Below are 57,671 nucleotides of genomic sequence, written 5' to 3'. Positions count from 1 at the left end.
TCGCTAAGATAACGGCAATAATAACAAAGATGTTAATAATTTTCGCATTATCTATTCCAATAATTGTAAACCCTGTTTTAATCATGTTTCCAACCGCTAGGGAAGGAATCGAAACAAAGAATAATCCTAAGCCTGTTGCTAATAAGTTAATTGCCACCCCCGAAATAATTTGTTGTGATTTTAAGGTGATTGTGGCAAAACCATGCAAGAGAGCAAATAATCCCCCAACTAATCCGGCTCCTAGTAGCGCAATTAATTGCATGCCATTACCATACTGTGATAGCATTTTTCCTAATAAAGCATATGTTAAAGCCCCAATAATCATCATTCCATCAATCGCAATATTAACGATTCCGGCACGCTCTGAATATAATCCCGCCATTGCCGCAATTAATAAAACGGCGAAGAGAACTGAGGCATTAGCAAATAATTGTTCAATTGCTCCCATCGTTATTTTCCTCCCTTCAAAGTTTTATTATGATACTGTGATTTTTTCCGTAATAATTCTTGGCGTAAAATAACATTATCTTCTTTAACTGCATTAATAATTAATGTCACATTGGCATTATATTCTTGTGCATATTTTTTTTGATTAGCACGGTTACTATTTTTTAAAACAATAAGTTCTTCTAAATAGCGCATTTGGGCCTCTGCAATTTCAACCATTGCTGTTTCAACAATTTTACTAATTTGAGTTTTTAACTCTTCATCATGTTGATTTGCTTTACGGGCTTTTCATAATTTTTGACGTAGTTCTTGGCGTTTTATTCTATACTCTTGTTTAAAAGCCACTACTTCGCGTTTTTGTTGTTCTTTTAACGCTTTAATTTGTTCTTCAATCGCTTTTGTTGCTTTCTTTTCTTCTAAAACAAACTTTTGGTAGTCATTCCCATATTTTTGCTGAATTTCATCAAATAAATGGTAATTTTGCTCTTTTAACGCCAGAATTTCATCACTATGACGACTTAATAAATTAGCATAACTTGATTGTAATAAGGTTTGTTCAACTAAGTAATCTTTTTTATATGCTTTACTTAACGCTTTAATTTCTTCGTGCATTTTACCTTTTAGTTCACGCATTTTTTTCGCATGTTTTTGTTTAAAAATACTTACTTCATTCTTTTTCAAATAGTATTGGTTTTTAAACTGGACATATTGGTCCATTGCTAACGCAATTGAACTAAAAATTGCTTTGTTATATTGTGTTCTAATTCGACGTTTCCCTAAATTAGCAGCAGCTTTATATTTTGTATCAACAAAGAACTTACGGCTAATTTTTAAGGTTGTATTTTGCCCAACTAACGTTGTTAATTTTTCATTCGTTTTTTCACGTAAAGCAATAATTGCTTCCTTATCTTTTGCTTGTTTTAATTCGCGTAATTTAACGCGATAATCTTTATTAATTGCTTTAATTTTTAGTTTATTATTTTTAATTTCTTTTTGATAATCTTGATCTTCAGCTTTAAATTCCGGATTTCGCTGAATATTTAACCAGCGACGCAATCATAGGATCGGTTTAAAGTAGATGAAGACGGCTGAAATCGCTGTCATATAAATAATTAAACCAAAGATTAATTGCCCCATTTCTTTTGACATTTGGAACTGAGGTAATTGGGTTGCTTGCATTGCCGCTGTCTTAATAATCGCTCATAATAAAGCAATTGGTACAACAGATAGCGCATTGGTAAAGGCCACCAAGGCCACAGCAATTGCATCAAACCCAATTACTGGTAGTGCATCGGTTGAAAACTGAATTACCGTCGACTCGGTCATATAATAAATCATTCCCAAGATTCCCGCAATTCCGCCCGATATTGCCATTGAAGCAATTGTGTAAGCTTTAATATTTGTCCCAGCATATAATGAGGCGGTTTTTGATTTCCCAACCGCTTTAATTCGGAACCCTAAAACAGTGTAATTCATCATAAAGATGACCCCAACTAATAAAATAACAGCAATAATCATCGGGATGATTCATGTTTGCTCATTAATCGCTAAATTAAAGTTTGGCGCTGCTGTTGTAATATCGATTGATGAATTATTATTAGCATTTCATAACCCATTATTAAGATCCATAAACATTCATTTCATTACATATCAAACAATTCAATTTAACATAATTGTTGAAACAACTTCATGGATATTAAAGAAGGCTTTTAGCATTCCGGCAATTGCTGCTAATCCGGCTCCCACTAAAATTGAGATTGCAAGAGCTCCAACAACACCAGCACCTTGTGAAATAGCCGGGTTTTTTAAACCTAGAACAATTGACATACTTCCTGCTAATAACATTTGTCCTGGAATCCCGATGTTAAATAGCCCCGCTTTAAACCCCACAGCAACTGCTAACCCAGCAACAATATAAATTGCTCAGTATGTTAAAGTTGTATTTTGCAATAATGGGTGAAAGGCTAGTTTAAAAACATATTGAAAAAATAGAAACGGGTTGCTGCCATTAATTCCAATAATAATAAAACTTAGTAAAAAACCAACTAAAATCGCACAAAGCGAAGCTTTAACAATATTCATCTTGTTTTTAAATTCATTTGAGCGAAAGAAGATTCTTGTTTTTTGTGTCACTAATCACGTCTTATTTTTAACGATGTTCCCCATGACTTTTTTCTCCTTTCAAATGATATTTTCCAGCCATCATTAAACCGATTTCTTCCCGTTTAATTTTATGGTTTGGAACATTTCCGGTAATATGACCACTATGAATAACAACAATACGGTCAGCTAAACTCATAATTTCTTCTAATTCATATGAGATTAATAGCACCGCTTTGCCATTAGCTTTTTCTTCTAAAATTTTTTGGTGGATATATTCAATTGCTCCAACATCTAATCCACGCGTTGGTTGAACTACAATTAAAATATTATGATCACGAGATAATTCCCGCCCAACAATTAATTTTTGTTGGTTTCCCCCTGATAAACCACGAGCCATCGCAAAACCAGCACTTGTTCCCCGCACATCATATTTGTTAATAATGTTTTGGGCATATAACTGAATTTCTGCTTTGTTTAATAAACCATAATTAGCAAATGGTTTTTCATTAATATTTTGTAAAACAACATTATCAATCGCACTAAAATCTAAGACTAGCCCATATTTTTGGCGGTCTTCTGGAATGTGGGCCATTCCAATACTATATTTTTGATGAATGTTAACTTTTGTTACATCAATATTATTAAAAACAATTTTACCTTTGTTAACTTTTTCCAGTCCGGTAATTGCCCGAACTAATTCACTTTGGCCATTTCCTTCCACCCCGGCAATTGCAACAATTTCCCCGGCTTTAATTTCTAAATTAAAATTATCAAGGGCCAAGAGTTTAGTAATTCCTTTTTTCTTAATTGATAAATTTTCAATTCGCAATAAGGTTTCGTTTCCGGCGGCTTGACCTTTATTTTTAATTTCAACCAACTGGCGACCAACCATTGCTTGAGCAATTTCTTCTTGACTTTTATCCTTAATATCAAAAGTTTCAATTACTTTCCCCCGGCGAATAACCGTTGCACGATCAGCAATTTTTTTCACTTCATCTAATTTATGGGAAATGAAAATAATTGTTTTACCATCAGCTTTTAAATCTAAAATAATTTTTAACAACCCTTCAATTTCTTGGGGTGTTAAAACAGCGGTTGGTTCATCAAAAACTAAAATATCAGCTCCCCGGTATAAAATTTTTAAAATTTCTACCCGTTGTTGCATACCTACTGAAATATTGGCAATTTTAGTATTAAAGTCAACTTGTAAATTATATTTCATTGCGATTTGGGCAATTTCTCGAATTTCACGTTGGCGATCTAAAAAGACTTTCCCTTTAACCTTTTCATCTCCTAAAACAATATTATCTAAGACGGTAAAGATATCAACCAATTTAAAATGTTGGTGGACCATCCCAATCCCTAGTTTATTGGCCTTAATTGGCCCCGAAATATATTCTTGGCTACCATTAACAAAAATTTCACCTTTTGTTGGTTCATATAAACCAAATAGAATACTCATTAAAGTCGATTTCCCTGCCCCGTTTTCTCCAATTAAGGCATGAATTTCTCCTTTTTTAATCTTTAACGTTACATCATCATTTGCAATAACCTCACCAAAAACTTTTGTAATATTGCGCATTTCAATCGCATAGTTATTTGTCTTATCCATTAGATTGATTCCTTTCTTATTTTCAACTTATAAAGCATCATTAATTTTTTGCAATATTCAAGTTTTTAATTGGTTTTGGTCATCATATGTTTTTGTTAAGCTTTGAGTAAATAACTCTGAGGCAATTTTCTCTGTCCCAGCTGTCCCATTATATAATTTTTGTAAGATATCAGCTATTTCATCAAACACAGTTTTACTACTAATATCACTACTATGAATTAAATCAACTAAATTTTTTGGGACTGATTTTGTTGTTTCAATTCCAGTTCATGTTGGATGATCGGCTGAAGATTGGTCAGTATTAATTCAACATTGTGTTGAATCAACTTGGTCATTATTTCAACCCCCACTATTATTGTCATAACCACAAACAGGTGAATAAATATTATTTAATGCATCATATGTTGATTCAACAATCTCTTTCAATGCACTAGTAATAATATAGTTTTCCCCATAAATTTTTCCTTGTTCAGTATCAACCCCAACTACTTTTGCATTTGATTTATTATACTGAATACGGTCAATTGTATCTTGGGTTTGTGGCCCCGCCACTGGGAAAATCACACTTGCTTTTCGCGATAGTAATTCATCCGAAATTGCTTTTCCCTCTCCGGCTTGGAAAGATTGTGAGAATCAAGATTCATTTTTCTCTAACACTTTTTGTACTTTATTAATGCGTTTTAACTCAAATGCTTTATTATTGGCAGTTAAATTTTGAGTTGCTCGTAAATCTAGTACTGCTTGTTTCACTGTTTCGCTTAATTTTCCTAAATTAGGATATTGCGATTTATCACCTAAAATAATTTCATTAAAGATATCACTGGCAGTTAAGAACCCTCATAGGTAATTTGAAGTTGCCACGGGATTATCCATTCCCCCATAAACACCAATATTTAAATTACCCCCGTATTCTTCTTGGTGGGCATTTAAATAAATTGCTGTTGCAATTCCAGCCAAAAACCCTGATGTTTCAGCTTGATAAGTAATACCAACAATATTTTTAACAAGTGGTCGGTCCGGTTTCATTTGGGCATGTACACCTTGACCACTACCATCAATGTAAATAATATTATCAACTAGATCAGCTGCTCAACCAATTGTGTTACCATGAACAAAACCTGGTAAAACTAATGTTTTAGCCCCAGCAATTTTGGCCGTAACATAACCAGTTTTATAATCGGAAGGTGTATGTCCTGATGGTTCAAAATAACTTGCCCGTCAATTTACATCTTTTCAGTTTTCTGGTAGCTCCCCGGTTTTTTGCTCAACAACAAATTTGCTAGCCCCTTCTCAAGCGGACTGATTAAAAGATAAATCGTTAATGGTTCCCCCATCGGTAATCACTCATACATTACTATTAAAGTCATATTTTTTGGCACAGGCCACAACCGAAAAGGTTGATGTGACTAATAATGATGAGGCTGTTAAAATACTAAAAAGTTTTCGCATTGTTTTTTACCTCTTTCTGTTGTATTAAAGTCATCTAAATTTTAATAAATTTAATCGCCCCCTAATGTTTATTAAATTTTCTTAATTATTCTAATTATCTAATTTTTAAATAATCTTTAATCCAAGTTAAAGTTTCATTTAATTACCAGATTTTCAGATGGTGTAAAATGAAAAACTAACTAAGCCATGTCTTTATTTGACAAATAAAGTTAATGTTGTAAAACATCAACCACTAGAGTCCCTTTACATTGGTTGGACGTAGAAACACTAGACCATATTTCTAGTTTATAATGGTTAATTACTATTTAATTTTACAATTTTAATATAACAAATTATGACACGAAAACCAAGATGCTAAGATTAACTTTTCGGATTATTTTTTCTCTTTCCCAAAATTACTAGCATTTTATAATAAAAAAAATGAGAATTTTTTTCTCATTTTCTACTTTATAAAAGGCCTTATTTTTTACATAATGGGCAATTTTCAACAAAAGCAACATCTTTTCTTGTATATTTTGCAATATTATGTAAATTAATATGTTCGTATGTAATTCCATTTGTATTGATTACAATATTTCCTAAATCATCAATTAAATAATTCTTTGAGCGTGTTTGATAGGCACTAGGGGATACTTCTTGTGTTGCATAAGTATTTGAATACCCAGCTTTACTATATAGACTATAACGTCCTGGATTAATCCCAATATTTTTACCTTCTAATAAAGAAGTTAGACCATCAGCATATTGTGCTTCCGTTGCTCTAATTGCTGTTGTATTGATCTCTATTTCATTAATTTTGGCATTAACTTGCCCTGTTTCTGCTTCTAAAACTTCAACTTTTTGATTTAATTGTTGTAAATTTTCTTGTAAATTACTTAATACTTTTGATTGCTCTTGTTGGGTCGCAATTGAACTATTAATTAATTCAGTTAATTTTTGATATGATGTGTCATCTGATGTCTCATCATTACCATTTGTTGGTGCTACGAATGAATTATCAGTTTTTTCATCAAAAGATTCTGAAAAAATACTATCATCATTCATTTTTTCATCAAATTCATCTAAACTATAAGATTCTTCAAAATTATTAACTTCTTCTTTTGGTGCTTCTGTTACTAATGATGATTTAACTGGTTTTGAAACAATAATATCATCTAATAATTCTGGTGCACTATCATCTTGATCGGCTAGAATGCCATTAGCAACAAAAGTATTTTCTGAAGCTACTGGTGGAGAAACTGGTTGTTTTTCTACCTTAGCATCAAAAGTAATAATATCTTCTAATAGTTCTGGTTCACTTTCAACTGCCTTTTCAACAACTGGTGTTGGTTCAGATAAATCAAAGTTTTCAAACCCTGCTGTATAATGTTCTTCATCACCATCTTGGTTATCTGAAACTACTGGTGAAGAAACTTCTTCTTCTAATAACTTATCAAAAAAATTGTCTGATTCTTCATCATTCTTTTCTACTGGTTGAGCAGTTAAAACTTCACTTTCTTGTGACTCTGCTTGTTCAGGATTTAAAGTTTCTAAGAAATCCGCTGTTGATTGACTGTTATCACCAATTACTTCTTGAACTTCCATTAGTGGTAAAAGAACTTCATTGCTTAATTCAAATTTATTAGCTAACTTATTTGCTTTTTGGGCAAGTTTATTATAGTAACTAATATTTTTAACAATTACTTTATTTGATTCATTTTTTTCACTAATTTGTTTTTCCACCAATTGCTTAATCAATAAAGCTTCTTGATAAACTTTATCATGTTTACGATTTGTAACTGGTTCATCAGCAGTAATTGTTTCTAAGAAACTATCATCACCTTTTAGTTCGACACTTGACTCAACTTCAGCTGTTACTGGTTCAAACCCAGGTTCTGGTGTTAAAACTGTTGGTTGTTCGTTATCATAATCATATGAGTTTGGTGAAAAACTAACTTTTTCCGTTTCTTTTCCTACTTCTTGCGTAATATCTTCTTTTTTGTTTACTTTATTAAGATCATCAATTAAGCTAGTAATTTCAACTGTCTTAACGTCATCTTTAATTGTAAACATTTCTGTCATTGTTTCTTGTTGTAATTTTTTTTCTTGTTCGGTTTTATCAACCGCGGCGGCGTAATCATTTGCGTCTAAATTTAATACGCGTTCTTTTTTCTTTGCGGTAACTTTTGGGTGACCCAAAGTTGCACTTCCAAGCTGCTTTCCCTCTTGTTCAATCTCTCTTTCAACTCTTTTATCTTCACGATAAATAATAATCATGTTTCTTTCATCAGCATAATTTTTTAAAGCATCTAAATCAAATAGTACTGCTTCAATAAATAATAATCCGATAAAAGCAAATCCGGCTAAAACTAACGCTGAAACTTTTCCAAAAACAAGTGAAGCGATAATTACAACAACCAATAAAATCTTAATGTATGGTTTTGATAATTTATTCCCTCGTCTAATTCGGAAAATTTCATATGAAGATAGTGCAATTGTTGCAATAGCAACTAATAATAATAGTGCACTAACAACATATGTTCATGTTGTCCCCGTAATTGTTTCTAAAATTTTGTCTTGTTTAAAAATTGATGTTTGAAAGATATCATTAATTTTATTCATAATTGATGGAAGTGCAACTGCGTTAACTGCTAATAAGTTTAGCACAGCGGCAAAGATTTGGATCAATGATCCGATAATAATTAACACTCACCCGAATGTAACTAAAAATGTAAACATTGTTCTTCTCCTATCTTGGTACTTTATTACGCATTGCTCAGTAATCGTACTTTGGTGGATTAGTTTTTTCCACCGGTTCATCTAATTCTGCGGTTGATAAAAAGCTATCTTCAAGTTCTGCTTCTTCTCCATCGTAATTTTCCTCGGTATTTTCTTCACGTAGAAGATATTTTTTTGCATAAATTGATAACTCACTATGTTGTAAATTATCTGTTAAATTTGTTCCATAAAGATCTTGTCCATATTGGTCTAAAACATTTTCATTGACTCCAATAATAAATTTAAAAACTGGTAAACCTTGAAAAATTGCTTCAATTAAATTTAATGTATTTTTAAATTTCTTATAGTCATTAATTTTGCTAAAGACGATTACAAATTTTTCTTTTAAATCATAAGCACGAATAATTTCTTCAAATTCTTTGCGAATATATTCGATTGGGTCATCAAATTCTAATTCATTAATAATTACTTCTGAATTAGCATCTACTTTCTTATTTGCAATTTCATCGCTTTTTAAAAGTCTTGCAAATAATTTGATTCGATCCCATAACACTTTTTTATCTTCAAAACTGATTTTTGGTAACCCTTTAACAATTTTTTTCAAAAGAAATAAAAATGGATTAAGGTATAAATCATTTTTTGCCACATTAATATTAACAACTGGCATTAAAAAAAGTGATTCTGATATTTCCGAAATTAAATTACCATCATGGTTATATAATGCTAAATAAAATTGAACATCATTGGCAGTATTTTTTAATGTCTTTGAAATATCTTTGATAATTTCATAATCTGTCATTTGAAATTCACGACTTGCAACTCTTATGTTTGCTGGCTTGGGTTCATTATGAGCAGGTTTATTATTGGAATGTAATTGATTTAGTATTCCCATTTGCCCTTTATTTAAATTACCCGCGAGCATATCATAATCTAGCTCTTTTCTACTATTGCTAAGCGTTGATTCATTTTTAACTTCTGTTTTCAGACCTTTCATTCTTTCAAATGGATTTATATACATACTTAGCCCTCCTATATTTACCCAGGTATTAATTATAACATATTTTTAAAAAAAATCGTTAAAAAAATTGCATTTTGAAATGCAATTTGATATTATATTATTCCTTTATTTTATATCTGATTCCTCTTCTTCGGCCTTTAATTTCGCAATTTCGGCCTCTAATTCCTTAATCTTTTCAGCCTTATTTGTCGGATTTTCTTCATCACTCGGATTCGGCGTGGTTGGTTTTTTGCGATAATCACTAACTAATTTTTTTGCCCCACTTTTAATAGCTTCTTTATTGCTCCCTAAAAAAATAATTAAAAAATAAACGCCAACTCATAGCCCTAAAAATAAAACACTAAAAGCAAAAGCAACAATAAATTTTTTTTGATCAATGACAATTAAAACACTAAAAATTATTGTTAAAACTGTTAACAGGATAATTGCTGTTAAATTAATAATCTTAGCTCATTTAATTTGTTTCTTTTTTCCTTCCATAATTTCCTCCTACCGAATAAATTGTTGGGTTGCTAAATCAAAGATTTTTGATGGGGGATTATTAAGCTCGCCATCATAGATAATACCATCAACGTTAAATTGCTGTAATTCTGTTAAATTACTTGCTGGGTGTTCTCCTGTTTTATTAACACTTGTTGCATAAATTGGTCCAACTTGCTTAATTACTCGTTGGAGTCATTTTGCTTTTGTTATTCGCACAGCTAAGCGACCATTATTTGATAACTGGGGGTCTTTACTTTCCCCTATTATAGTAATTGACATCTTACTGCGTAAAATCTTAGCTGCTGCTCTTGTTATTTTTACTAATTTTTTGGCCATCCGTAACGAACTAACAATAATTGCTAATTCCATTGTTAACGGGCGGTTTTTTAACTGATAGATTCGTTCTTTTCCAGTCCGATTATTAATTGTACAAGCTAAACCATATATTGTATCAGTTGGAATAATTAAAACTTTATCTGTTTTAAATAACTCAACAATTACTTTTTGATTGTTAATTTGATATTGTTCCATTCTCTTGTCCCCCTATTATTTTTTGATCGGAGCAATAATTTTCCCTTGTTTAATTTTTAAAATGTGAGAAATCCCAATTGCTAGTAGGGCAAAAATAAACGAAAATGATAAAATCGCACTAGCAATTAATTCATTACCATGTAATCAAAAATAATCAATTTTTGTTGTCCCAAACAATGGTTTCATTACTGTGTCTTTAAAATGATCACTTTGGGAATTTCAAAAATCAATTACAGAGTTTAATTCATTTTGAGAAACTAAAAAAGCTGTTAATGATATTCCCCCAATTACTAAGAACCCAATATATAAACTAATAAAACCGATTTTTGAAATATTTGGTTTATTAATCATAATAAAGGCAAATCCCAATAATAAAGTTGTGATTAAAGCAATAACAATAATTGGTAAAGCAAAAATTAAATCTCAATCCCCTGGGCTTTTACTCATAACATCATAATAATCAACGTTTGGTTGTTCAAGTGAGGAAGTTGTCCCTGGAATAATTGCATTACGGGTTAAAAACGGATATAAAAATGAAAATAAAATAAATTGATGAGCAGCTGTAAATGATAAATTAATTTTAAAGGTGTAAATTACTTGTGGGGTAAAAACCATTGCTGAACAAATAATAATCCACAATGAAATATTAAATTCATTTGGAATTAAAAATAAACTTAAAATTTTTCGAGCAGCTCCTTGATTAAAAGTATCTTTTAAAACAACAAGTTCTTCATTTTTTGCTAAGTTAATATTTGTATTAAAAAGACGCTCAAGACGAAAACCTAATTTTAAAATAATATATAAAATAATCACGGTTTGAATACCAGTAATTCATCAAACCGTATTAACCCCCATTCAGCGTAGTGGATAGACATTATTTGTTCCTGGTCCTGTTGCTAAATTTGCTAATTTTTGAATTAAGGCATCTCGACCTGGTAAATCAGTCGGAATCATATTTTCAATATTTTGAACAAACTCTGGTCCATTGTAGCCTCCTCGTAATGAGTGGCATCATTCATAAACTTTATCATAAGCATATTCTGACATTGAAAACATAAATGATGCAACAAATAAAAAAACAATAATTGATAGTGTTCCAACCAGAATCATTTTATTATTGCCACGATTATTTCTTACATCATAAGCTGCCAAATAAAAACCTGGCAAGAAAAAACTAGCACATGTAATTGCTAAGGCTACATAAGAAAATGAAAAAATTTCTAAACGACCTGGTAATTTAGAGGTTGTAAAAATATTCAAAATCTCATTTGGTGTTTCTTCAATAAAATTAAAATAATTTTTTAAAACAGAATTAGTATGTGAAACATACATAAAAATAAAAAAGGGTATCATTACAGCAAGAACAAGTAAATAAGCTTTTACAATTAATTTTCATTTTTTCGCATTTCTTATTTTAGTATCCATCACTTTACCCCCTTCTATTTGTTTAATCTATTTTACTACAAAAGATAAATAAATAACATTCGTCATTTTTTATTGACATCTTTTGTAAATTTATATTTTTTCTTTGGAAAATAATCGCGCACAAGTTTTTCTAATTGGCGTTTTTGATCATAGCCATGTTCAAAACATAAAATTCCATCTTCTTTCATCACTTTTTCTCAATTTTTGAAAATCTCATGATAGAAAAATAGGCCATCTTCCCCACCAAATAACGCAACATGGGGTTCATAGTCTTTAACCCTTGCACTAATTTTTTGTTGTTTAGGAATATATGGAGGATTGCAAACAAGAATGTCTGCTTTTATCTTTTCTTTAATAAATGGTTCAAGCATATTGCCCTGCAAAAGTTCAACATTTTGGCATTCTAATTTTGTAAGATTCTTTTGAGTTACTCGTAGAGCTGGTTCGGAAATATCACTAGCATAAATTTTTAAATCCGGGTTTTCTAAGCCAATACTAATAGCAATTGCCCCACTACCAGTTCCAATATCGATTAAAGTTAATGGTCCTGGTTTTTTGGTCTTACGATCATCAATAATAACATTAATATAATCAACAAGTTCTTCTGTTTCATAGCGTGGGATTAAAACATTACTATCAACATAAAATTCATTGCCATAAAAATATTGGCGATTAGTAATTTGTTGGAGTGGTTTACCATTTTTGTATTCGCTAATTAACGCTCAATATTGTTCTAAATTAAAATTAACTTCATCTTCTTGCATTGCATACAATTGCGCTAATGATGTTTGTAATGAAAAGGCCACCAAGGCTTTAATATCACTAATAAAATTAGGAATCGCTACTTCACTTAATTCTGCTTCAGTTTTTTTAATTAATTCACGAATTGTCATTAGTTACCTTCCATTTTAAGTCTTTGCTCTTCATTTATTAAGGCCGTAATAATTTCATCAATATTACCTTCCGTCACTTGATCTAATTTTTGGAGTGTTAAATTTATCCGGTGATCAGTAACACGGTTTTGCGGATAATTATAAGTACGGATTTTTTCACTACGATCACCTGTTCCAACAGCATCTTTTCGTAAAGTTCCTCGTTCTTCATTAATTTTACGTTGTTGTTCTTCATATAACTTACTACGTAAATGTTGCATTGCTAAGGCTTTATTATCATGTTGACTACGCCCATCTTGTGATGTTACAACTATCCCTGATGGTAAGTGTGTAATTCGCACAGCGGAATCTGTCGTATTAATATGTTGTCCTCCTGCTCCTGAAGCACGATAAGTATCAATTTTCAAATCAGCTGTTCTAATTTCAAAATCGACTTCTTCAATTTCTGGTAAAACTGCTACTGTTGCGGTTGAAGTATGAACACGACCTTTACTTTCAGTTTTCGGAATTCGTTGAACACGATGAGCTCCTGATTCAAATTTCATTTTTGAATAAACTCGTTCTCCTTTTAACATAAAAGAAATTGAGCTAAATCCTCCCGCTTCTGATTCACTTTCATCAATTACTTTTACTTTTCAATTTTGTTGCTCGGCATATTTTAAATACATTCGATATAAATCCCCAGCAAAAATATTCCCTTCATCGCCACCAGCAGCACCGCGAATTTCAATAATAACATTTTTTTCATCATTGGGATCTTTTGGTAATAACATTACCTTAATTTCCTCTTCAATGTTATTTTTTCGACTTTCTGATTGTTTAAGATCTTCTTTTGCTAAATCAATCATTTCTTCGTCTTTTTCTGTTCCCAGTACTTCTTTAGCATCAGTAATATTTTGCAAAATCGCTTTATACTGTAAATATTTCGTAACAATATCTTCTAACTGTGATTGTTCTTTTGCTAATCCGGCTAGTTTTTTTGCATCACCAATTACTGCCGGATTTACTAATTCTTGTTCAATATGTTCCAAGCGCTTTAACATCGCCTCTAACCGTTCAATTGTTTTTTGATTCATTTTTCCTACTCCTAGAATTTTCTCATTCTTACCAATTATAATATATATTTAGCCGTTAGGGAATTAATTTAACAAAAAAACCACCAAGGAAAGGTGATTTTATTTTGTCGCAATTAATGCTTCGATTTTTGGTAATTTATTTAATTGGTCAACTAATGTTAAACGTAATTCATAACTTTCAAACGTTTTGCGAACTGGATGTTTTGCGATAATTCGTTGAGAAACTTTAAAAACATTTTTATTAGCCACTACTAAATAACCTTCCTCCACTTTTACTTCTTCAAAGATAATTAATTTTGAATTAATTGGCAAGTTTTCGACAAAATGCCCTTTTAATTTAACAACTTCTTTTGCTGTTGGTTTTGCTAAGATATATACCTTAGCATTTAATCCTAATTTTGTTGCCATTTTTTATTTTCTCCTTTTTTAATATGTCACTTCATGACAATGACGGCATCGTGCCTCATATTTATCTTTTTCCCCAATTAAAACAATTGGATCATAATAGTTTGCTGGTTGACCATTAATTAACCTTTGTGTTCGATTGGCTAAGTTGCCACATTGAACACAAATTGCATGCAATTTTTTAACCTCTTCAGCGCGGCTCATTAATCGTTCAACATTAAGAAATGGTTCGCCACGAAAATCTTTATCTAAGCCATTAACAATCACAATAATGCCACGATTAGCTAATGAATCAATTGTTTCAACAATATTTTGGTCAAAGAATTGCACCTCATCAATTCCAACAACTAAAGTATCTGGCTCCAGTTTTGTTAATAACTCGGCTGAATCTAAAACTGCTATTGCATCAATCGCTTTTGCACTATGGCTAACAACCTTTTCTTCCGCATAACGATTATCAATACTTGGCTTAAAAATCTGAATCTTATACTTGGCATAACTCAAGCGGACAACTCTTCGAATAAATTCTTCTGTTTTCCCAGCAAACATACAACCCGTAATAACTTCAATTCATCCTAATTTTGCCTTACTATTTAAAAAATACATTCTCTGCTCCCCCTGTTATTCAATAATTTTATTATTACGAATAACTTCTTCTAAATCTCTAATCACTTTCTTAACATCATCTCATTGATAAATTTTGGCCCCCGCTGCTAACTGATGGCCACCACCATGGTGTTTATCTGCCACCTCATTAATAATATATTTACTACTACGAATACTTACATTAATATAATTCTCAGCTTTGTTTTCCACAAACATAACCCAAATTTTAAATTCTTTAATACTACTCATTAAATTAACTCATGATTTAACTTGTTCATATTTCATTTTATGTTCAACTAACATATCATGATTAACTTTAATATAAGCAATTCCCAATGATGCATATTCAATTTTTGCAAATAAATAATTTTTTAATTTTGCATCTTGTCATGTTTCATTATATAAGTTTTGATAAATCGCTTGGGCATCAACCCCTTTTGCCAGTAACTGTGATGCTAACATTAGCGTTTGGGGGGAAGTTTTTTTATACATATATCGATTTGAGTCAGTAATAATTCCAGTTAATAATAACTTTGCTGTTTGGGGTGATACTATTAAATTTGATTCTAATAACAATTCTGCCACCATTTCCGAAGCAGAAACTCTTTCATCTTCTATTCACTGGATATCACCAAATGGTGTTTTATTTGGATGATGATCAATTTTAATAACTGTCTTTCCTAACTTTCAATATGGGCTATCAATCCGTTCCTCATTCGCCGTATCGGTAATAATAATCAAAGCGCCTTCATAATCTTGATTGTGAACAACATCAGGAGTTGCTAAAAAGTTTAAGTACGGGTTTGCTTGACCATCAACAAGAACTTTTTTTCCTGGATAATTATCCTTAATGAACTGTGCTAAGCCAAAGGCTGACCCATAAGCATCGCCGTCTGGGGATACATGTCGTAAACAGATAATTTTATTATGGTTCTTAATTTTTTCTAAAATTAAAGCTTTTATCTTTTCCATATTGCCTCCTAAAATACTTTTACTAAATTATTATTTAAATCATAAAGTAAAAGTGCCCCTTTTTCGAGAAAAATCGCATTAACTTTTTTTAGATTAATATTTTTATCTTCAATCATAAATTTAATAATATTACCAGTTTCGGTTTCAAACGTACATAAATTTGTTTTAAAGATTTTTTTCAAGCCTTTAAGCTGTCCTTTGATTTTTAAATTATCACTCTTATTAAAGTTTTTTGTTTTCTCTAAGGTAATAAATTTAGGATTAATTGCCATTTGGTAACTATCTTCTGTTAAAGCCAGATTTTGGCCTTCCCCAATTGTAAAACCATTTCATAACAACCCTTTTTTCTGTTCATCAAAATTTACTTCATAAATGTTATCAAAATTATTGTAAATTGTTTTAAATAAAGTTAAAGTCCCTGGTTTTGTCAAAGCTTCAGTTTGCGTAATTACTTTTGCCTTGTTTTCTAAATCAAAGAATAAAAATTGGTTAACATAGTTTTTAATGTTTTCAATATTTTTACTAATAATTAAAAAGCTTGTTAATGGATAATCTTCTTTTAATTTTGTCATAATATCATTTAATTCTTGAACCTCTTTTTGGGTTAAATTATCAAAAGTATTATTGAAAATGAAGAGTTCTTTTTTCGTTAAGATTGCATTAATTATTTTAATCTTAATGTGATCAAAATTACTTAAGTTTTTTGTTAAACGGAATCAATTCATTTTAATTTCTAAATGATCCATTAAATTTTTAACTTGGTTAAAAGCCTGATTGTAAACAGTAATAACTTTTTCTTGTGCCAATTTAATTTCTGCTGAATTATCATGTGTTCTTGGTACTAATGTTCTATTTAATAGGGCAATATGATATTTATGAAAATATTCTAAAACCTTCCCTTTAATTAATGATGCTTCATCTGGTAATAAATTGGTAATTAATTGTTCTTGCTTTTGATTATATTCAAATCACTGGTCATTTGCTAACTGGATTCATTTTAACGAACTAACATTACTGTTATTTAAAATATTTTTAACAACTCCTAGTTTGTTTTTTTCTTTTCCTAAAGCATTTAAAACATTAATTCGATAACGACGATAAGCTTTTCGCGCATTCATTAAGCGATAACGTTCATAAGCAATTTCTGCCCCTAAAATTTTTAAATATTTCATTGCCACTAGTTTTGCTTCGGCAAAATCAAAACTCTTATTTTTAATTTTTCGTTTTTTAGCAATAAATTTACAATCACATAAGTAATCTAAATCTCCCACATAAGCAATTTTATCCCATAACGCTTGTAAAAAGGCAAGATATCCCTCTTTCACTCGAATTTCTTCTTTTTTCTGAATATAGGTATGTAATGTTTGTGATAAAATTGTTGAAGAATCTTGTTTAATTAACGCGGTAATTTCTTTTTGATGGAATAAACTAATTTCTTTTAAATATCTACTCATTCAATCTTTTTTAATTTTAATTGAATTTAAGTAATACTCTTTAATAATATTTTCGGTGATTTTCACTAGTTCTTCTAAATATAAATCATCACCAATCATTTGTAATTCTTTATAATTATATTTATTAGTATAGTATTCAACGCCAGCTTCATATAAAAATTTTGGCGATTTCAAAATATGATAGGCCATTCTTAATTTGGTTGGTAAAAATCCTAGTTTTAAAACTCCTGATGAAATTGTCGTAATTTTACGTTCTTTTGGTAATAAAGCGGTAATGTTATTATTATTTAAAATTATTTTCCCCCGCGTTACTTTCTTTTTTCCCAAAAGTAGTTTTAAAAAAAAGTTTGCTGCTGTTCGATTAGTAAAATTAACCCCTAAAACTTCTTGGCTGTTAACCTCAAAATCTAAGTTGTCAAAAATATTTTTTTTATAGCGCTTATATTTTAACTCCGTAATTTTTAAACCCATTTTTTCACCATTTCCTTAGTCATATTATACCGAATAAGCAAAGAAAAAAACACCTTTTAGTGTTTTTCCATTTTGTTATTTTTGTTTACTAGTTTTTTTGTTAACTTCTTTTTGTGTTTTTGAATCTTCTGCTACTTGTTTTGTTAATTCTTCTTTTTTCGTAAATTTTGATTTAAATCGCTCCACTCGTCCAGCTGAATTTGAAAATTGTTGATTACCAGTATAAAATGGATGGCATGAAGAACAAGTATCAACTTTTAATTCTTCTCCTTTAGTAGATCCACTCATGAAATCAGTTCCACAAGTTGTACAGATAATTTTTGCTTCAAAATATTTTGGATGGATTCCTTCTCTTGCCATTTTCATTCACCTCTCTTTAAATAATATTTAAGAATATTATTCGCACGTAAATAATGATAACATAATTTATCTTAAAAACAAAGAATTATTTTTATTATTCAATAATATTAACAAAATCATCGGTTGAAATTCGTAACCTTGGTAGGGTTGTACCTTCGGTCTTTTCATCATAATAACCAAAAGCCATTGTTAAAATTGAATGATATTTTGTTACATCTAAATAGCCTAGTTCAGCTAAGATTTTATCAGATTCGGGGGCATTAAATCCACCCATAATTGTCGAACCAATTTTTAAATCCGCTGCTTGTAGGGCCATAAAACTAGCGGTAATATGAATTTGTTGAGCAACATAAGACTTTAAATCAACTGCACTTTTTTCAAAATAACTGCGATAGCGTTCAATATATTCTTGTAGTTTTTCAGCTGAAATTCCCTCAACACGAGACAATCGTGCTGATAAAAAATCCTCTGTTAATAAATAATCTGGATTAACACCAACTAAAAAGACTAATGTATCTGCCTCTTTTACTTTTGCAATATTACCTTGCATTACTTGATCTGCAATTTGGGCTTTTGTTGTTTTATTACGAATAACAATTAATTTTGCAACTTCTAACCCCATTGAACTTGGTGCTAAACGCCCTGCTTCAATAATTAAATTTAAATCATTGTGACTAATTTTCTTGTTTTCATCATATTTTTTAACTGTTTTTCTTCAATTAATTGCTTTTTGAACTGACATTAAATTTTTCCCTCTCTTTTTTCTATTACTCTAAGCACTTTATCTTTGATAATTGCTTGCTCTGTAACTGTTAATTTTTTTAATTCCCAAATGTGTCTTGGTTTATTAACAACTTCAGGACTATTAGCAATTACTTGGAAAATAATTTTAGCATTTAATGTTCCATAACGCAATTTACGGAAGCGATAATATGTTGTTAATCCTCCAATTAGCACAAAAACCGCAATTCAAATTAAAAGAACTGCAAAGTTTTTCATAATTTCCAGTTGATAATTACCAATCCCACTAGGTGTTGGGGATGTTAAACCATAAATAATTGTTCCCATATTATGTAAACCATAACGGAATGGTGTTATATAAGATATGACATTGAAAAAGCCATTTTGCATAAATGATGGGAATGTTCCTCATCCAGCTGATAAGTTTAAAATTAAATAAATTACAACTAAAACTCGGCCAATCATTTCATCTTTTACCGCCATTCAAATGCTCCCAATGATAATGACAAATAAAGAGCCAATAAATAGAATTCATAATCACAATCACAGATACGATGGACCAATTGCCCCGAAACCTAAAATTAATAAAGATAGCATTAAAATTGTTGTTTGTATCCATGATGTTGTTAACATTAATAACATCTTTGAAAAATAATGCTGATATCATTTGGCATTTGCTGTACGCCCTTTACGATCATACACAAAAGTTTGTGTTAAAGTCCCAACTCAAACTCCAATAAAAATAAATAATTCTCCTAAACCAATTCCATACTGATTAAACTGATAACCTTGAACATCATAGGGAATATCAATAATATTACCAAGGTCACTAAATTTTCCTGCTAGTTTATCACTTTGAGCAAAATAGTCTGTTCGCGATAGTTCACTATTATCTTTAAAAAGATAATCCCCTGCTACATAGCGAACAATACCAAAGGCTTTTAATAAAGTAATAATTTTTTTACCTTGGGCTGTTGTTAATTTACCATCCTGAGTTAAGCTATTAACTAAATTTGTTAGATGAATAACTTTAATGTCTGTTAAATACTTTTCAAAATTTTCTTGTTTAACTACCCCAGTATTAGGGTCAGCTACAATTGTATAAAGGGTTGGTAAAATTAATTGCGTTACAGCATCTTTAATGAAACTTTTTCGTAATCCTGTAAACTCATTGGCAAAATAACCAATTAAAAAATTCTGTTTATATGTTCCCCAAATATTAACTTGGTGTTCTAACAATCATGAAATACTATCATATAAAGTTGCTTCTGATAAACTACCATCTTTTAAATTTAACATTAACTCTGTTAAATGGGCACTATAATCTTCTGGAATATTTAATTGGATCCAATATTTATCTTGCGGAGTAAAATTATCAGCTGGCAATTTCAAATAATCTAATTTTAAAGTAATTGAGCTAACTTTTATTTCTACCGCGTTTTTATCTTGATTATAATAATTTGGACCAGTAATAATATTATCGGTAATACCTCCAAATTGGGCAATTTTGCCAGGCTTAGCTGCTGCTTTAGTTAAACAAACCCCTTGATTTTCAACAGAATAATATTCAAATTCTGTTCCATTCGCAATTGTCTGGTCTGTATCACTTGCTGGTTTATAAACAATACACTGATTTGCATCTTGACTCGCAATCGCCATTGGAATTTTATTAACATTAATAAAAGGATTTCAAAAAGCTCAAAGGCAAAAGAAACCATATAAAAATGGAACAAAACAAATTGCAACAAATTTAATAATGCGATGTTTATTTTTAATTGTTTGTTCACAAAATTCTTTTTTAAACACTGTCCCAAATTTTGGATTTTCGTTATTTTGTTCCATTACTTTTTTCCTCCTTTATAAAATTGAATCACGATCTTCATTTTGCTCAATGCCAACAAATTTTTTCGTTTTCAGTTTTTCAATTTGTTTGTGATATTTTTGTTTGTTAGTTTCATTGTACTTAACTAGTAAGTGATTAATTTTTTCTTCATTTTTTTTATTAAACTCTTCTTCATTTAATTGCCAGACATTTTTTTCTAGCATCCCCGACTCTTGAGCAGTTAAATTATTTAATAAATAATTAGTTCCATAATGTTTAGTCTCTATATTTAGTTTTTCTAAACCTGTTTTAATTTTTTTATTACTAATAGTTCCAAATAATTCTTCTCTCCGTCATAATGCTGTTAGTCCTAATGAAATAATTATTAAAACAGGAATTCAGATTAGTAAAATACCACTATTAATTAAGATTTCTGTTTGGTATTGTCATAAATTACCCTCTCCAGTTGAAACTCCATAAATAATATCACCCATCCCATGAACAACATATTTAAACGGTGTGATTACTGACAAAGTATTAAAGAAATCAGCTTGTAAAAATGATGGGAATGTTCCTCATCCGGCCGTTAGATTCAAAATCAAATATAAAACAATAATGAATTTTCCAACATCACCATCTTTTGGCGCAAATCAAATTGCGTGTTCAATAACAGTAAAAATTAAACTACTAAACATTAGTCAGGCAAATAACGCCAAAAATCCTCCTCATCCCAAAGCACTAAATCCTAAAATTGCTAAACTAATGCCAAGGATGACTGTTTGAATTACCGTTGTTGCTAACATTAAAATTAGTTTTGAAAAATAGTGTTGCGTTCCAGTACTAAATTTTGTCCGTGCTGTTCGATCAAAAATAAATGTTTGCATCAAAACTCCAACTCACATTGCAATAACAATAAAGAATTCTCCTAAACCAATCCCATATTTGCCAAATTGATAACCTTGAATATGGGTTGGGATTTCAAATATTCCTTGATTTAAATCATTTCATGATGAAATACTTTCTTTCATTTTTGTATTGTACTCATTTCAAGCAATATGGGCATCTAAATTTGTCCCAAAAATTTCTTTTAAGTAACTTGTTACAATTGCTTGCCCTTGAGTTGAAACAAAAGTTAGAACATCTTTCACTGTATCATATAAATCTGGGGCAAAAATATCGGTTAAATCTAAAATTATTTTCCCAACATCACGGTTTGGATTTAGAATATCAACAACATTAAAGAGATAATTCTCAAAATCTTTTCCTTGAATATAATAATGTCCTTGATCATCTAATTTGGCAAATAATCAAAACAATGATGGGGCTAAAATTGTTGGTAATGTATCATGAACTAAAGCAGTTTTAATTTGGGTAAAAGTATATAAAACTTGACCAGCTAAAAAATTCTGTTTATAAGTTGTTCAAAAATCTGGTTTATTATTAATTAAAAACTGTAACTCTGCTTTTAGACTATCTGTCCCACTTGGTTCATCTTTAAAGTGTTCTAACAAACGTAACATTTTAAATGTATGTTCCGTATAGCCACTACTAATATTTAATTGTCCTCAGTATTTATCATTTGGACTAAAGTTTGCTTTTTCATTTGCTAAGTATTGCAAATTAATTTTCATTTCCCCTTGTTCAATTTGTAAACTTTCTGTTGTTGGATTATATAAATCATTATTTTTAATTGCCAAATCAATCATACTTTCAAATCTTGTCTGCAATTGGTAATCTTCACCAAGCCCTAAGCCAGCAAATCATTGTTTTCCATTACTTTGACAACCGTTAGCACTTTCGGCTTTACTATAATTAATGTTTGGGCTTGTTAATAAATTTTGTTCATCTGGGCCACTTTTTTTAACAACATAATTAATACATGGGGCATCATCTTTATTTACAATTGCTAAAGGAATATTTGAAACACTCGCTAAAGGGTCTCAGAAAGCTCAACTACAAATAAAACCATATAAAAAAGGAATAAAGCAAATTATTAAAAACTTTATAATTTGTGATCTATTCTTATAAATTTTTTCTTTAAACTCCGTCTTTAAGACAATGAAAAATTTTGGCTTATTTTTCATGGGCAATACCTTCTTTTACTCTAATTTTAATTCTAACTTATTTCTAGTATATTGTACACTAAAACAAAATATAAATAAGATAAATAATTAAATCAATTAAATATTTACCAAATAAAAAAACAGTTTCTTCTTCAGCTATGCTGTTATCAAAAACTGTTTTTATAAAACTATTGTCTAGTCAATTACAAATGGTAATAAACCAACTTGGCGAGCACGTTTAATTGCAACTGCTAACATTCTTTGGTTTTTTGCAGTTGTTCCAGTTACTCTTTTTGGTAAGATTTGACCGTTACCTGATATAAATTTTTTTAATAATTCAATATCTTTGTAATCAATGTAAGTAATTTTATTTTTTGTAAAATAACATTGTTTTTTAAAACGTTTAAATTTTGGATTCATTTACTTTTCTCCTTTTAATCTCATAAAATTGCATCATCACCATCAAAACTAATTGGGCCATTGTCTTCCATTGGCGCTGGTTGGTTTTGAGTTGGTTGGGCATAAGTGATATTTTCAAAATTAACATTACTTGGCGTTGAAATTACATCTGTGCTAACATTGCCAACATTTGCATTACGGCTATCTAAAAACGACACATTATCAGCAACTACTTGCATAATTGTTGTCTGTTGACCATTAACATTATCTGTTCTTGTTTGTAAACGACCATCAACAGAAATTAATGATCCTTTTCGTAAATATTTGGCCATATTTTCTGCAACTTTACTTCATGCAAAACATGAAATAAAAGCTGTTTGGTCATTAAAATTATTATTAACAGCTAATGTAAACGCAACAAATGGTTTATCATTAACTGATCTTTTTAATTCTAAATCTCTTGTTAATCTTCCGACTAATGCAACACGATTTAACATTTCTTCGCCTCCTTCATGTCAATGGGAATTATTCTGCTGCTACTGTTGGTTCAGCTTTTGGTTCTGTTCTTTCAACAGCTTCCCCATCATGACGGTCATTACGTCTATTATCAAATCTTTTTCCCCCAGGTTTACGTTCACCACGTTCTGGTTTATCATTTTTAACTTCTGTTTTTGCATAAACAACAGATTGAATATAATTTTTTTCTTTTTCAGTATTAATTACTAATGTTCTTAAAACATCATTTTCAATATGACTAATACGAATAAATTCATCAATATTTTCGGCTGTTGTATTAACAATTAATACACCATAGTATCCTTTTGTTTTTTTCTTAATTGGGTATGAGAAATCTTTTACTCCTCAGTCTCCATGCTCTTCAATTTTTCCGCCGTTAGCTTCTAAAATTTTATGCAATTTTGTTTGCAATCCTTTTAGATCAGCTGCGTCGGGATTTAAAATATACATTACTTCATATTTACGCACTATAATAATCCTCCTTGTGGTCTATAGGTCCGCTTTGGACAAGGAGCTAATTGCCTAATTGTTTTTGGCTTTATTAACTCGGTATCAATTATACCGTATATTAGCAATAATTGTAAGACTATTTCTTAATATTTTCCAAATTTTACATCTTCATAATATGTAATCTTCTGATTACTTTGTTCGCCAACAATTGTTGTAATTTCAACTTCTGGACAAAATAATTCAATTAAATACGCATCATCATAAATAACACTTGGCAAAGTTGTTTTTTGTTGGTGATAACATTGATAAGCTTTTTGTAAAATTGCCGTCTTAAAAAGTTGTGGTGTTTGGACGGTGACAAGTTCTTCACGAATCATTGTTTTAACAACTTTGTTGTTTTTCATCATCCGAATCGTATCAGTGATTGGCAAAACCGGAATTAAAACCTGACAATTATTTTGCTCGAAAAAAGTTACCATTTGATCTCGTAGTGTAGGTGTTAAAAAACAACGAGCACCATCATGAACAAGCGTTAATGTTGTTTTAATTTCTGTTGCTTGTAAACAAACTAAAACAGTATCAGCTCGATTATCTTTTCCCTTCACTAAAGTAATTTTTTTTTCGTTAGCATAGTGTTCTTGCAAAAATTGTCCAACAAGGTCATTAACACCAATAATAATTGCGTGACAAAAAGGATCTTCTAAAAATATCCTAATTGTTTTTTCAATAACACGCTCCGTTTGTTGACCACGATAAAGTAATTTATGGTCTTGATGCTTAAAACGTTGACTAGTTCCTGCTGCCGGAATAATAACTGTATAATTTTCCATTATAAAATTTCAATTCCATTTTTATTAACATATTCCAGAAAATCATCTTCTCAAATTGAAGGAACAACTTCAGCAATATGTTGTTTCTCTAATAATAGTAAATCCAACTGTGTCTTATAAATTCCACAAGTAATTGTTGGAGGTAATTCATCTTTTGCTAGTTTTGCATCATAATTTGTTCGAATTTTAATAATTTCTTTGGTAACTGCTAATTGTCTTTTTAACGCTTCTTTGCCAACACTTGCTGCACAGTAACCAACACAAATTGCCTTTTCCAAAATAAAATCATAAACAAAGATTTTTGTATATAATTCCCAATCCACAACATCAAATGATTCATTTAGATCCAAACTACCATTTTTAATAACATCCTGGAGACCATATAAAATAACTGGGCCATTTTCCCGGGTATACTTATCAATTCGTTCTTGATAAGTTAATAACCGCATTGATTTAACTAGTTCATTATAATTAACTCAATTAGTTTTTTCACTAAACTTACGATTCAACTGGGGATAAGTTTTTAATAAATTATCTTCAACATGATAAATTACTTTGACCAGTTTTTTGACAATTTGTTCTAAATTATGCATTGTTAATTGTTTTTCCTCAACTAAAATATCAAAACCAATTTCACTACAAACGACTGCCTGATTAATTGACTGCACAATATCACGACGTAAAGGATTCGTAACAGTTAAAATCCCTTCATCATTTAAAATATCATATTTTTGAATAACACTTCTTCGTCATTTATTGTGAGTTTGCAAAATTTCTCCGACTAAATTACTTGGTAAAATATCAAAATCAATTGGTCGCTCTGAAATACGAAAATCATCATTTAGTCCTGTTTCTTCACGACAAATGATGGCTGGTTCAACTTCTAATAACTTAAAAGTTGTTTTTAAGTTTTTAATTAATTCATTTTTGGTTTCGCTAATTGCCGTTACTGTTTCACGCGGGTTTAAAATTGAGCTATAACCAATTTGCATTTTAAAAGCCATTTTTTCACCTATTTTCCTCTTGGGCGCATATGAGGGAATAATAGAACATCTTTAATTGATTCTTGTCCTGTTAATAACATTACTAAGCGATCAATTCCAATTCCTAACCCACCAGTTGGGGGCATTCCGTACTCTAATGCTTCAACAAAATCAATATCTAATTCACTTGCTTCATCATTTCCTTGATCACGTTCTTCGATTTGTTTAACAAAGCGATCATATTGTTCAATTGGATTGTTTAGTTCAGAATAAGCATTAGCATATTCACGACCATTAATAAATAATTCAAAGCGATCAGTAAAACGTGGGTCTTGGGCATTAGCTTTTGCTAATGGTGAGACTTCAACTGGATGACCGTAAATGAAAGTTGGTTGAACTAATTTATTTTCAACAAATTCTTCAAAGAATAAATTGATAATGTGGCCAACTGAATTATGAAATTTTTCAACATAAATATTATTTTTTTTGGCAATTTCTTTTGCTTGTTCAAAAGTCATTTTTTCTCAGAAATCAACACCACTATATTCTTTAATTGCATCAACCATATGTCAACGTTTTCATGGTTGTTTAAAACTAATTTTTTGTCCTGAATACGTTACTTCATCAGTGTTTAATAATTTGTCTGCAATATAGCAAATTGTGTCTTCCGTTAATTGCATCATAAAACTCATATCTTGGTAAGCAATGTAAATTTCAACTGTTGTAAATTCTGGATTATGACGAGTATCCATTCCTTCATTACGGAATAAGCGCCCAATTTCATAAACACCTTCAAAGCCACCAACAATTAATCTTTTTAGTGGTAATTCTGTTGCTACTCTTAAATAGAAATCCATATCTAAAGTATTATGATGAGTTACGAATGGTTTTGCTGCTGCTCCCCCATGAATTGGTTGTAAAACTGGCGTTTCAACTTCAAGATAACCTTTACTATTAAAAAACTCACGCATATAAGAAATTATTCTACTTCTTTTAATAAAAACTTCTTTTGTTTCTGGTGACATAATTAAATCAACATATCTTCTTCGATATCTTTCTTCAATATCACTAATACCATGATATTTATCTGGTAACGGACGTAAGCTCTTTGTTAATAAAATAAATTTATTAACTCGCACTGTTAATTCCCCAGTATTAGTTTTCATCATTTTTCCTTCAACACCAATGATGTCTCCCAAATCCAATTCTAAAAATTTTGCGTAAGCTTCTGGGCCAATTGCATCTTGACGAACATAAATTTGAAAAATTCCGTTCTGATCTTGTAGCGTTGAAAAGCTTGCTTTTCCAGCTTCTCGAAAGGTTTTAATTCGACCAGCAATTTTTATTAACTCTGGATTTTCAATATTACTTAATTCTTCTTTTGAAAAGTGGCCAAAAGTTTTTTCTAATTCTTCGCTTGTATGAGTTCTGTCAAATTTTGCTTCAACAAAAGGGTCTACTCCTTCTTTAACTAATTTTTCTAATTTACTACGACGAACAATTTCTTGTTCACTAAAATTACGGTCTTCCATCTTTTCTTTCTCCTTTATCATTATCATACCCATTTATATATTCATTAACAAGTTCTTTTAATTCATTAATACTATTTATTTGTGTTGCCCGAATCTTGTAACTTGTTGCCCCTGCTTTACCACGAAAATAAAATGCCAAGTTTTTACGCATTTCACTGGCTGCAATTCGTTCTCCTTTTAATCCCATTAATAGATCAGCATGACGGAACACAACATCGCGCCATTCTGTTAAACTGGGTTCTGGCATTTTTTCCTTTGTTGCTAAATAATGGTTAATTTCTTGAAAAATTCACGGATTTCCTTGTGCTCCACGGGCAATCATTACTGCGTCACAACCGGTTTCTGCTAACATTCGCGCGGCATCTTCTCCACTAAAAACATCACCATTACCAATAACTGGAATTTTAACACTTTCTTTCACACGCTTAATTCAATTTCAATCTGCTTTCCCTGAATAAAATTGATTTCTTGTCCGTCCATGGACAGCAATTGCTTGCGCCCCTGCTTTTTCAATTAATTTTGCCACTTCAACACAATTAATATTATCTTCATCTCAACCTAAGCGAATCTTAACCGTTACTGGTTTATCAACCGCTTCGACAACAGCCTTAACAACTTCATAAATCCGATCAGGGTGTTTCAAGAGAAAGGCTCCTGCTTGCGATTTAATTGCAATTTTTGGAGCTGGGCAACCCATATTGATATCAATAATATCACAATCACTATTTTTATCGATGTACTTGGCTGCTTCAACAAATGTTTCCAAATCAGTCCCAAAAATTTGCATTGAAATTGGGTGTTCTAATTCATTAACTTTAATCATTTCCAGTGTTTTTTGATTTTGTTGGACAACTGCTTTATCACTGACCATTTCCGCATAAACTAAACCAGCTCCTAATTCATGACAAATAATTCTAAACGCTTCATTTGTTACCCCCGCCATTGGAGCCAAAAAGATTGGCGTTTTAATTTTAACATTCCCAATTTTCAACATGTTTCTTTTCCTTTTTTTACTTTGACAATAATAAGTAAATATTAATAAAAAAAATTAGTTAATACAAGATTTGATTAACTAATTTTTAATTTATTCTGTAATTTGTGTTACTGGTCGGTTTTTAATTGAATGCATTGCTAAAATTCATGATACAAATAAGATTACTGAGACAATTGCTAAGGCAATTAATGGCCCCGTAAAGTCAATTGGAATATTTAGCGGTGTTGCAAAGAATTTATAAACGATAACACCAACCATTTGCCAAATTAAGATTGAACCTAATCAAGCTAAGATAAAGGCAATTATAATTCCAAAGACATAATTCCCAATAACAACAAAATTAATTTTGGCATTTTTATAACCAATTGCTTTTAGGGTTAAAATAATTGGTGAAACTTCATCAATTACGACCATTACTATAACAACTAAAAGAATTAGAACAACTAATGCTACTAATACCTCAAATAAAATCATTGAGTTATTTTGTTTTTCCAGAACATCGTTAATTGTTGCTTTCATAACATCAATTGGAAAGACTGAAAAATCTGATTTCCGTTGGCTTGTCATCATTCCCATTAATGTTCCTGTAACTACATAACTATTTTGATCTGTTATAGCTTCTCAAATTGTTTTACTATCATCGGCAATAATTGATAAATTATTTCCTTGAAATTGTAATTGTGAAATTGAGGTTGCCATATCTTTTAAATCAATAAAACCATTATAAAGTTTTTCTTGTGAATAAAAGCCAGTATAGACGTTATGTTCTGGTTGACTAGGATCTAATGTTCCTGGCGCAAAAATGTTTGTAAATAAATTGTTATAACCAGTATAAATATTTGATGTTACTGTGTCATTACGAATAACTCCTACAATATTAATATTAATTGGTACTTTATTTTGTGTTTCACTTTTAATTGTAATTTGATCGCCAACTTTAAAGTTTCCATTTAAAGCTAATTTATAAGAAATTAAACCATTAACAGTATTTGTGTCGTTTGGTTGGTTAGCAAAAATTTGGTTAATAGCACTTTGGGAAACTCCTGTTCAGTTATACCCTGTTGCATAGTCACCTCCAATTGCGTCATTTTCAAAAACTCCAAGTAAATTAGCCCCAGAATTTTCTAGATTTCCTGTAATTTCTCCTTCAATTTGATAAACCATCGTTTCTGTTGATGGTTTATATCATAAATCATTAAACGAAACTACTGTTTGAGCTTGATCACTCATCATCATGGCATTAGCCGCTAATTCCATTAAAACTGGGCCACTGAAACTATCATTCCCTGTTTGAATACCACTTGGTCCAGCTTCTTGTAAAGCAGAAAATATTGTTTTTAAATCGCTTAAATAAATATATTGTTTTAAACCAGTATTTTGGTCTTTGACTTTATAAGTGTTTAATAACGCTAAATAACCTTTAATTGGCTCTGCAGTTTGGGAAGCTGCTAATACACCCTCATGGAATAAATCAGCACTACTATTTTCTTTTGTAATATCATCAATTCTTTGGTATGTTTTATATTCAAACTGATAAGTATTGTATTGCTCATCACTAACAGTTAGTTTCCCTTTATCATCTGTCCCATTAATTTTTGGGAAATTATTAAAGGTATAAATATGATCAACATTAGGATTGAAGGTATTAAAGACACCCCCAATAATTGAATTAGCAACTCCTGTTGCCCCTAACATTAAAATTAACATTAACGAAGAAAAGAAGAATAAAATAATAACTAAGGCAAATTTCCCTTTGTTTCGTGATGTAAACGCTAATTGTAAACGTCAAGTAAACCCTTTTCCTCGTTTTGCTAAACTACGTGAAATTAACCCCTGGCGAATTAGTTTCTGACTTTTTCCAACATTATTTACCAATGATAAAATTGGTTCTTTAATATAAATAAAAGTTGAAATGTATGAAGCAATTGTGAAAAGTAATGGGATTACTAAAAATAACACTAACATAAAACCGATTCCGGCATAAACTTGGTTGTAACTAAAAGTAACCATTCCTTGAAATTGCCCGTACATATAAATTTGTAAGGGGATTGAAAATAGATAACCTAATAAAATTCCTAACAAAATCGTAATTAGTGTTTTAACAGTAAAAATTCATGATAGTTCACTTGTTCGGTATCCTAACGCTTTAAAAATTCCAATTTGACGGCGAGTTTTATTCATTTCTTTTTTCATAACAAAGCTAATGAAGATAAAAGCTAGCAATGATAGCCCAGCGCCTAAAATAATGTAAACTGTTACTGTAATGTTCATTGAATTCAATGTTGAAATTGATTTAATTGAACTAAATGGTGTTAAAACATTTTGATTCTTTTTGTAAATACTAAAATCACTATCAGTTTTTTTACTAAAAATGTTTCTAAAATCACTATAAGAACTATTGTTTAAAAATTTCACCTTTTGATTTAAACCAAAAACAAAATTTTGTGGCTTATTGCGTAACCAAACATTATTGTATAAATCTTCTAAAATGCTGTCATTAACAAAAATTGCCCCATATTTTTTTGGATCTCCTGTAAAAGAGAAATATGAAGATTGTGATAATGTATCAGCTTTACTTCCAAATCCTGAAATTGTTGCTGTTTTTAATTCTGGTAGCAATGTTCCTAAGGCATAAAAGTCTAATTTTTGATCAATATTAATCGCATTATCACGAGCAAATTTATCGCTAATAACTAACGAATTATCATCTCGTTCATTAGTCCCTTCAACCATTACTAAATTATTAATTCAGTTTTTTGATTGTGAATTAATATGTTCAGTTTTACTAGTAAGATAATAATATGCACTTGGTGTTAAGTCACCTTGTTTTTGGTATCCTTCATAATAAAATTCTAAATCAACCGCAAAAGCAAACTTATCTTTTTGTAGGTCTAAAATATTTTTATTAACATAAAAACTAGCATCATTGTAATAATTAGCAATAATACTTTGATATTCTGAATTCAACATTTCACTCGCTGTTAAATTTTTAGTACCATTAAAAATATTTGTACTGCTATTTTTATTATTAAAATATAAATTTAAAACTTCTTTTAAATCTTTCCCTCACGCTAATTTGTTTTCAATTATTTTTGGATCTTTATCTTTTTTTAATAAGGCTTGATATCCCTCATCCGTTAATATTCCTTTTTGATCGCTATTTTCTAAAATTGGATTTAAATAATATTGATCTGAGTTATCAACAAAATAATCATAAGCAAATTCCTCATCAAATTTATTTGGTGAACTGACTAAGCTGTAATTTCATAGATTGGATTGGTTCAAAATTTTATTACTTTTCGTTGATAATTGCATTGGTGAAGCAATCATTCCAATAACCACTAACGAAAGAACAGTAATAAAAAGAACTAATCCTAATGATTCAATTCACTGTTTTAAGTAAGTCCTTAAATAGCTTTTAAAAACTTTTGACATCATAACCTCCTGTTCATAGTTTTTCGAATTTTTTTAGAAATAAAAACGCTTTATAACAAAGCGCTTTTATGATCAATCAATATCGCTTGGTTTTTTTGGTTTATCGTTTCTTTTAATTTGATCAATTAAACCATTTCTAACATGAATAACAGTATTAGCAATATCAGCAATATTTGGATTATGAGTAACAATTATAACAGTTGTTTTATATTTTTTATTAACATCTACTAAAATTTCCAACACTTTACGCCCCATTTCTTCATCTAAGGCCCCTGTTGGTTCATCCCCGAATAAAATATCAGGGTTTTTTGCTAAGGCACGAGCAATTGAAACCCGTTGTTGTTGACCCCCTGACATTTGGTGAGGATATTTATTCATTTGTTCTTCCATCCCAATTGTTTTAAAAATATCGTTAATTGTTAAATCTTTTTCTTTTGATTTACTTAAGTTTTCCCCAACTTCGGCATTTTCTTTTGCTGTTAAATTAGTTAAAAGATTATACTGTTGGAAAATAAACCCAACATGGTCTCTTCGGAATTTTGTTAAATCAACATCTTTTAGTAAGGATAAATTATAACCTAAGACAAAAACATCACCACTATTAACTTTATCTAGTCCTGAAATAACATTCAGCAAGGTTGTTTTCCCTGACCCTGAAGGCCCTAAAATAACAATAAAGTCTCCTTTTTCTAAACTTAAATCAATTCCTTTTAAAACTGGTGTTTCAACTTCCCCAGTAATATAAGCCTTTTTAACATTAACTAATTCAATTACGTATTTATCTGTATTTGGGGTTGTTCCTGTTGTTGAAACAATTTCTCCTTTTAAGATTTTTTTTGAATATTGTTTAGTTTGTTGTTTTTGTTCTTTTAAATTCTTTTTAAATTCCTTAACAACTGTATAATCAACTTTTTCTTTTTTCCCTTTTTTAGCAGGGGCTTTATTTACCTTTGCTTTTTTTTCAGCTGTTGGTTCCATTTTTTCCTTTTCGTTCATTTTTTTATCCTCCTATTGCCTTTATTTATCATTCTTACTTAACAATAATATCATAACAAAATTTTACTAAAAATGTTGTCTTTTCTTTTTATTTACTTGTAAAGGTTACTGTAACACTTTTTTCAAAGAATTTTGATTTATCATACGCTGTTAAAGTAGCTTCATAGTTTTTATCTCCCGTTTTATTAATTGTCAAATAAACATCATTTAAAAACTCTGATAAATATTCTAAATTATTAATTAATGGTAAGTTTTTTGTAATAAACTTCATATATACCTGTAGCATTGTTGGTTGTGGAAGTTCTTCAAGATTTTTATCTTGCGTTGTTTCTAAATCAACAATTCCTTTTGATGGACCATCAAGTGGTTTTAAATTATATGTTAACGTTACTGTTCCATAGTATTCTTTTGCTGGATCATTAGTTTCTTCATTTCAATTTAGTTTTCCAGTATCGATTGTTATTGTATGATTAACTTTATTAATTTTAATCTTATCTGCAAGAGCTTCTTCATCAATTTGTTTATTTCAATTTTCAGGTGTTTGTTCTCCTAAAAAGAATTCCCCAAATTTATCAAGTTCCATAATAATATCAGTGTTTTTAAAAATTGTTGCAATTAAAATTGTCTTTGGCCGTGTATCATGAATATTACCTAAATCAGTTGTTCTTACTTTATCAGCAATATGGTTTGAAGTTTTTACTTGTTTTGCAATTGTAATCACATTATTTTCATCAGCAAATAATTTAACACTATACGTTCCATTTCGATAAAAATCAATTTTGGTATTAGTAATATCAACATCATTGCGAATTACTTCTTGGTGCAAATCATCAAAATTTCAATGTGATCCTGCAAAAATTCCTTTAATTTGTTTAAACATTAAATTCCATAAAGTTTGTTTGTCATTTTGAGCATTAACACTTGAAAAGTCTAATCCCTCAAAACCCTTAACTTCAAATGGAACCAATGGTGGATTTAAGGGAATATCATCTCAATTCCCCCCATTACTTTGACAAGCTACCGTTGAGGTTACTGACATTGTTGTCAAACTAACTGCTCCTAGTATTGTTAAAATTTTTTTCATTTCTCTAGCCCTCCTAATTGTCTTCCATAATTGCAATTAATGGCTTAATTTTATTCATATTAAATCAGCTAATTAAGTAAGCTAATAGATACAATCCTAACCCACTGCCAATTGCCACAATTGGAATTCAAAAGTTCAGAATTAATGGTAATGCTAGACCTATACTTGTTAAAATACTATTCCCAATTACCAATCCTAATCATCCAAAGCCAAATCCGGCAATTGTCATTATTATAATGACTGGAATATACATTCCAATTACTAACTTAGTAATATAACTATTTTTATATCCTAAGACTTTCATTGTTGCAATAATTGTTCGATTTTCGGCAATAATGACATTACTTGTTAAAATAATAATCATAAAGCTTAAAATAAACGAAATAACAATGATAAAGATTAAGATACTATTAACTGCCAAGATAATATCTGCTAAGATTTTTTTGGCTTCAGCGATTGGTAATAAATTAGCAAAAGCATTATTAGCATATGAAGGATAAGTAACATTATTATCACCTTCATTACGAGAACCACCATTTAGTCCATAAAAACTATAATCACCAAATGATTGAATCGTTGATAAGCCATACTCAACATCATCAATAGTTTTACTGTTTGATGTTTTATAATTAAAAATTGGATATTCATTATTGAATACTTTAATTCAATCGACTGCTAAATCACTATTATTAAAAGTTTTAACAAAATTATCTCATAATTCTGCTGGTTTTGTATCTTTATTATTAGCAATAAATTCTTCTAATTTTTGTAAAGCTGTTTTATAAGATTGACTTAAATTAAATACTGATGAATTTAAAATTGAATTAGATCATTCGTTCATAAATAAGCGTAGTAAGTAATTTCTTGTTTGGTCAAAACCTAATAATTCTTCTGCTTTTGTGTTATTAATTCAAGCTTTAGCTGCCCCATATTGATTTGTTACTCCAACAATTTTAAAACTTTGATTAATTGCATTACTTTTTAATAATAAATCACCGTTAACTACTTTTTGATTTAAAACTGTCGGTGTTGTTGAAGTTGGATCATTTATATCTAAAGTACTTTTTAGTATTTCATCATTTGCTTGCCCATTACCAATATATCTATTTTTATATTTATTTTCTTCATTAAATAACATTTTCCCCATTGTTCCACTAGCTTTACCATCATCGTAATTTCCAGTAACAGCGCTAGCATCTCAACTATTTAAAATATTATCGGCTTGGTATCCTTTATCATCATTATTTGTCAATAATTTTGTAATAGCGGCAAAATCAATTGTATCACCTGTTTTTAATCCTAATGTTCGTGACAATGTTTGATTAATAACTATTCCATCACTATTATTAAATAATAAGTCATTTAAATTACCTTTATCATTACTATTAATTAAGTTTTGGTTTTTAAAACTTTCAGCAATTCCATAAATTTTAAATTTAGTATTTTTTGTTGTTGCTTCTAACATTGTTCCTCGATCATCTGTTAATGGATTAAACGGAACAACTCCAAAACTTAAATTAAAGTTTTTTGTTGGATCATTAAAAGCTGTTTTAATTTTTGCTTGAATTGTTTGTGGAGCTTTTGTATAAACTCCTTGTGTAAAACATTGGTTAACATTATTTACAAAATATGAGTAAATTCAGTCAAATAAATAGAACATTGGTTTTTTAACACTGTTAATAAAACTTTCAGCATTCCCTGATTGTAATGGGATTAAAAATGAGTCAGCCAATGGTTTTTCAATCGCGGGTCGTAAGTGATTATCCTCTAAACTAATAATAGTTGGCTGTTCATTAAATTCCCGTGCAAAATCTTCTTGGGCAAAAAGATTCTCTTTTAAAATATCATTTAATTCAGGTTTTCCATTATATAAAGAAATTGCATTACCATTAAAATATGGTTCTCGTTTAATATCTAATGCCACTGTATTACGATATTTTCAATAAAATAAGCGGTATTGTTCTAATTCACGAACATGTTCTAATGCCTGTGTTGGTGACTCTAAAAAGTTCAAGACTGTTTTTTTACTTAAAGATTGCAGTCCATAATCTGCATAATCTTTCCATGTACTACGACAAATTGCATTTGAAATTGTTTCATTGTCTGTTCCTAAAACACTTAACTTATTACTTTTTAAGAATTCTTTTGAAATATTACGATATGCCAATGAACGCATTTCACTAGCATCATATGTTGGGGCATAATTTTCTGAGTTTATTGTCCCATTTTCAAAATCAGCTATATATTGATTTCCATTTTTTGTCATATTTGTTTTTTCTAACGCACTATCACTTGTCCGTCATGGTTGCTGAGTTGGATCATATGTTTTCATAAAAGTTGTTGGTAAATTATAAACTGGACTATTGTATTCTACTAACGTATTATAGTTATTTCCAGCATATGAGTAATCAATATTATTTGTTAACATAATTGGAATCATTAATGAACCAGTAATCATTGCCGTACTAATAATCATTGTTAAAGAAACTCCCGCCATTTTTCCCAACGAATTTGATAACTGGACAGCTTGGAATCTACTATCAAAAGTATTACGGAATGAAAACATTTTCTTAACTGCTCGTTTGATTCTTCCCGCTGAGAACGAATCTTCTTTTTTAATTAATTCTAATGGCGTTTTTTTGACCATCATTAATGTTGCACTAATGATTGTTACTAATAATAACATTGTAAAAATAATAACAACTGAAGTTACTAATGCTCATGGTGCAAAAGGAAAACCAGTATATGGTAAATTAAAGTATGAACCAAAAATTAATTTAACAAAGAATTGGGCTGAAATTCCAAGTAAATAACCCAAGGCTCCTCCCGCTAGGGCAATCATTAATGGATATGATAAGTAACTTCAGATAATATATCGGCGACGATATCCTAAAGCTCTTAATAAACCATTTTGGGGTCCTGTTGTTTCAATTTGGCGGCGTAAAACTAAAATTAAAACAAAGAACGAAATAATTAAAATTAAGGCAATTAAAATATATGAACCTGTAATAAAGCCATTTAGAGCAGTTGTAAAGTAAACTGTCCGATTGGCAAATTTATATGTTGTATCAGTTTTAAAAGTTAAGACTGGTTCACCTGATAATAATGTTTTTTCATAATACGATTTAAGACCAATTTTTTGGCTTGCTTGTGTATTCAAAAATTGATTTAATTCTTTTGATAAATTTTCTTTATCAGCTAATGAACCATTAGCATTAAATTTTCCTGCATAATAGATTTCACGGTCAAAATTACTTTCAGCCGCTAAAACTTGATCTGCTATCTTAAAGCTATCAACATCATATTCTTTCCCCTCAACAGTAATTTTTTCTTTTGATAACCCAAATAACTTTGGATTAACATAAGCAATTCCTTCATTTTTCATATTTGGAAATGGATGAGTTGAATCAATAATTGGTGTAATAAAATCAGCTGACTGGCCAAAACCAACTACCCGAAATCATGCTGTTGATGAATAATTACTATTTGGTAATCATTCATTAATATCTTTTCCAACAAATTGTGATAAATCGACTGGTTTTATTTCACTATCAGCAACTTTAATTGTTGTTCCATAAATATCTGCTTGTAAACGAATGATGTCATTAATTTTAATATTATTATTTTTCGCAAATTCAGGTGTTAAATATGTTCAGTGGTTTGTTTCTCCCCGAATTGATTCTAAATATTTAGCATATACATCTAATGGCATTCCTTCCGCCACAACAAATTTATCAACTGCTTGTTGTGGATTTAATGTTACTGCCTTAATAATCTTGTTATCTTTTAAATTAAATGTGCGAGCCTCAACTCGGTTGTATTTAAAATCTAACCCCATTTTCTTAATCTCTTCACTTTTTGCCAAGTAATCAACAATTGCATTTTGGCGTTTTTCTAAATCAGTAATTTGTAAAAATGGATCCTTTTCTCCTTGGATATATGATGTCTCAGAAAAATCAACAATAAAATCATGTTGGTTACTCATTTTTTCTGAAATAAAATTATTATAAACTTGTTCAACTCTTTGTTTTGAAACTTCAACAATTGTAAAAATTAAACTTGTTAAAAAAACTAAAACTATCAAACCAAAAAATTGAATTTTATTTTTTGTTGTATTTCTAAAATTATTTTTAAATAAAAGCTTAAACCCGCGCATTTCTTTTCCTCCTTGATATTAAAAACTATTACTAAAAAATAAGCAATGGTGGGCAAGTCTCCTTTTTAAATTGAACTATTTTTTCACTTTGGCGTAACTTATCAATTAATATTGATTGCTTAATAAAATTAATTCTTTGATTACCAAATAGTTGATATCATTTAATTTCAACGTCATTAATTTCTAAGATATCTTCTGTTTCAAAAATTAAGTTTAATGCAGTGGCAAAGTTATCATTAGCCCTGAAAAATAAAGCGTTTAAAAATTTATTATATACTTTAACAATAATTAAATTTGTAATAAAGATTAAAGTTAATACTAGGTAAAAAATATAATAAATTATTAACAAGCCCAAATATTCTTCAAAATGAACGAACATTAGCATTGTTTTAACTACAGCATTTAAATTAATAATAAAATTAATTTGAGCAAAAATTATTAGATTAAAAAACCCAATCATTATAATTAGTCAATTTGTTCGAATAATTTCAAACAAATATTTTTTATTTGCATGCTTTTTAAATTTTCTTAAAATATCTGATCAAAAAAATAGGAAAAATAATAAGACAATATCTGTAATAATTAAATATAAAAATTTAAAAATAAATGAAACTATTTGGAAAACTGTATTTGGCATTATTAAAATTAAGTAATTAAAACTAACATAACAAAAAAAGAAAAGCAAAAAAGTAGTAGTAAAACTAATATTAAATTTTCTAAAATTTATTTTCACTAAATTCACTCCTATTTTTTACAGTTTGTTCTTTTATTATAACACTAAAAAAGAAAAGCACAAAAAATGGCAATAAAAAAACAATAGTAATTTATTGCTTTTTTGTTAATTAATAAAAATTTTTAAGATTATGAAATCATTAATTTTTTAATATCATCACTACTAATTAAGTATTTTGTTCGACAAAAATCACAAACAATCTCAACTTCACTATTATTTTCTAACACTTCATTAATTTGCTCTTCGCCTAATAGTTTGACTGATTCTAAAGCTTTTTCAAATGAACAACTACAACTAAATTTAATTTCTTCTGGTTCATAAATTTTACATGCTGGATCAATTAAATGAAAAATGTTTTTTAAATCATCAGATTCAATTAATTTTTCGGTAATACTTCCTAAATTTTCAACTTTTCCTTCTAAATAGTCAATATCTTCTTCTTGGTGTTCAGGCAATAATTGTGCATATAAACCAACTGCTTTTTCAATTGTGTTATCTTTATTTAATTTAACCGAGCAAGCAATTAATGATTTAATTTGTTCACTTTGTACTAAGTAATAGGTAAAATCTAAGTTAATTTCTCCTGAAATTAATTTAATTTTGCCTGTAAATGGTTCTTTCATCCCCAAATCTTTAATAACTTGTAAATAACCTTTTGTTCCAACTACTTGTGAAATTACATCATGGTCACGATCAATCTCTTCTAAACTAAATTGCGGATTAGCACAAAAAGCCCTTACTTTATGGCCAGTATATTCAGCCATAATTGTCCCAATTGGACCCTTTCCGTTTAGAATCGAAGTAATTTTATCACTTTCTTCTTTCATATCACTACCAATTAAAATTGTTGCCATTGTTGTTCGCGCCAAGGCAATTGTTGCCAACGGATTTGTTTCATGTAATTTAATAATTTCATTTAACAAATTTGTTGCATCAGTAATGGTAATTTTTATATTATGGTCATTACTTAGACCTTTAACAATTTTATCCATTTTAAACTTCTCACTTTCTTACCTCTTCAATTATATTATAGATTTTACCTAAACGGAGAAAAAAACAAAAAAACCCTTTAAAGGGAATTGATTAAAATAAAAAAAGGAATTGATTATTCCTTTTTATCTTTTGGTGTTTCTTTTTCATCATCTTTTTTATCAGCTTTTTTTGAATCATCAACTTTTTTACGTTCTTTTGGTTTAATTTCTAAAATTTCCCCATTTGCTTCTTTTTCACGATTACGTTCATTACGTTGTTTTTCTTCTATTACTTCTTTTGGTAATTGGTGATTATTATTAATATACTCAATTTGTTCAGCAGTAATTGTTTCTAAGATACGTAAGCTTTCCGCAATTAAGTCTAATAATTCTTTGTTTTCTGAAATAATTGCTTTTGCTGTTACATAACAATCATCTAAGATTTTACGAACTTCACTATCAATTTTAGCAGCAATATCTTCTGAATAACGTTTAACACCACCATTATATTCATCTTTTGGTGACTCAAATTGGACTAACCCTAATGGACTCATTCCATATTCAGTTACCATATGACGAGCAATATTTGTTGCTTTTTCTAAGTCATCATGGGCCCCAGTTGTAATTTTTGTTTTTCCAAACATTAATTCTTCAGATGCTCGTCCTCCTAAATAACCAGTAATTGTTGCATATAAGTTTTCTTTACTATGGAACATTGTTTCTTCTTTTGGAGTCATAATTGTATATCCCCCAGCTTGTCCCCGTGGAATAATTGTTACTTTTTGGACCATACTTGCCGCTTCTAATTTAACCCCAATTAAGGCATGACCAGCTTCATGGTAAGAAACAATTTGTTTATCCATTACTGAATATTTACGTGACTCTTTTGCTGGTCCCCCAACTACTCGATCAATCGCTTCATCAATAATTTCAACTGAAATAATTTTAAGACCTTTACGAACACAAAGAATAGCCGCTTCATTTAAAACGTTTTCCAATTGTGCTCCTGAAAACCCTGGTGTTCTTTGGGCAATTCGACGGAAATCAATTTCCACTGAGATTGCTTTATTACGGGCATGTAATTTTAAAATAGCTTCACGTTCATTAATATCAGGTAATGAAATTTGAATTTGACGGTCAAATCGTCCTGGTCGTAATAACGCTGGGTCTAAAACATCTACTCGGTTAGTTGCCGCCATCACGATAACTCCGGTGTTTGTTCCAAATCCATCCATTTCAACTAATAATTGGTTTAAGGTTTGTTCATTTGCCCCACTACCTAGTGAAACAGTTCTTTTTCGTCCAACCGCATCAATTTCATCAATAAAGATAATACATGGTGCTGATTTTTTTGCCGCGCTAAACATTTCACGAATTCTTGAGGCTCCAACCCCAACAAACATTTCTTCAAATTCTGAACCAGAAATTGAGAAGAAAGGTACACCAGCTTCTCCGGCAACAGCTTTTGCTAATAATGTTTTCCCTGTTCCTGGAGGACCTTCCATTAGAACTCCTTTAGGGGCACGTGCTCCCATTGCTGAGTATTTTTGTGGATTTTTTAAGTAGTCAACAAGTTCAACAAGTTCTTCTTTTTCTTCGTTAATTCCAGCAACATCTGAAAATTTTACTGTTGATTGAATTTGACGGGCTTTATTTTTCCCCATTGAAAACGGACTTCCACCAGCCATTCCCCCTGACATTTTTGTCATTTTCATCATAAATCAAATTGTGACTCCGATTATTAATACTCATGGTAGGGTTTGAACTAATGCTTGTTGTCAGAATGGTACAAAATTACGGTCAACTGAATTAAAGCCACCTTGTAATCTTTTTCCTAGGTTAACAACTCAACGATTCATTGGCTGATTAGTTGTGGGATCAGTATAGTAAGTAAAACTGTTAAACCCAGTTAAACTTCATTCTGAAACATATCTAACTCGTTGGTCCCCTTCTAAAATCATTTCACCTTGAATTTGGACACTATTAGTTCCAGTTTTAGCTAAAACTGACATTTTTTTGACATTTTTATCATTATACTTAATGACTTTGTCTTTACCTTCACCTTCACCACCATCTACAACTGCCGCTAATTCGCTTTCACTAATGCGTGTTACATCTGATTTTGACCAAAGAACAATCATTAACACAAGTAATCCAATAAAAATTATTGTACTAATAATTGAAAACCACATTCTCTTTTTATTCATATATTCCCCTTCCACTACCATTTATTGGTAAATTAAACACACTATTTTAAAGACTTAAAATAACGGTTACTAAACTTCTTTTTTATTTTATCATAAAATATATTTTTTTGTCTTTTTCTAAATCACTATTATTAATAAATTCTTTTACTTTTTGCCAAACTTTTTGGTTAGCATAAACTAAATTATTGGCTTGATCTAAAATGTAATAGTCATAACGAGTAAAAAGATCAATTTTTTCATCAATAAATCAGCGGTTTAGTTTTTTATTTTTAATAATAACAGTTCGTAATTTTTCCACATCATTAGTTATTAATAATGGATATTGATTAGGGTTAATTTTAAAACTATATTTTTGTTCTGTTCCCTTGCTAATCTGATAATTTTTTCAGAATGTTTCTGTCCCATCATCATTAATAATAGTTGAAACAATCTCTAATTCTGTTTGCTTAATAATTTTTACTATTTGATAACTCTTTACAAAATAATACTCTTTATTAATTGCTACTATAATATTTGGTTTTTGGCTTTCTAATTCTTCTCTCAACTCAACTAAAAACTTTCGCTTTTTATTTGCAATTAAGAAAGCCAACCCGGCTTCTTTAAAATAATTAAATAAAATCATTTGTTTTAAATTAGGGTCTTTAATTGCTTGTCATGTTTTAATATTAATCGTTCCATCGTTTTCAAAAAAATATTTTGCTGTTAAATCTTTTAATTCATCATTTTTACTATTATAAGTTTGCATTTCCGCCAATAAATCCATAATATTTAAATCCTGAATTTCTTGGCGAATAATATTACGGTGATAAATTGCTAAAATATTAGTTGAATCAATCGCATAATTTATTTTATTATTACTCAAGTATTCTAAAATAAATTTTCGTGAAACATCTAACATAATTCTTTTAATTGTTAATTGGTCTTGTAGGATTTTTGAAAAATAGGTACTTTCTACACTTAAACCATAATATTCAACCATTCCATTGCGCTGTTTTTGTAATAAGAATGTTTCAATATTATCAGTTAAGTTATGAGCAATTAAAACGGCACAACAATCATATTGTCGTGCTACTTCGAGAAAAAAATCATAGCGTAAGTAGCGCGCAAGTGCTTGAAAATTATGGGATAATTTTTGATACTGCCCATAATCTGCTGGGGTAACAGTTTTAACAACTAGTTTAATTTTTCGAGTTTGACAATATTGTTCAACAATTTGTTGATCATAATAACTATCTTCGCGTTTTTGATAATTAACAAAACAAACAATAAAATTATTGATATTTAGATCATTATTATTGTAGATATTGTCTAAGAGAAAAATACTGTCTGGTCCTCCTGACACAGCAATAATATATTTACTATCATTCTTTAATAGATCATAACGCATCATCTTATCTCTCCTATTTTGAAAATCATTTTTGAACTTGTGAACTATATTCGCCATTTTCATCATGGACAATAATTGGTTCTTCTACTTTTAATCCTGGAGCACCACAAAAAGTTGCTTCAATTAAAACATTAGCCGCCTCGCTATTATAAAAAGGGTGAATAAACTGTAAACGTTTAACAGCAAAATTATGTTTAGTTAATAAAGCAAAAATTTCTGTTAAACGATTAACACGATGAACCATTGCAAAATAACCTTTATTTTTAATAATTTTTGGTAAACTAGCAATTAAGTCTGCCAATGTTAAATGGGTTTCATGACGAGCAGGAATTAATAATGCACTTTTTTCATTTAGTTTATAATCCCCAACTTTAAAAAAGGGAGGATTACAAAGAACTAAATCAAATTTATTGTCTGACTCAACTTTAATATATTCTTTAATATCAGCATGCACAATTGCAATTTGCTCTGTTCTATTATTTAAGATAACATTCTCTTCGGCCAACATTATTGCATCCTTTTGAATTTCCACCCCAGTAATATGAGCTGTTGTTTGCGTTGATAAAATTAACGGAATAGCGGCATTATTTGTTCCAATATCTAAAATATTTTTTACCTTATTATTAATTGTGGCAAAACGAGCTAACAAAACTGTGTCAATTGAAAAATTAAACATATCTTTACGCTGATATATTTTTAAATTTTCATAATTTAATAAATCATTTAACATTTTCATTAAGCCACCTCATTATAAAAATCAATCATCGCTTTTTCTAGAACTAATTCTTTATTTAAGTTATCTGTTAATAAATTACCCATCGCAAAACAAATTTCAATTAATTTGTTTTTTTTACTTTCTAACCTCATAATCAATTGTTGGCTGCTAAGATGATATTCTTGCCATGCGCTATTTTTAATAACATTACCAATCAAAAAGAGAATTTCTTGATTATCAAGATTACTATATCCAAATAATTCACGAACTAAAATAAAAATATTTTCTTTATTGTTTTCTAAACTATTAAAAAAGTTGATAACAAATTCTTTTTTAAAATCTTCAATTGTTTGCTTTGCCATAACATTATTCAAGATTAAATTTAAGCAACGTGATTTAATTGTGTCCAATACTTTATTTTTATTTTTTGTTAATAAAATCGCATATGTTGTTTCTGATGGCTCCTCTAAAAATTTTAGTAGGGAATTAGCAGCTTCTGGGGTCATTAATTCAGCTCCACGAATAATGTAAATCTTTTTCCCATTTGCCTCTAAAGCTGAATATTGAAAACTAGCAATAATTTCTTGAATTTCATCTTTTTTAATTGCACTTAAATAATCTCCACAAACTTTTAAATCATAAAAAGTATTATTATTAATTCTTTGACAATTATTACATGAACAATTAAGTTCTAGATTGTTTTGACATACTAAAAAGCGTGCCAGCAAATTGGCAAACTGATTTAATTTATCAATATCATTATTAATAATTAATAGTTGATTAGGAAAAGAATTACTTTTAACTTGCGCTTTTAAAAAATTAATTTTTTTAAAATCTTGTTCAGTAAACAGGTTATCCATTTTTTTGGGCCTTAATTTTATCAATTGCATTATAGACATAATAATATACTTGTTCTAACACTTCGTTAATTGTTTTATCAGCATCAATCACTTTAATTCGTTCTGAATGCTCGCTGATTAAAACTTGATAACCTTCATATACTTTTTCATGAAATGTACTTTTTTCTAAATCTAAACGATTCATTTCATCTTCTGAACGTTCTTGCATTCGATTTAATGCAACTTTTGGTTCAATGTCAAAGAAAAGTGTTAAATCTGGTTTTGTTGTCCCTAATACCATTGATTGAATTTCATCTAACGTTCTAATTCCTAATCCTCTTGCATAGCCTTGATAAGCTGAAGTTGAATCCATAAAACGGTCGCAAATAACAATTGCCCCTTCTTTTAAGGCTGGTAAAATGTCTTGAGAAACATGTTGGCAACGAGCCGCAATATATAATAAAGCTTCTGTTCATGGATCCATTTTTTCATTTTTCTTACTTAAAATAATTTCCCGAATTTGTTCAGCAATCTCGTCTCCTCCTGGTTCACGAGTTAGGACAACATTATAACCCTCTGATCGTAGTTTTTCGCGTAATAATTTGGCAATTGTTGTCTTTCCTGAACCATCAATTCCTTCTAAAGTTATAAATAGCATATTTCCACTCCTTAAATTTCTTTTCGTCCTTCTAAAGCTTGTTTTAATGTAATTTCATCAACATAGTCTAATGAACCCCCAATTGGAATTCCGCGTGCTAAGCGTGAAATTTTAACATCATTATGCCCTAAGATTTTTTTCAAATACTGGGCAGTTATTTCTCCCTCAAAAGTCGCGCTTACTGCAATAATGACTTCTTTAATTATTTTATCATTCATTCGTTTTTCTAGCGCAGAAAAAGTTATTTTCTCTGGTGTAATACCATTTTTAATATTAATTTCATAATTCAAAACATGATATACACCATTAAAAATTTTTGCTTTTTCAAAAGTTAAAACATCAGAAAGATTTGTCACAATACATAATTTACTTTGATCACGACTAGGATTTTGGCAAAATAAACAATTCCCTTTTTCTGTTAGAGCAAAACAAATTGGACATTGATAATAATTTGTGGCTATTTCTTGTAAAATATTTTGTAATTCAAAATTTTGGTTTTGATTAACAACTAATTTATTAAAAACTTTTTCTGCATTCTTTTTACCAATTCCTAAATGACTTTTTAATTTTTGAATTAATTCTTCATAATTCATTTTTTCACCCTAAATTTTAATCGATAATTTTAATATTATCAAAAATTTGTTTTCCTGTTTCAATAGCTTCTTTGTGACTTTCATAGTCATCAATTTGTTTAATTAATAAATTTTGGTAAAACTCTTCCACATCAACTAACGTTACTGTTGGTAATTTATTTGCTTGTCGCAATTTTAAATAATCTCCCTTGATGTTTGATCATTCATTTTCGCTTAAAGCAATAATAACAAAATCAGAATCAAAGTATTCAAATAATTTATTTCTAAATTCTCAGTCACTCATTTCATGGCTAATTCAATTTGCTTCTGGTTTTGTACTTGTAACAATAATTAATCCTTGGTCAGATCCTGCAGCATATTTAACACCATAGAAACTAATTAATTTTTCAAAGTTAATTTTTTTATCTTTTGTTTTAATTAATTCATTAAAGAAAGTTTCAAATTTTTGTCGGTTTTCTTTATTGGCAGCTACTAAAATATTTAAAATTTGATTAACTGAATAATTAATATCAGTTAAACTATAAATATTAATTCGTTTCTTAATATCATCACGATACTTATCAAGATTTGTTATCCCAACAATATTATTTTCAAAACCACTATTTGTTTGATTCAATTCTGCATTTCTAATATTGTTTTCATTTTCACTAGTTGAGATTTCTGGTTGAACATTTTCGTCATTGGCAAAAAACTGGTCAGGATCTGCTGGAGCAATAAAACTATTTTCAAATAATCCTTCCATTGGAATATCATCTTGTTCTATTTTAACATTATTTCTGTTTTCACTTTCTTGTTGTTCTGTTGTGAACAATTCATTCTGAACAGGTCCTTGGTTCTGGTTAATAGTATTATCGGAATATATTTCTATGTTTTCATTATTTTCTGGATATATATTTTGTTCTTTAATTTCTGGTTGCTCCATTTTAACATCTTTAATTCCATCTGACAGAACTAACTCTGTCAAATCTTTCTTATTATTTTCAAAAAAAGATAAAGCTTTTAGTAAGATTAATTCAAAATATAGTTCCTGTGATTTTGCTAATTTCATTTTATTCAAATTATCTGTTAATAGATCAATTAAGTTTACTAGCTCTTGTGAAGTTAGTTTATTAGCAAAAATTTCAGCTTCATTTTTTGATAAGGTTGTTAAAAAGTTAAGATTATTTGTTTGTTTAAATTCAAAAATTTCTTTTAAAATATCTAGTAGGGAAATTGATAATAATTCAAAATCTGTTCCAGCAAAATAAAGTTTCTTGCTAGTTTCTAAAACTTCATTCGCATTATTTTCAAAAATATTTTTTAAAATGGCTAATTTATTTTGTTTTGACACTGTTGCAAAAATAGTATTAACTGCCTCTAATGTAACATTGCGGTTTGAAAACATTACAACTTGTTCTAAAATACTCAATGAGTCTCTAGCACTACCATCTGATAATAAAGCAATTTCTTTAATTGCTAATTCTTCAAATTTAATTTGTTCACGATTTAAAATATTAATTAAATTATGTTCTAACTCATTTTTTGATATTTTTCGAAAATTATATTGCTGACAACGAGAAATAATTGTTGCTGGAATCTTATGACTTTCAGTTGTTGCTAAAATAAAAATAACATGTTTTGGTGGTTCTTCTAGTGTTTTTAATAGCGCATTAAAAGCGGAATTAGTTAGCATATGAATTTCATCGATAATATAAACTTTGTATTTCGCTTTTGTTGGTGATAACTGAACGTTATTTCGAATTTCTCTAATTTCATCAACCCCGTTATTTGAAGCTGCATCAATTTCTAAAACATCAACAGCAAGACCTTGATTCATTTCAAGACAGTTACTACAGTTATTACAAGCTGCTCCATTTGCCAAATTTTCACAATTAATACTTTTTGCAAAAATTTTTGCAATTGATGTTTTTCCTGTTCCCCGTGGTCCAGAAAATAAGTAAGCATGTGAAAAGGAATTATTACTAATTGCATTTTGTAATGCAACCTTAATTTCTGTTTGTCCTATTACACGATCAAAGCCATTAGGACGATATTTTCGATATAATGCTATGTAATTCATTTTATTCCCTCCAAATAGTAATTAATTAAGATAATTAAATCTAGTTCTATTTTACTATTTTAAAACCTAAATTGTTATCTTAGTTTAAGAAAAAAACCTTGCATAATGTTTTTTAAATCATTCTTTTCTTTATTATCATTAATTTTATGTATTGTCATTTTCGATAAGTCAAAGGTGTGGTTGGATTTTACAAATCCAAATTTTTCATTTTCTAAATAGTAATTAATTTTTTTAATCCCTGCATTTATAATCGCTCCCAAGCACATCATACAAGGCTCAACTGTTATTCAAATTGTACAATCCTGTAATTTTGAAGCTTTTATTTTTTTGCAAGCTTGATTAATTGCATAAATCTCAGCATGAGATGTTACAATATTTTTATTTGTTTTATTTTGCCCAATCCCGATAATTTCACCCTTTTTATTGCTAACAATCGCAGCGATTGGGACTGAATCTTTCTTTGCGGCATTTCTTACTAAACTATAAAGTTTTTGAAAAATCTCTTCTTTATTATTCATTTTTTCCACCTTTTGCTATAAAAAATGCCAATACACATAGTCCTTAGTCTTATGGCTGCTACCTTCCGGTCCTGACCAGTTTCAAATGTAACTATTGTAATGGCATTAATCATTATATCAATAATATCTAAAAAAGCAAACTTTTTAATGGTAAAAAACAGTTCTTTTTTTGTTTCACGTGAAACATTTTTAGTTGTTCCCTTAATAGTTTTATTTAAATTTATTTTTGTTTCACGTGAAACAAAAATAAAAAGCGTTTTAAACGCTCTTACTTAATTTCTTTTTCACCCTGCATATATGGTTGTAAAATTTCAGGAATGTTAACAGTTCCATCTTCATTTTGGAAATTTTCCAAAATTGCTGCGATTACTCGATCAATTGCCAATCCTGAACCATTTAAGGTGTGAACATATTTAATTTTTTCATCTTTATCACGGTAACGTAATTTCATTCTACGAGCTTGGAAATCAGTACAATTTGAACATGATGAAACTTCACGATATTTATTTTGGCCAGGCATTCATAATTCAATATCATATGTTTTTGCCGATGAAAATCCCATGTCCCCTGTACATAAAACAATTACACGATATGGGATTTTTAATAGTTGCAGAATATTCTCGACATCAAGAACCATTTTTTCTAACTCATTAAATGATTCTTCTTGTTTAACAAATTTAACTAATTCAACTTTTTTAAACTGATGTAATCGAATAATCCCTTTTGTATCTTTCCCAGCTGATCCAGCTTCTTGACGAAAACATGGTGTATAAGCACAATGATAAATTGGTAATTGTTCTTCTTTTAAAATTTCTTCTCGATATAAATTAGTTACTGGTACTTCTGCTGTTGGCACTAAATATAGATTATCTTTTTCAATATAATAAGCATCATCAGCAAACTTAGGTAAGTTTCCAGTTCCATACATAATTTGAGGTTGAACTAAAATTGGTGGTTCAATTTCAACATAATTTCTTTTATGATGTTGGTCTAACATTAAATTCATTAGGGCTCTTTCTAATCTTGCCCCCATTCCTTTGTAAACAACAAATCGGGCTCCTGACAATTTAACTCCACGCTCAAAGTCAATAATATTTAATTGACTGGCAATTTTATCATGTTCTTTTGTTTCAAATGAATGTTTTGTTGGTTCTCCTCACCGACGAATTTCGACATTATCCTCTTCATCTTTTCCAACCGGAACACTTTGATCAGGAAGATTAGGAACTACTTCAATAATTTTTAAAATACTATTTTCAATTAATTCTAATTTAGTTTCAATTGTTTCAATATCTTTTTTTTCACTATTAACAAGTTTTTTTAATTCTTCAGCTTGCGTTAAATCTTTTTGCGCAATTAGTTCCCCAATTTTTTTTGAATTAATATTACGCTTTTCTTTTAATTTTTCTAAATCATTAATTAAAGTTTTCCGTTCTTCACTTAATGCTACTATTTCTCGTAAATTATCAAAGCTATTATTTCTTGTATTTAAACGTTTGATTACTTCCTCAATATCTGTAGCCACAACTTTTTGATCTAACATATCTATTCTCCTTTTAAATCATTGATTCTTAGTAATTCAACTACTTCAATTTTATCATCTTTATTTAACTTAATTAATTTAACTCCTGATGTTGTTCGGCCAAATGTTGGAATTTGTGATAATGGCAGACGAATAATATTACCTTGTTTTGTTGCAATAATTATCTCTTCATCATCTTTCACAAAATTAACAAATGTTAATTTTCCTGTTTTATCTGTTAAGTTCATAGACTTAACACCTTTACCTCCACGGCCAGTTGCTCGATATTCAGAAATTAAAGTTTTTTTAGCAAACCCATTTTCTGTCACTGATAAAACATACTCTTCTGCAGCTAATCGAGATGAAATACTAATTGTTTCACCTTCATCATTTATAATACCTTTTACACCAATTGATTGTCTACTCATTGGACGAATTTCTTTTTCATTAAAACGAATTACTTTACCATCATCATTTGCAATAATAATATCACAATTATCATCACTAACAATAACATCAACTAGTTCATCACCATCTTTTAATTCAATGGCCACTTTTCCTGATTGGCGAATTTGACTAAATTCTGATAGTTTAGTTTTTTTAATTAATCCTTTTTTTGTCACAAAAAATAAATTACTATCTTGGGAGATACTTTCATTAATTGTTAATATTGTTCTAATTTGTTCTTTTTTGTCAATTGCAATTAAATTAATAATTGGTAACCCTCGTGCTTGACGTGAATAACTTTCAACTTGGTATGCCCGTAATTTATAAACTTTTCCTGAATTAGAAAAGAAAAATAACGAATCAATACTATTAGCTAAAACAATTTTATTAATACTATCATCAACATTATTTGCCGTTCCAATAATTCCTTTACCACCACGATTTTGAGTTTTAAAAGTATCTTCTGTAACACGCTTAATATAACCATCTTTTGTCAATAAGATTAAAATACTTTCTTGTTTAATTAATTCTTCTGGATCAATCTCTGTTAATTCTTCTTGAATGATTTGGCTTCGACGTTGATCCCCATATTTACTCTTAATTTCTTCTAATTCTTTAATCATGATTTCAATTTGATAATCACTATTATTGATAATTTTTTCTAACTCTAGAATTTCCGTTTTAATTGCGGCAATTTCAATAATAATTTTTTCAATTTCCAATCCTGTTAATCGTTGTAAACGCATTTCTAAAATGGCTTTAGCTTGTTCAACAGCCAATTTAAATGCTTTCACTAAACCATCATTAGCTTCTTGTGTTGTTGGGGATTGTTTAATAATTTTAATTACTTCATCAATATGGTCTAACGCAATTTTTAATCCTTCTAAAATTAATAAGCGATTCTGACATTTTTTTAAATCGTACTGACTTCTTTTGATAATAATATTAATTTGATGTTCAATAAAATAATTAAGGATTTGTTTAATTCCCATTATTTTTGGTTGATTTTTTGACAGCGCTAAAATATTTAACGAATAATTTGTCTGTAATGGCGTCATTTTATATAACTTATTTAAAATAAATGTCTCTTGGACATCACGTTTTAATTCAATAACAATTCTAACCCCTTCACGGTTTGATTCATCACGTAAATCAGCAATTCCTGCAATTGTTTTCTCTTTAATTAAATCAGCAATTTTTTCAACTAACTTTGCCTTATTAACTTGATAAGGAATCTCTGAAATAATAATTTTTTTCTTATTATTATTTTCTTCAATACTTACTTTTGAACGAATTGTAATTGTCCCATTCCCTGTTTCATATGCTTTTAATAAACTTGTTCCTGTTGTAATTAAAGCTCCCGTTGGGAAATCTGGACCACGAATAATTTTTGTTAATTGTGCTGTTGTAATATCTTTATTTTTTGTAATTGCAATAACACCATCAATTACTTCCCCTAAATTATGAGGTGGAATATTAGTTGCCATTCCAACCGCAATTCCACTTGCCCCATTCACTAATAGGTTTGGAAAATATCCTGGTAAAAAAGTTGGTTCTTGTTCACTACCATCATAATTATCTGCAAAAATTACTGTTTCTTTTTCAATGTCTTTAATTAATTCTCCAGCAATTTTACTCATCCGTGCTTCAGTATAACGCATTGCGGCTGGAGCATCACCATCCATTGAACCAAAATTTCCATGTCCATCAATTAACGGATAACGATATGAAAAATCTTGAGCCATTCTTACCATTGCTTCATAAACAGCAGTGTCACCATGAGGGTGATATTTCCCAATTACTTCCCCCACAATCCGCGCTGATTTTTTATGTTGCTTATCATATGTCATATTTAGATCTCACATCGCATAAATAATTCGACGATGAACAGGTTTTAACCCATCGCGAACATCTGGAATTGCCCGTGAAACAATAACTGACATGGCATAATCTAAAAAGCCTGTTTTCATCTCATCAGAAATATCAACATCTTTTATTTTCCCATTATAATCATAGTTATTATCTTCTGGATTCATTTTCTTTTCTCCTTATCTTTAAATATCTAAATTTTTAACATATTTGGCATTTTCTTTAATAAATTTTTTACGTGGTTCAACATTTTCACCCATTAATTCTGTACAAATTAAATTAGCATCAAAAGCATCATTGACTGAAACTTTTAACAATACCCGGTTAGTTGGATCCATTGTTGTTTCTCATAATTGTTCAGGATTCATTTCTCCTAATCCTTTGTAACGTTGAATTGTAAAATTATTTATTTTTTTAGTTTTTAATTCTTCTTTATATTCTCCCAATTCAAAATCTGAGTAAGCATATTTGACATTATTACCATTTTGGATTTTATATAATGGTGGTTGAGCAATATAGACATTGCCATTCTCAATCAAATCTTTCATATAACGATAAAAGAATGTTAATAATAAAATCCGAATATGGGAACCATCAACATCAGCATCGGTCATAATAATTACTTTATGATAACGCAATTTTTTACCATTAAATTCTTCTTTAATTCCAGCACCTAAAGCTGTAATAATTGAATTAATTTCATTATTTTCAAATACTTTTAATTGACTAGCTTTTTCAACATTTAAAATTTTTCCCTTTAGGGGTAAAATCGCTTGAAACTTACGATCACGTCCAGCTTTAGCACTACCACCCGCTGAATTTCCCTCAACAATATATAATTCAGCAATTTCAGCATTTTTTGTCTCACAATCTGATAATTTCCCTGGTAATGAAAAACTCTCCATTGCATTTTTACGACGGGTTGATTCTTTTGCTCGTTGTGCCGCAATCCGTGCTTTTAACGATAAGGCAATTTTTTCAAAAATATTTTTACTATCTTCAGGATTTTCTAATAGAAAACTTGCTAAACCTTTTCCAACAATATTAGAAACTATTTTTTTAACTTCACTATTACCTAACTTTGTTTTTGTTTGTCCTTCATACTGTGGATCAGGGTGACGAACAGAAATAATAACCGTTAAACCTTCTTTAATATCATCTCACGTATATTTTTCCTCATTGCTATTTTTATTACCCTTATTATTATTTTTAATATAATTATTTAATTCACGAACTAACGCTAGTTTTGTTCCCTCTTCATGAGTTCCCCCTTCATGGGTATTGATATTATTACAAAAGGAAAAAAAGTTTTCCGTATAACTATCATTATATTGTAAACCAAATTCAACCATAATGTTTTCTTCAGTTCCTTCAACATAAAAAATATCATTTAGAGGTAAACCAATTGTTTTATTTAATTCTGAAACATAATCTTTAATCCCATTTTTAAAATTATATTCAACAAAAGTATTTTCTTCATCGCGATGATCTAATAAGGAAATATGTAACCCTTTATTTAAAAAAGCTAATTGTTTAATTCGTTTTTCAATTGTTGAAAAATTAAAAATTGTTGTTTCTTTAAAAATTTCAGAATCAGGTTTAAAAGTTACAATTGTTCCCTGTTCATTTGTTGTTCCGACTTTTTGAATTGGTGATAAGATTTTTCCTCCATTGTGGAATTCCATTAAATACTTTTCACCTTCACGATTAACTTCAACTTTTAAATATTTACTTAAGGCATTAACAACACTAGCTCCAACTCCATGTAACCCCCCAGAAATTTTATATGTATCAGAATCAAATTTTCCCCCAGCATGTAAAACTGTAAAAACTGTTTCTAACGTTGAAACTTTTGTTTTACTATGAATACCAGTTGGAATTCCTCGACCATTATCTTTTACTGTAATTGATTCATCCTCATTAATAATAATTTCGATTTTATTACAATAACCAGCTAACGCTTCATCAATTGAATTATCAATAATTTCCCAAACTAAATGATGTAAACCACGAACATTAGTTGCCCCAATATACATCCCTGGACGTTTACGAACAGCTTCTAATCCTTCTAAAACTTGAATTGAATTGGAATTATAAGTTTCTTTCATTTTAATCCTCATTTCTTGCTAATCAAATTTTACCATATTAGACGATTTAAGTGCCAAATTATGCCAAGAATAAATCATTTTTAATTTTTTTTATTTTGATTTTTTTATTGCTTATTTTCAATAAAACAAACTAATAAAAGAAAAAAATAGTTATCTTGAAAAATAACTATTTTAAATATTTTCTTTTATTATTTTTATTAACTTAATATGAACGGATTGGTAATACTAATTGTTGTAATGAGTCATCTTCTTGGGACACTATAATTAGTGGTTTTGCTTCATCAATCATTTTAATTGTTACTTCTTTTGTTTTAAAAGCTTTTAAAGCATCTAAAATATATTTTGAGTTAAAGGAAATAATTTGATCACTTCCTTCAATTTTATAATCTTGAATTTCTTCTTCAGTATTTCCAATTTCTTGTGTAAATGAAGTAATTTTAACTTTTTGATTATCAATTTTTAAAGTTACAATTGTTGTCATTGCTTCATTTGATAAAACACTTGCCCGTTCAATAATTTTAATTAATTCCCGGTTATTAACTGTTAATGAAGTATTAAAACTATCTGGAATAACCTTTGTTGTATCAGGATATTTCCCTTCAATAATTTTTGATTGAATAATTGTATTATTTAATAAAACACTAACTGATTTTTCATTGATTTTCATAATAATGTCATCAGTATCATTAATTAATTTACCAATTTCATTAATAAATTTTCCTGGAATAATAACATCAAATTCATTTGAATTATGATAGGCAATTTTTTTAGATGATAATCGGAAAGAATCAGTTGCGGTAATAATTAATTCTTGTTTTGCTAAATCCGTTTTTAAATTAAGACCATTAAAAACAATTCTTTTTTCTTTTTCCCCAATTGCAAAACTTGTTTGTGAAATAATTTCTTTTAATAAACTACTTGTAAAAGTAATTTCTTTTCCTTTGGTTTCAAATGCTAAATGAGGATAATCTGATGCTGTTAAAGTATTTAAAACTGAATCAAAGTTATGAGCTTTAATTTTAATAAGTGATCCTTCAACAGCTTCTAATGTAATAAATTCATCTTCAATTTTTCGGATAACTTCAATAATGAATTTGTTTTTAATTAAGATATTACCAATTGATTTAATAACTAAATTATTGCCAACTAAGATTTCTGATTTAATTGAAGTATCACCATCAGATGTAGTAAATGTTACTTTATCTTTCTTTACTTCAATTAAAATTCCTAATAAGGAAGGAATTAATGTTTTTTGTGAAATAATTCTACTTACTTTTAATAACTCTTCTAAAATACTTTCACGTTTAATATTAATAATCATTACTTATACCTCTCTTACAACCATATATAACCATTATATCCTAATATATATTAAATTTTATTTATTTAAATTATTATTATTAGTTTGTTGAAACTGTGGATAACTTTTAATATCTAAATATTAATAAGGTTATTTAACTAATAAAAACTAGTGGATAAAAATGTGATTATTTCCCTTCAATTTTTTTACGAATTGAATTAACAAAATATTTAAATTCTTTATTTGTTGCAATTTGATTTTCGACTTTTTTAACACTATTCATGACAGTTGTATGATCTTTACCCCCAAATTCAGCCCCAATTCTGGTAAAAGGATCATCTAATAAAGTTCGGCAAAAATACATTGCTAACTGACGGGCTTGCATAACGTTGCTAACTCTTGTTTTACTCATCATTGCTTTGATAGTAATATTATAGTTATCAGCAATTACTTGCTTAATTTTTTTAGAAGTTATTTTTTCATTATTTTGTAAAGGAGCATCTTTAAATGATTTTTCAACATCTTTTAAAGTAATAATTTCATCGGGTTTTTTATTCATTACCGCAAAGAATAAAAGCCGTTTAATGGCCCCTTCTAATTTTCTAACATCACTGTTAAAGTTTAGGGCAATAAATTCTAATGCTTCTTCGGAAAATAATGACAAGTTCCGTTGTTGTTTTAATTTCTGTTCTAAGATTTTTAAAGCCGTTTCAAAATCCGGTGAATCTAGACCAATACTTAAACCATAGGAAAAACGGGAAATAATGCGGGCTTCAAAACCTCCTAAATCATCAGGATATTTATCAGAAGTAATAACAATTTGTTTATTTTTTTCAATATATGAATTAAAAATGTAGAAAAAAATCTCATTTGTTTTATTTCGTTTTGCTAATAGCTGAATATCATCAATCATTAAACAATCATATTGATCATAAGATGTTTTAAAAGCCTCAATTACTTGGTGACCTTGGTTTAAAATATCCATTGCAATTTTTCCAAATTCATCAGCTCGTAAATATTTTACCTTTAGCTCTCCATCATAAAATTCTTCAACTTTATTTTTAATTGCGTATAATAAGTGGGTTTTCCCCAACCCTGAATCCCCATAAATAAATAAGGGGTTTCATTTATTTCCTAAATCCTGGGCAACAGCTAAAGCTGCTTGCAAAGCCTCTTGGTTTGAATCGCCACTAACAAAGTTTTCAAAAGTATAATTTTCGTAGTAAATTGTTTTTTGGGCATTATTTAAAGTATCAACATTATTTGCAACAATTGGATTTTTATTAATATTTTGTTCTAATTCAAACGAAGTATGATATTCAATTCCAGTTAGGGATTTTAAAATTTGAGTTATTTTATCTTTTAAACCTGCTTCAAATACCCCAATTGCAATTTCTGATTTAGTTGTAATTAAACAGTTATTATCTGATACAGTATATAAGTTTGTATCACTAATATAGTAGTTATATATTTCTGGGGGGATTGATTCATCTCGCGCCAAAATTTCTTTTACTTCTGTTCACAATTCTTTTGTGTTCATTACTTTTTCACTCCATTTTTTCTAATTCTTATTATAAAGAAAGATGTGGAAAAGTCGCAAAAGTTATTTTTAATTTGCAAAAAATTTAGGTTTTCCACAAAACTTTAATTTATGAAAAAATAAAAAACCCCTAATTTATTTGATTTTAATTAGTTTTCCACATAATTAACAAATTTTGTTT

The 57,671-nt window shown here is 29.3% G+C and carries 45 protein-coding genes, 1 other RNA gene and 1 riboswitch (1 of these 47 running past the window's edge); all 46 genes read right to left on the bottom strand.

Annotated features, from left to right (window positions below; genetic code table 4):
- On the bottom strand, nt 1–448 hold the 5' portion of the coding sequence (locus tag SSYRP_RS00225) for an ABC transporter permease (RefSeq protein ID WP_016340302.1). The gene continues 467 nt to the left of window position 1, outside the view; only the first 448 of its 915 coding nucleotides appear in the window; its start codon is at nt 446–448; its stop codon lies off the left edge, out of view.
- Between the two features lie 2 nt (nt 449–450).
- Nucleotides 451–2,613, bottom strand: a complete 2,163-nt coding sequence (locus SSYRP_RS00220; RefSeq protein ID WP_016340301.1) for an ABC transporter permease — start codon at nt 2,611–2,613, stop codon at nt 451–453.
- On the bottom strand, nt 2,597–4,162 hold the full coding sequence (locus tag SSYRP_RS00215) for an ABC transporter ATP-binding protein (RefSeq protein ID WP_016340300.1): 1,566 nt from the start codon (nt 4,160–4,162) through the stop codon (nt 2,597–2,599). The genes SSYRP_RS00220 and SSYRP_RS00215 overlap by 17 nt, the downstream gene beginning before the upstream one ends.
- Before the next feature lie 27 nt (nt 4,163–4,189).
- Entirely contained in the window at nt 4,190–5,611 is a 1,422-nt protein-coding gene (locus tag SSYRP_RS00210; protein WP_016340299.1) for a BMP family ABC transporter substrate-binding protein, read from the bottom strand.
- Between the two features lie 213 nt (nt 5,612–5,824).
- Nucleotides 5,825–5,924: riboswitch (purine riboswitch) on the bottom strand.
- A 146-nt stretch (nt 5,925–6,070) separates the two neighbouring features.
- A complete protein-coding gene (locus tag SSYRP_RS00205; protein WP_016340298.1) occupies nt 6,071–8,329 on the bottom strand; it encodes an APC family permease in 2,259 nt (752 codons plus the stop codon).
- Between the two features lie 10 nt (nt 8,330–8,339).
- Complete coding sequence (locus SSYRP_RS00200) at nt 8,340–9,347, bottom strand: hypothetical protein (RefSeq protein ID WP_016340297.1); 1,008 nt, start codon at nt 9,345–9,347, stop codon at nt 8,340–8,342.
- 105 nt (nt 9,348–9,452) lie between these two features.
- The gene (locus SSYRP_RS00195; protein WP_016340296.1) at nt 9,453–9,827 is read right to left on the bottom strand and encodes a hypothetical protein; all 375 of its coding nucleotides are present in this window, start codon (nt 9,825–9,827) and stop codon (nt 9,453–9,455) included.
- A gap of 9 nt (nt 9,828–9,836) precedes the next feature.
- A complete protein-coding gene (locus SSYRP_RS00190) occupies nt 9,837–10,361 on the bottom strand; it encodes a Sua5/YciO/YrdC/YwlC family protein (RefSeq protein ID WP_016340295.1) in 525 nt (174 codons plus the stop codon).
- Between the two features lie 15 nt (nt 10,362–10,376).
- Nucleotides 10,377–11,786: a hypothetical protein gene (locus SSYRP_RS00185; RefSeq protein WP_016340294.1), complete on the bottom strand. Its 1,410-nt coding sequence runs from the start codon at nt 11,784–11,786 to the stop codon at nt 10,377–10,379.
- A gap of 35 nt (nt 11,787–11,821) precedes the next feature.
- Entirely contained in the window at nt 11,822–12,679 is an 858-nt protein-coding gene (gene prmC / locus SSYRP_RS00180) for a peptide chain release factor N(5)-glutamine methyltransferase (protein WP_016340293.1), read from the bottom strand.
- Nucleotides 12,679–13,755, bottom strand: a complete 1,077-nt coding sequence (gene prfA / locus SSYRP_RS00175) for a peptide chain release factor 1 (RefSeq protein WP_016340292.1) — start codon at nt 13,753–13,755, stop codon at nt 12,679–12,681. The genes prmC and prfA overlap by 1 nt, the downstream gene beginning before the upstream one ends.
- 99 nt (nt 13,756–13,854) lie before the next feature.
- Entirely contained in the window at nt 13,855–14,163 is a 309-nt protein-coding gene (locus SSYRP_RS00170) for a hypothetical protein (protein WP_016340291.1), read from the bottom strand.
- A gap of 18 nt (nt 14,164–14,181) precedes the next feature.
- Nucleotides 14,182–14,766 carry a thymidine kinase gene (locus tag SSYRP_RS00165; RefSeq protein ID WP_016340290.1) on the bottom strand — a complete coding sequence of 195 codons (585 nt, stop codon included), beginning with the start codon at nt 14,764–14,766 and terminating at the stop codon, nt 14,182–14,184.
- A gap of 15 nt (nt 14,767–14,781) precedes the next feature.
- The gene (locus SSYRP_RS00160; protein ID WP_016340289.1) at nt 14,782–15,738 is read right to left on the bottom strand and encodes a DHH family phosphoesterase; all 957 of its coding nucleotides are present in this window, start codon (nt 15,736–15,738) and stop codon (nt 14,782–14,784) included.
- 8 nt (nt 15,739–15,746) lie between these two features.
- Entirely contained in the window at nt 15,747–17,663 is a 1,917-nt protein-coding gene (locus tag SSYRP_RS00155) for a hypothetical protein (RefSeq protein ID WP_016340288.1), read from the bottom strand.
- A gap of 75 nt (nt 17,664–17,738) precedes the next feature.
- Complete coding sequence (gene rpmE / locus SSYRP_RS00150) at nt 17,739–18,023, bottom strand: 50S ribosomal protein L31 (protein WP_016340287.1); 285 nt, start codon at nt 18,021–18,023, stop codon at nt 17,739–17,741.
- A gap of 94 nt (nt 18,024–18,117) precedes the next feature.
- Complete coding sequence (locus SSYRP_RS00145; protein WP_016340286.1) at nt 18,118–18,765, bottom strand: nitroreductase family protein; 648 nt, start codon at nt 18,763–18,765, stop codon at nt 18,118–18,120.
- Nucleotides 18,765–20,606, bottom strand: coding sequence for an ABC transporter (locus SSYRP_RS00140; RefSeq protein WP_016340285.1), 1,842 nt, complete (start codon nt 20,604–20,606; stop codon nt 18,765–18,767). The genes SSYRP_RS00145 and SSYRP_RS00140 overlap by 1 nt, the downstream gene beginning before the upstream one ends.
- A gap of 15 nt (nt 20,607–20,621) precedes the next feature.
- Nucleotides 20,622–22,670 (bottom strand): ABC transporter permease, encoded by a 2,049-nt coding sequence (locus SSYRP_RS00135; protein WP_016340284.1) that lies wholly within the window; start codon nt 22,668–22,670, stop codon nt 20,622–20,624.
- Nucleotides 22,671–22,844: 174 nt separating this feature from the next.
- Nucleotides 22,845–23,069: a 30S ribosomal protein S18 gene (rpsR, locus tag SSYRP_RS00130; protein WP_016338440.1), complete on the bottom strand. Its 225-nt coding sequence runs from the start codon at nt 23,067–23,069 to the stop codon at nt 22,845–22,847.
- Nucleotides 23,070–23,083: 14 nt separating this feature from the next.
- Complete coding sequence (locus SSYRP_RS00125; protein WP_016340283.1) at nt 23,084–23,545, bottom strand: single-stranded DNA-binding protein; 462 nt, start codon at nt 23,543–23,545, stop codon at nt 23,084–23,086.
- 28 nt (nt 23,546–23,573) lie between these two features.
- Nucleotides 23,574–24,032, bottom strand: a complete 459-nt coding sequence (rpsF, locus tag SSYRP_RS00120) for a 30S ribosomal protein S6 (RefSeq protein WP_016340282.1) — start codon at nt 24,030–24,032, stop codon at nt 23,574–23,576.
- A 125-nt stretch (nt 24,033–24,157) separates the two neighbouring features.
- Nucleotides 24,158–24,844, bottom strand: a complete 687-nt coding sequence (locus SSYRP_RS00115; RefSeq protein ID WP_016340281.1) for an IspD/TarI family cytidylyltransferase — start codon at nt 24,842–24,844, stop codon at nt 24,158–24,160.
- Nucleotides 24,844–25,848 carry a class-II aminoacyl-tRNA synthetase family protein gene (locus tag SSYRP_RS00110; protein WP_016340280.1) on the bottom strand — a complete coding sequence of 335 codons (1,005 nt, stop codon included), beginning with the start codon at nt 25,846–25,848 and terminating at the stop codon, nt 24,844–24,846. Before SSYRP_RS00110 ends, SSYRP_RS00115 begins: the two co-directional genes overlap by 1 nt.
- An 8-nt stretch (nt 25,849–25,856) precedes the next feature.
- Complete coding sequence (lysS, locus tag SSYRP_RS00105; protein ID WP_016340279.1) at nt 25,857–27,359, bottom strand: lysine--tRNA ligase; 1,503 nt, start codon at nt 27,357–27,359, stop codon at nt 25,857–25,859.
- Nucleotides 27,346–28,350, bottom strand: coding sequence for a tRNA dihydrouridine synthase DusB (gene dusB, locus SSYRP_RS00100; protein WP_408020054.1), 1,005 nt, complete (start codon nt 28,348–28,350; stop codon nt 27,346–27,348). Before dusB ends, lysS begins: the two co-directional genes overlap by 14 nt.
- Nucleotides 28,351–28,443: 93 nt before the next feature.
- Entirely contained in the window at nt 28,444–31,788 is a 3,345-nt protein-coding gene (locus tag SSYRP_RS00095) for an ABC transporter permease (RefSeq protein WP_016340277.1), read from the bottom strand.
- A gap of 66 nt (nt 31,789–31,854) precedes the next feature.
- Nucleotides 31,855–32,784, bottom strand: coding sequence for an ABC transporter ATP-binding protein (locus tag SSYRP_RS00090; protein ID WP_016340276.1), 930 nt, complete (start codon nt 32,782–32,784; stop codon nt 31,855–31,857).
- Nucleotides 32,785–32,872: 88 nt separating this feature from the next.
- A complete protein-coding gene (locus SSYRP_RS00085; RefSeq protein WP_016340275.1) occupies nt 32,873–33,868 on the bottom strand; it encodes a lipoprotein in 996 nt (331 codons plus the stop codon).
- Nucleotides 33,869–33,881: 13 nt separating this feature from the next.
- Nucleotides 33,882–38,024 carry an ABC transporter permease gene (locus SSYRP_RS00080; RefSeq protein WP_016340274.1) on the bottom strand — a complete coding sequence of 1,381 codons (4,143 nt, stop codon included), beginning with the start codon at nt 38,022–38,024 and terminating at the stop codon, nt 33,882–33,884.
- A 31-nt stretch (nt 38,025–38,055) separates the two neighbouring features.
- A complete protein-coding gene (locus SSYRP_RS00075; RefSeq protein WP_016340273.1) occupies nt 38,056–38,757 on the bottom strand; it encodes a hypothetical protein in 702 nt (233 codons plus the stop codon).
- Between the two features lie 128 nt (nt 38,758–38,885).
- Nucleotides 38,886–39,749: an Hsp33 family molecular chaperone HslO gene (locus SSYRP_RS00070; RefSeq protein ID WP_016340272.1), complete on the bottom strand. Its 864-nt coding sequence runs from the start codon at nt 39,747–39,749 to the stop codon at nt 38,886–38,888.
- Between the two features lie 113 nt (nt 39,750–39,862).
- Complete coding sequence (gene ftsH / locus SSYRP_RS00065; RefSeq protein WP_016340271.1) at nt 39,863–41,935, bottom strand: ATP-dependent zinc metalloprotease FtsH; 2,073 nt, start codon at nt 41,933–41,935, stop codon at nt 39,863–39,865.
- A gap of 82 nt (nt 41,936–42,017) precedes the next feature.
- Nucleotides 42,018–43,325: a tRNA lysidine(34) synthetase TilS gene (gene tilS, locus SSYRP_RS00060; protein WP_201763890.1), complete on the bottom strand. Its 1,308-nt coding sequence runs from the start codon at nt 43,323–43,325 to the stop codon at nt 42,018–42,020.
- A 10-nt stretch (nt 43,326–43,335) separates the two neighbouring features.
- Nucleotides 43,336–44,058, bottom strand: a complete 723-nt coding sequence (locus SSYRP_RS00055; protein WP_041614410.1) for a tRNA1(Val) (adenine(37)-N6)-methyltransferase — start codon at nt 44,056–44,058, stop codon at nt 43,336–43,338.
- Nucleotides 44,058–44,897, bottom strand: coding sequence for a DNA polymerase III subunit delta' (locus SSYRP_RS00050; protein WP_016340268.1), 840 nt, complete (start codon nt 44,895–44,897; stop codon nt 44,058–44,060). Before SSYRP_RS00050 ends, SSYRP_RS00055 begins: the two co-directional genes overlap by 1 nt.
- Nucleotides 44,890–45,534 (bottom strand): dTMP kinase, encoded by a 645-nt coding sequence (gene tmk, locus SSYRP_RS00045; protein WP_016340267.1) that lies wholly within the window; start codon nt 45,532–45,534, stop codon nt 44,890–44,892. Before tmk ends, SSYRP_RS00050 begins: the two co-directional genes overlap by 8 nt.
- Nucleotides 45,535–45,545: 11 nt before the next feature.
- A complete protein-coding gene (gene recR / locus SSYRP_RS00040) occupies nt 45,546–46,127 on the bottom strand; it encodes a recombination mediator RecR (protein ID WP_016340266.1) in 582 nt (193 codons plus the stop codon).
- Nucleotides 46,128–46,143: 16 nt separating this feature from the next.
- Nucleotides 46,144–48,186 (bottom strand): DNA polymerase III subunit gamma/tau, encoded by a 2,043-nt coding sequence (gene dnaX / locus SSYRP_RS00035; RefSeq protein WP_016340265.1) that lies wholly within the window; start codon nt 48,184–48,186, stop codon nt 46,144–46,146.
- Between the two features lie 74 nt (nt 48,187–48,260).
- Nucleotides 48,261–48,704 carry a deaminase gene (locus SSYRP_RS00030; protein WP_016340264.1) on the bottom strand — a complete coding sequence of 148 codons (444 nt, stop codon included), beginning with the start codon at nt 48,702–48,704 and terminating at the stop codon, nt 48,261–48,263.
- 16 nt (nt 48,705–48,720) lie between these two features.
- An RNA gene (ffs, locus tag SSYRP_RS05175) (signal recognition particle sRNA small type) lies at nt 48,721–48,815 on the bottom strand.
- A 157-nt stretch (nt 48,816–48,972) separates the two neighbouring features.
- Entirely contained in the window at nt 48,973–50,247 is a 1,275-nt protein-coding gene (gene serS / locus SSYRP_RS00025; protein WP_016340263.1) for a serine--tRNA ligase, read from the bottom strand.
- Between the two features lie 2 nt (nt 50,248–50,249).
- On the bottom strand, nt 50,250–52,709 hold the full coding sequence (gyrA, locus tag SSYRP_RS00020; RefSeq protein WP_016340262.1) for a DNA gyrase subunit A: 2,460 nt from the start codon (nt 52,707–52,709) through the stop codon (nt 50,250–50,252).
- A gap of 18 nt (nt 52,710–52,727) precedes the next feature.
- Nucleotides 52,728–54,650, bottom strand: coding sequence for a DNA topoisomerase (ATP-hydrolyzing) subunit B (gyrB, locus tag SSYRP_RS00015; protein WP_016340261.1), 1,923 nt, complete (start codon nt 54,648–54,650; stop codon nt 52,728–52,730).
- 202 nt (nt 54,651–54,852) lie between these two features.
- Entirely contained in the window at nt 54,853–55,971 is a 1,119-nt protein-coding gene (dnaN, locus tag SSYRP_RS00010; RefSeq protein ID WP_016340260.1) for a DNA polymerase III subunit beta, read from the bottom strand.
- Between the two features lie 166 nt (nt 55,972–56,137).
- Nucleotides 56,138–57,490 (bottom strand): chromosomal replication initiator protein DnaA, encoded by a 1,353-nt coding sequence (gene dnaA / locus SSYRP_RS00005; RefSeq protein WP_016340259.1) that lies wholly within the window; start codon nt 57,488–57,490, stop codon nt 56,138–56,140.
- Nucleotides 57,491–57,671: the final 181 nt, after the last annotated feature.

Source organism: Spiroplasma syrphidicola EA-1, assembly GCF_000400955.1.
Classification (GTDB): domain Bacteria; phylum Bacillota_I; class Bacilli_A; order Mycoplasmatales; family Mycoplasmataceae; genus Spiroplasma; species Spiroplasma syrphidicola.
This window is presented reverse-complemented; position numbering and strand designations above follow the sequence as displayed.